The sequence below is a fragment of the Lysinibacillus sp. NPDC098008 genome (assembly GCF_044760715.1).
GTDB lineage: Bacteria > Bacillota > Bacilli > Bacillales_A > Planococcaceae > Lysinibacillus.
The window spans coordinates 1-42,942 of the sequence record NZ_JBIWBA010000026.1 but is presented as its reverse complement, the minus strand read 5'-3'; the positions used below and the strand labels follow the sequence as shown (position 1 = coordinate 42,942).

General features: G+C 37.6%; 43 protein-coding genes. 33 read left to right on the top strand and 10 right to left on the bottom strand.

Annotation, left to right across the window (positions count from 1 at the left end; all coding sequences use genetic code 11):
- The first annotated feature begins 173 nt into the window (after window positions 1–173).
- Both ACIQVU_RS17695 and ACIQVU_RS17690 read left to right on the top strand, forming a co-directional pair.
- Window positions 174–875 (top strand): amino acid ABC transporter permease, encoded by a 702-nt coding sequence (locus ACIQVU_RS17695; RefSeq protein WP_340808391.1) that lies wholly within the window; start codon window positions 174–176, stop codon window positions 873–875.
- Window positions 876–888: 13 nt separating this feature from the next.
- On the top strand, window positions 889–1,644 hold the full coding sequence (locus ACIQVU_RS17690) for an amino acid ABC transporter ATP-binding protein (protein ID WP_340808390.1): 756 nt from the start codon (window positions 889–891) through the stop codon (window positions 1,642–1,644).
- A 51-nt stretch (window positions 1,645–1,695) separates the two neighbouring features.
- Here the strand turns inward: ACIQVU_RS17690 and helD are convergent, their stop codons facing one another.
- Window positions 1,696–3,999 (bottom strand): RNA polymerase recycling motor HelD, encoded by a 2,304-nt coding sequence (gene helD / locus ACIQVU_RS17685; RefSeq protein ID WP_402896523.1) that lies wholly within the window; start codon window positions 3,997–3,999, stop codon window positions 1,696–1,698.
- Window positions 4,000–4,320: 321 nt separating this feature from the next.
- Between helD and ACIQVU_RS17680 the strand changes: the two genes are divergently transcribed.
- The 3 genes from ACIQVU_RS17680 to ACIQVU_RS17670 all read left to right on the top strand — a co-directional run bounded on the left by ACIQVU_RS17680 (window position 4,321) and on the right by ACIQVU_RS17670 (window position 6,619).
- Entirely contained in the window at window positions 4,321–5,277 is a 957-nt protein-coding gene (locus ACIQVU_RS17680) for an AAA family ATPase (RefSeq protein WP_340808388.1), read from the top strand.
- 15 nt (window positions 5,278–5,292) lie between these two features.
- Window positions 5,293–5,931, top strand: a complete 639-nt coding sequence (locus tag ACIQVU_RS17675) for an RNA ligase family protein (RefSeq protein ID WP_340808387.1) — start codon at window positions 5,293–5,295, stop codon at window positions 5,929–5,931.
- 265 nt (window positions 5,932–6,196) lie between these two features.
- Window positions 6,197–6,619, top strand: a complete 423-nt coding sequence (locus ACIQVU_RS17670; protein WP_340808386.1) for a hypothetical protein — start codon at window positions 6,197–6,199, stop codon at window positions 6,617–6,619.
- 49 nt (window positions 6,620–6,668) lie between these two features.
- On the opposite strand, the gene ACIQVU_RS17665 is transcribed toward ACIQVU_RS17670, so the two are convergent.
- Window positions 6,669–7,859 (bottom strand): coenzyme F420-0:L-glutamate ligase, encoded by a 1,191-nt coding sequence (locus ACIQVU_RS17665; RefSeq protein WP_402896520.1) that lies wholly within the window; start codon window positions 7,857–7,859, stop codon window positions 6,669–6,671.
- A 121-nt stretch (window positions 7,860–7,980) separates the two neighbouring features.
- On the opposite strand from ACIQVU_RS17665, the gene ACIQVU_RS17660 reads away from it, so the two are divergent.
- A complete protein-coding gene (locus tag ACIQVU_RS17660; RefSeq protein ID WP_402896518.1) occupies window positions 7,981–8,898 on the top strand; it encodes a LysR family transcriptional regulator in 918 nt (305 codons plus the stop codon).
- A gap of 6 nt (window positions 8,899–8,904) precedes the next feature.
- Here the strand turns inward: ACIQVU_RS17660 and ACIQVU_RS17655 are convergent, their stop codons facing one another.
- A complete protein-coding gene (locus ACIQVU_RS17655) occupies window positions 8,905–9,789 on the bottom strand; it encodes a LysR family transcriptional regulator (RefSeq protein WP_340808382.1) in 885 nt (294 codons plus the stop codon).
- Between the two features lie 113 nt (window positions 9,790–9,902).
- Between ACIQVU_RS17655 and ACIQVU_RS17650 the strand changes: the two genes are divergently transcribed.
- Window positions 9,903–10,919 (top strand): YeiH family protein, encoded by a 1,017-nt coding sequence (locus ACIQVU_RS17650; protein WP_402896516.1) that lies wholly within the window; start codon window positions 9,903–9,905, stop codon window positions 10,917–10,919.
- Between the two features lie 83 nt (window positions 10,920–11,002).
- Here the strand turns inward: ACIQVU_RS17650 and ACIQVU_RS17645 are convergent, their stop codons facing one another.
- A complete protein-coding gene (locus ACIQVU_RS17645) occupies window positions 11,003–11,326 on the bottom strand; it encodes a heme oxygenase (protein WP_340808378.1) in 324 nt (107 codons plus the stop codon).
- Window positions 11,327–11,503: 177 nt separating this feature from the next.
- Between ACIQVU_RS17645 and ACIQVU_RS17640 the strand changes: the two genes are divergently transcribed.
- Together ACIQVU_RS17640 and ACIQVU_RS17635 are read left to right on the top strand one after the other, a co-directional pair.
- The gene (locus ACIQVU_RS17640; protein WP_340808376.1) at window positions 11,504–12,190 is read left to right on the top strand and encodes a response regulator transcription factor; all 687 of its coding nucleotides are present in this window, start codon (window positions 11,504–11,506) and stop codon (window positions 12,188–12,190) included.
- Window positions 12,174–13,577, top strand: coding sequence for an ATP-binding protein (locus tag ACIQVU_RS17635; RefSeq protein ID WP_340808375.1), 1,404 nt, complete (start codon window positions 12,174–12,176; stop codon window positions 13,575–13,577). Before ACIQVU_RS17640 ends, ACIQVU_RS17635 begins: the two co-directional genes overlap by 17 nt.
- A gap of 72 nt (window positions 13,578–13,649) precedes the next feature.
- Here the strand turns inward: ACIQVU_RS17635 and ACIQVU_RS17630 are convergent, their stop codons facing one another.
- Complete coding sequence (locus ACIQVU_RS17630; protein WP_340808373.1) at window positions 13,650–13,775, bottom strand: hypothetical protein; 126 nt, start codon at window positions 13,773–13,775, stop codon at window positions 13,650–13,652.
- Window positions 13,776–13,940: 165 nt separating this feature from the next.
- Between ACIQVU_RS17630 and ACIQVU_RS17625 the strand changes: the two genes are divergently transcribed.
- The 10 genes from ACIQVU_RS17625 (at window position 13,941) to ACIQVU_RS17580 (ending at window position 23,459) form a co-directional block, all read left to right on the top strand.
- A complete protein-coding gene (locus ACIQVU_RS17625) occupies window positions 13,941–14,642 on the top strand; it encodes a polyphosphate polymerase domain-containing protein (RefSeq protein ID WP_402896513.1) in 702 nt (233 codons plus the stop codon).
- Window positions 14,643–14,662: 20 nt separating this feature from the next.
- Window positions 14,663–15,346, top strand: coding sequence for a DUF4956 domain-containing protein (locus ACIQVU_RS17620; protein WP_340808371.1), 684 nt, complete (start codon window positions 14,663–14,665; stop codon window positions 15,344–15,346).
- Between the two features lie 17 nt (window positions 15,347–15,363).
- Window positions 15,364–17,112, top strand: coding sequence for a CotH kinase family protein (locus ACIQVU_RS17615; protein WP_340808369.1), 1,749 nt, complete (start codon window positions 15,364–15,366; stop codon window positions 17,110–17,112).
- A gap of 86 nt (window positions 17,113–17,198) precedes the next feature.
- Window positions 17,199–17,801 (top strand): class I SAM-dependent methyltransferase, encoded by a 603-nt coding sequence (locus ACIQVU_RS17610; protein ID WP_340808367.1) that lies wholly within the window; start codon window positions 17,199–17,201, stop codon window positions 17,799–17,801.
- Between the two features lie 382 nt (window positions 17,802–18,183).
- Window positions 18,184–19,410 carry an ABC transporter substrate-binding protein gene (locus ACIQVU_RS17605; RefSeq protein ID WP_340808366.1) on the top strand — a complete coding sequence of 409 codons (1,227 nt, stop codon included), beginning with the start codon at window positions 18,184–18,186 and terminating at the stop codon, window positions 19,408–19,410.
- A 145-nt stretch (window positions 19,411–19,555) separates the two neighbouring features.
- Window positions 19,556–20,431 carry a branched-chain amino acid ABC transporter permease gene (locus ACIQVU_RS17600; RefSeq protein ID WP_340808364.1) on the top strand — a complete coding sequence of 292 codons (876 nt, stop codon included), beginning with the start codon at window positions 19,556–19,558 and terminating at the stop codon, window positions 20,429–20,431.
- A 12-nt stretch (window positions 20,432–20,443) separates the two neighbouring features.
- On the top strand, window positions 20,444–21,379 hold the full coding sequence (locus ACIQVU_RS17595) for a branched-chain amino acid ABC transporter permease (RefSeq protein ID WP_340808362.1): 936 nt from the start codon (window positions 20,444–20,446) through the stop codon (window positions 21,377–21,379).
- Entirely contained in the window at window positions 21,379–22,158 is a 780-nt protein-coding gene (locus tag ACIQVU_RS17590; protein WP_340808360.1) for an ABC transporter ATP-binding protein, read from the top strand. Before ACIQVU_RS17595 ends, ACIQVU_RS17590 begins: the two co-directional genes overlap by 1 nt.
- Window positions 22,158–22,865 (top strand): ABC transporter ATP-binding protein, encoded by a 708-nt coding sequence (locus ACIQVU_RS17585; RefSeq protein ID WP_053997189.1) that lies wholly within the window; start codon window positions 22,158–22,160, stop codon window positions 22,863–22,865. Before ACIQVU_RS17590 ends, ACIQVU_RS17585 begins: the two co-directional genes overlap by 1 nt.
- A 96-nt stretch (window positions 22,866–22,961) precedes the next feature.
- Window positions 22,962–23,459, top strand: a complete 498-nt coding sequence (locus ACIQVU_RS17580; protein ID WP_340808357.1) for a cupin domain-containing protein — start codon at window positions 22,962–22,964, stop codon at window positions 23,457–23,459.
- A gap of 56 nt (window positions 23,460–23,515) precedes the next feature.
- On the opposite strand, the gene ACIQVU_RS17575 is transcribed toward ACIQVU_RS17580, so the two are convergent.
- Both ACIQVU_RS17575 and rluF read right to left on the bottom strand, forming a co-directional pair.
- Window positions 23,516–24,235, bottom strand: a complete 720-nt coding sequence (locus tag ACIQVU_RS17575; RefSeq protein WP_340808355.1) for a DUF6904 family protein — start codon at window positions 24,233–24,235, stop codon at window positions 23,516–23,518.
- A gap of 26 nt (window positions 24,236–24,261) precedes the next feature.
- Window positions 24,262–24,963: a 23S rRNA pseudouridine(2604) synthase RluF gene (gene rluF, locus ACIQVU_RS17570; RefSeq protein WP_340808353.1), complete on the bottom strand. Its 702-nt coding sequence runs from the start codon at window positions 24,961–24,963 to the stop codon at window positions 24,262–24,264.
- Window positions 24,964–25,203: 240 nt separating this feature from the next.
- Between rluF and adh the strand changes: the two genes are divergently transcribed.
- From adh to ACIQVU_RS17545, 5 genes are all read left to right on the top strand, one after another.
- Window positions 25,204–26,724, top strand: coding sequence for an aldehyde dehydrogenase (gene adh / locus ACIQVU_RS17565; protein ID WP_340808351.1), 1,521 nt, complete (start codon window positions 25,204–25,206; stop codon window positions 26,722–26,724).
- 21 nt (window positions 26,725–26,745) lie between these two features.
- Window positions 26,746–27,108 (top strand): DUF779 domain-containing protein, encoded by a 363-nt coding sequence (locus tag ACIQVU_RS17560; protein WP_340808349.1) that lies wholly within the window; start codon window positions 26,746–26,748, stop codon window positions 27,106–27,108.
- Window positions 27,109–27,494: 386 nt separating this feature from the next.
- Window positions 27,495–28,463: a DUF4003 family protein gene (locus ACIQVU_RS17555; RefSeq protein WP_340808347.1), complete on the top strand. Its 969-nt coding sequence runs from the start codon at window positions 27,495–27,497 to the stop codon at window positions 28,461–28,463.
- Between the two features lie 42 nt (window positions 28,464–28,505).
- Window positions 28,506–29,933 (top strand): aldehyde dehydrogenase family protein, encoded by a 1,428-nt coding sequence (locus tag ACIQVU_RS17550; RefSeq protein WP_402896507.1) that lies wholly within the window; start codon window positions 28,506–28,508, stop codon window positions 29,931–29,933.
- A gap of 68 nt (window positions 29,934–30,001) precedes the next feature.
- Entirely contained in the window at window positions 30,002–30,481 is a 480-nt protein-coding gene (locus tag ACIQVU_RS17545) for an acyl-CoA thioesterase (RefSeq protein ID WP_340808342.1), read from the top strand.
- A gap of 46 nt (window positions 30,482–30,527) precedes the next feature.
- Here ACIQVU_RS17545 and ACIQVU_RS17540 read toward each other — a convergent pair whose 3' ends face one another.
- Window positions 30,528–31,838 (bottom strand): protoglobin domain-containing protein, encoded by a 1,311-nt coding sequence (locus tag ACIQVU_RS17540; RefSeq protein WP_402896505.1) that lies wholly within the window; start codon window positions 31,836–31,838, stop codon window positions 30,528–30,530.
- A 262-nt stretch (window positions 31,839–32,100) separates the two neighbouring features.
- On the opposite strand from ACIQVU_RS17540, the gene ACIQVU_RS17535 reads away from it, so the two are divergent.
- Window positions 32,101–32,310 (top strand): hypothetical protein, encoded by a 210-nt coding sequence (locus ACIQVU_RS17535; protein WP_340808338.1) that lies wholly within the window; start codon window positions 32,101–32,103, stop codon window positions 32,308–32,310.
- 50 nt (window positions 32,311–32,360) lie between these two features.
- On the opposite strand, the gene corA is transcribed toward ACIQVU_RS17535, so the two are convergent.
- Complete coding sequence (corA, locus tag ACIQVU_RS17530) at window positions 32,361–33,323, bottom strand: magnesium/cobalt transporter CorA (RefSeq protein WP_340808650.1); 963 nt, start codon at window positions 33,321–33,323, stop codon at window positions 32,361–32,363.
- Between the two features lie 32 nt (window positions 33,324–33,355).
- The gene (locus ACIQVU_RS17525; protein ID WP_402896502.1) at window positions 33,356–34,039 is read right to left on the bottom strand and encodes a class I SAM-dependent methyltransferase; all 684 of its coding nucleotides are present in this window, start codon (window positions 34,037–34,039) and stop codon (window positions 33,356–33,358) included.
- A gap of 127 nt (window positions 34,040–34,166) precedes the next feature.
- Between ACIQVU_RS17525 and ACIQVU_RS17520 the strand changes: the two genes are divergently transcribed.
- The 8 genes from ACIQVU_RS17520 to ispD all read left to right on the top strand — a co-directional run bounded on the left by ACIQVU_RS17520 (window position 34,167) and on the right by ispD (window position 42,806).
- Complete coding sequence (locus ACIQVU_RS17520) at window positions 34,167–34,472, top strand: magnetosome magnetite crystal formation protein family (protein WP_340808332.1); 306 nt, start codon at window positions 34,167–34,169, stop codon at window positions 34,470–34,472.
- Between the two features lie 257 nt (window positions 34,473–34,729).
- Complete coding sequence (locus tag ACIQVU_RS17515; RefSeq protein WP_340808331.1) at window positions 34,730–35,200, top strand: CtsR family transcriptional regulator; 471 nt, start codon at window positions 34,730–34,732, stop codon at window positions 35,198–35,200.
- A gap of 13 nt (window positions 35,201–35,213) precedes the next feature.
- Window positions 35,214–35,756 carry a UvrB/UvrC motif-containing protein gene (locus ACIQVU_RS17510; protein ID WP_340808329.1) on the top strand — a complete coding sequence of 181 codons (543 nt, stop codon included), beginning with the start codon at window positions 35,214–35,216 and terminating at the stop codon, window positions 35,754–35,756.
- Entirely contained in the window at window positions 35,753–36,865 is a 1,113-nt protein-coding gene (mcsB, locus tag ACIQVU_RS17505; RefSeq protein WP_340808327.1) for a protein-arginine kinase McsB, read from the top strand. Before ACIQVU_RS17510 ends, mcsB begins: the two co-directional genes overlap by 4 nt.
- Window positions 36,855–39,299 (top strand): ATP-dependent Clp protease ATP-binding subunit, encoded by a 2,445-nt coding sequence (locus tag ACIQVU_RS17500; protein WP_402896499.1) that lies wholly within the window; start codon window positions 36,855–36,857, stop codon window positions 39,297–39,299. Before mcsB ends, ACIQVU_RS17500 begins: the two co-directional genes overlap by 11 nt.
- A gap of 90 nt (window positions 39,300–39,389) precedes the next feature.
- Window positions 39,390–40,766 carry a DNA repair protein RadA gene (gene radA / locus ACIQVU_RS17495; protein ID WP_340808324.1) on the top strand — a complete coding sequence of 459 codons (1,377 nt, stop codon included), beginning with the start codon at window positions 39,390–39,392 and terminating at the stop codon, window positions 40,764–40,766.
- Between the two features lie 247 nt (window positions 40,767–41,013).
- The gene (locus ACIQVU_RS17490) at window positions 41,014–42,099 is read left to right on the top strand and encodes a PIN/TRAM domain-containing protein (RefSeq protein WP_340808322.1); all 1,086 of its coding nucleotides are present in this window, start codon (window positions 41,014–41,016) and stop codon (window positions 42,097–42,099) included.
- Window positions 42,100–42,110: 11 nt separating this feature from the next.
- Complete coding sequence (gene ispD, locus ACIQVU_RS17485; RefSeq protein WP_340808320.1) at window positions 42,111–42,806, top strand: 2-C-methyl-D-erythritol 4-phosphate cytidylyltransferase; 696 nt, start codon at window positions 42,111–42,113, stop codon at window positions 42,804–42,806.
- Window positions 42,807–42,942 lie beyond the last annotated feature (136 nt).

The following is a 42,942-nucleotide window of genomic DNA, read 5'->3' as shown; positions in this document are numbered from 1 at the left end:
CATTTATTCCTCCATTTAAATTCCAGAGAAACTTGGTCTGTGATAAGAAATATGACAAAACGAACTCAGGTCAGTTAGCTATGAATAATTCGGGTGAAAAACTATTTACGACATTAGAAAAAATATTTGGTAAGGGTAAGAAGACCTTAGAAACAACGTAAGGGGGCGTAACGATGAATTGGCAATTTTTATTTGAAACATTTTTTGTGGCATTATCAGGTGTTCCAGTTGCGCTTCTTGTGACAGTTGTTGCTTTGCTAATTGCGCTACCGCTTGGATTTTTACTAGCCTTAACAAGAATTAATAAAATCCCTGTTATCCATCATCTAGCAAAAGTTTATGTGTCCTTTGTAAGAGGGACACCGATTATTATACAAATTTTTATTATTTATAGCAGTATTCCATTAATCTTAAAAATGATTTTTGAAAAATATAATATTGCCTATGATATTTATAAAATTAACCCAATTTGGTATGCCTTTATCGTTTTTGCATTTAGCTCAACAGCGATATTAATTGAGGTGTTCCGTTCGGCATTAAGCACTATTGAAAAAGGGCAGCTAGAAGCGGCATATTCTGTAGGATTGACAACGTTCCAAGCGTATCGTCGCGTTATTATTCCCCAAGCTTTAGTTGTTGCACTGCCAAATATTTGTACAGCTACAGTTAATCTAATTAAAGCAACCTCTTTAGGCTATGCTATGTCCTTACCTGAAATTACCTTGAAGGCAAAGGTAGCAGCTAATGTTGGCTACAATTATGTAGAGGCTTATTTGGATATCTTTATTGTGTATTTAATTTTATGTAGTACAGTCGAATACTTATTTAAGCGATATGAAAAATATTTAAGCAAATACAAAGCGGCGAATGTCTAAGAGGTGAATAAGCATGTTAGAAATTAAAAATATCCATAAATCATTTGGGGCTAATGAAATATTAAAGGGCGTTGATTTAGCAATTGATAAAGGTGATGTGGTTGTTATTTTAGGTCCTAGTGGGTCAGGAAAAACAACATTATTGCGTTGCATTAATTTTTTAGAAAAGGCAGATCAAGGGCATGCAACATTTGGCGATATTGAAGTGGATTTTCAACATATTAAGAAAAAGGATATACATGCCATTCGTCAGCGTGTCGCATTTGTCTTCCAAAACTATAATCTTTTTACCAATAAAACAGCGTTGGAAAATGTAACGGAGGGGCTAATTATTGGACGTAAAGTTCCAAAGGCGGAGGCTATTGATATTGGTAAAAAAGCACTTGATAAAGTAGGGTTATCTGAAAAATATGATGCATATCCAAGTCAGCTATCTGGGGGTCAGCAGCAACGGGTAGGGATTGCACGTGCTGTTGCATTAAATCCTGATATTATTTTATTTGACGAGCCAACATCTGCACTTGACCCTGAGCTAGTAGGTGAGGTTTTGCAGGTCATGAAAAATATTGCAGCAGAGGGTACAACGATGCTTGTTGTCACACATGAAATGGGCTTTGCTAAAGACGTTGCTAACCGTGTTATTTTTATGGATGGTGGTGTTGTCGTTGAGGAAGGCAATCCCCATGATATTTTTGTCAATCCAAAAGAGGAACGTACAAGGAAGTTTTTAAAGCGTGTTATTCCAGAGGATTATACATTCTACATTTAATAGGTAGCAAAAAATCCACTCTCAGCATGATAGCGAGGTGGATTTTTAATATCACTGCAGGAAAGGTGTTAATTTATTGATGGAGTAAATATGCAGCTCATGCATAGCTCGTGTGCAGGCTGTATAAAAATAGTGACGTTCGGTTTCTCTTGAATAGGTGGCGGCAGAAGCATTATAAATAATGACAGTGTCAAATTCGATTCCTTTCGCCATATAAGCTGGTAGCAGTAAAATACCCTTTTTAAATTGCTTTGTATTATGGGTAATTAGCTGAATGTCTACTTGACGGCTTAATTGCTGATAGGCAGTGGCACATTCAGCGGCAGTTTTACAAATAACTGCAATTGTATCGAATTTATGTGATAGATGATGAATGGTTTGAGTAATTTGTGCTGTTAATTCTACTTCATTTGGCACAATGGTAATGGAAGGCTCTGGACCATTTCGATTGAATGCCTCTACCTCACTGCCATCATTTAAAATTTTAGCTGTAAGCTGGATAATTTGCTTTGTCGAACGATAGCTTTTCGTTAAAATCATTTTTTCTGCCTGCTCGCCATATAATTTAGGATTGAGCAGGGAAGGATTATCGAAAGTATGTGGATGAATTGTTTGATGCCCGTCACCTAAAATTGTCATACGTGCCTTTGGAAATAATTGTTGTAATAATATTAATTGAAATGGTGAATAGTCCTGTGCTTCATCAATCAAAACATGATGAATCATTGTATTGGTTTGCTGTCCTTCAATTTTGTCCTGCAAATATAAAAATGGTGCAGCATCTTCGTAAGTAATTAGACGTTTTGCTAAACTAGGGAGCGTTTGCTGGCAAATATCCTCCCAATGATCTGGAACAAGGTGCTGTAACTTTTGATAAACGGCATTATTCAAATCAAAGAGCTGACGATAAATGCCTAATATATGCACAAATTTTAATTGTTTAATGGAGTTGCGTAATGGCTTCAATTGCTTTTTAACAATGTGCTTTGCTAATTTCTTTTGTTCTTGATCGAAATCATCAAATGAATTTTCCGTAAAGCGACCTTCATATAATAGTTCGCTATAAGATTTTGTGTAGTCTTCTTTATCTAATAGCTCAACAGCCTCTTCTACCCATTCCTTTGTCCATTCTGTTTTTTCAAATTTTGCAAGCCTTTGCAATAGCCATTTCTTCACAAGCTGTAGACGATCTGGTATGGAGAGGGAGGAAGGGAATGAATAAAAGTATTCAGCAATTTCCTGTGCTGTAATAATTCGTTCTCCACGAAAAACAATATTTTTAAATAATAAACCTTCATTAGATAAATGACTGATATATTGATCCATTAATTGCTTGTAGGCAAGGCTTGCCTTAAAAGTAATACTGCTTAGCTTCATTTCATAAAAGGTGCTATCCTTTTCCGTTAAAAGCTGTTCAAGCTGCTCATAAGGATATTCCAACTGAAATTGGCGGCCTAAACGCTTTTCGATATACTCTGAAAATGTTAGCTGCTGCATATTATCTTCACCTAAATCAGGCAAAACGGTATGGACATATTGATTAAATAGCTGGTTAGGTGTGATAAGTAAAATTTGATCGGCTGTTATTTCATTGCGATAACGGTACAATAAATAGGCAACTCGTTGAAGCGCAACGGCTGTTTTACCACTACCTGCAACACCCTCTACAATCAGGTAGCGTGAGTGAAGATGGCGGATAATTTTATTTTGCTCAGCCTGAATTGTTGCCACGATACTGCGAATATGCTCATTAGCATTTTGTGCAAGAATATCGAGCAATAAATCATCGCCGATTGTAAGACCTGTATTAAACATTGATTGGAGTTCACCATTTTTAATAATAAACTGTCGCTTTAATAGCATCTTGCCATGAACTTTTTCTGTACTTGTTGTATAGTAAGCATCGCCGGGGGTGTGATCATAATACATACTGGATATAGGTGCTCGCCAGTCATAAATTACAATATTTTCATCCTGCTGATCTAACAATGTGGCAACGCCTATATAAATTTTTAAAGGCTCCTGCTGACCATCCTGTAAAAAATCGATTCGTGCAAAATAGGGCGATTGCTGTAAACGTTCATAAACCTTCATATTACGAATGGCACGCTGCTGTGCAAGCTCTGAATCGGAGAGCAGCTCTACCTGCTGTTTAATCGCCATAAATGTTTCATCCACATCCTCAGCAGTATCTAGATTGACACGAACATCATCCCAAAAGGTTTTCCTGATCGTACCAGCATTTTCTTTAAAGCCCTTTTCTTTATACAGTAGCTCCTTTATTTTATTATCAATGATCGTTAAACAATGCATAAGGTAATGCTTTTCTTCGAGCCATTCATTTTGATTTTCCAACGTTTCCTCACATTCCTCTCCATAGTTTATAGGGTGAATCAATTGAGAAATTTATCATACTGCTAGTGGCGCAAGAAATATAGACTAATAATTTTTGTAAATTTATGCTATAATAAAAGTGTAAAGAAAAGATATATTGAATGATAAAGGCTGTTCCACAAATAATTGGAGCAGTCTTTTTTATATGCGAAATACGCCAATAGTATTCCTAATTTCAGCAAAATTATGATAAGAGCTTGTTTATGATAAGTGAAAGCTTCTACCTTTTAAATTATTTATCGCTATTGTAATCTAGTATTTATATGAAAGGAGGTGAAAAATATGAAGGTTATTTTTACAGTAGGATTACCTGGAAGCGGAAAAAGCACATTTGTCCAAAAGCTTGCCAAAGGTGAAAATGCGGTTATTCTTTCAAGTGATGCGATTCGTCAGGAGTTATTTGGCGATGCGACAAGGCAAAAATCACGTATTGTGTTTCGCATTTTATATGAACGACTGAATGAGCTTGTAGCAAAAGGTCACTCTGTTATTGTGGATGCTACCAATATTGAGCGAGAGCGAAGGATGTTTGCACTGCATAAATTACCAAGCTCTATTCAAAAGGAATGCTATTACTTTGACACGCCCTATGCTAAATGTGTTGCAAGAAATCAACGGCGCAAGCGTCAAGTACCATTAGCAATTATGGAAAAAATGAGAAAGCATTTAGAGCTTCCGACAGTAGGAGAAGGCTTTGACAAGGTGCATATTGTACATGAGGCAGAACCCTATAATATTTCGATGCAGCAATTTATCGAGCTTATTCAGCAAAAGCCTACTTATGAGGAGCTTTTCCAAGCATTACAAGCTGTCCCTTGCTTTAAAGAAATTTATCGCTTTAATCAGGAAAACCCATATCATCAATTTTTACTATGTCAGCATACGTATTTTGTTTTTTCCTATATAAATGAATATTATCTGGAAAATGACAAACTAGCCTTGCAAATCGCTGCATTGTTCCATGATGTGGGCAAGCCATTTTGTAAAAAGTATAAGCCATTGCAAGAACGCTATGGCTATTTTGGACATGAAAATGTTTCTGCACAAATCGTTTGCCATTTTTTACTTGAGCTAGGCTTTAAGGAGGATTTTGTATTAAAGGTTGTTTATTTAGTGCAGTTTCATATGCTTATCCAGTATGGTGGTGATAGAGGCAGTAGTCAAATTTATCATTTACTAGATGGCGATTTATTGACAAGGCTTTATTTTTTCCGTGAGGCGGATCAATTTGCCAAATAGAAAGGATGTGAGAAAATGACAAACTATATAAAATATCCACGAAGCTTTCATTTACCTTGGAGCAGAGGCTATACACATGATGATAAGGTTGCTAAAAATATTGAGCACTTTATTGGTAAAGAAGTAGTTGTGACCGAAAAGCTAGATGGTGAAGGTACAACGCTTTACAAAGATTATATGCATGCAAGGAGTATTCATTCAGCGAATCACCCTTCAAGAAATTGGGTGAAAACATTCCATGCAAGCTTTGCTTATCGGATTCCAGATGGCTGGCGCTTATGTGGTGAAAATGTTTATGCAAAGCATTCGATTTATTATCAAGCACTAACAAGCTATTTTTATTTATTTAGTATTTGGAACGAAGAAAATATATGCTTAAGCTGGGACGAAACAGTAGCATATGCGGCTGAATTAGGTATTGAAACGGTTCCTGTTTTATATCGCGGTATTTTTGATGAAGAAAAAATTAAATGTACATTTACAGGAAAATCAATATTTGATGGTGAGCAAGAGGGCTATGTGATTCGCAATGCAGCTGCCTTTCATTACAATGATTTTCAATATAATTTAGGGAAATTTGTTAGACCACAGCATGTTCAAACAAGTGAGCATTGGCTACAGGAAGAAATTATTCCAAATAAATTAAATAGCTAAACAATGAGTGGGGAAGGGACTGAGAACAATGTAATACTTTATAAAGAACAATCACCTATTTTTAATTATGAGGAAGAATGTAATGGTCGCATACCCCTATTAAATGGGGCTTACAGGTTCGATTCCTGTCATCCTCCTATAAATATGAAAATGTCAAAGTATTATTTAACTTATATTTTGACATTTTTTTATTTTTTTAGCCTAAATTTAACCTTCAACTGCTATTTTCGATAAAGAGTGGACGAAAAATAGGAGGTAGATGGATATGAAGGGAACATTAATTGGTAATGCAGTCGTATTAAGTTTATTGATGGGTGGAGGAGAAATAGTTTCTGCTCATAAAGCAATTCAGTCACTTGATATGGAAGGCATGGATTTAGAAGCAAATTTAATGGAAATCCGAGCAAAACGAATACAGCTATTAGATAAACAGCTAAAGGGTCAAACAGTAGTTGTTGAGCAGAAGAATCAGGAAATGGCTGTATTAAAGGACCAGCTTACAGCGCTACAGAGTGAAGATACGAAACAGATAGAAGCAATAAAGGCACAATTAGATGCTGTAAGTAATTCGTATCAAATGGAAATAGAGCATTTACAAAGCCTAAAGAAAAAACGCAGGGAGGTGCTGACGAACTTTATGAAAACAATGCAAGACCGTCACTCAGCTATCTTTGGAAGTATACACTAAATAAAAGGCGGATTTGGACAATGCTTAATGGACCAAATCCGCTTTTTGCTTATTTTGTATAGTTATCGAAATAGCCTTGAATATAAACCATTGGTGTTCCTTTATCACCAGAGCCTGATGTTAGGTCAGATAGGGAACCAATAAGGTCTGTTAGACGACGAGGTGTTGTTCCCTGCGCAGCCATTTGACCTGTTAAATCTTCATCTTTATTTTGGATATAATCAGAAATTGCTGCTTTTAATTCTTCCCCTCGAAGGTTTGCAAAGTCATTATCCGCTAAGTATTTTAATTTAACTTCGTTAGGTGTGCCATTTAAGCCTGCTGTATATGCTGGAGAAACAACTGGATCTGCAAGTTCCCAAATTTTGCCGACGGGGTCTTTAAATGCACCATCACCATAAATCATCACTTCAATTGTTTTACCAGTCGTTTCTTTAATTTTAGCTTGGATACCATCAACAATTGGCTGACATGTATGCGGGAATAGCTTGATGCTATCTTCTGTTGCTTTGTTTGAGCCAAGTAGACCATACTCAGCATTAAAGCCAGAGCCGTTAATTGATTCTGCTAAAATATTATCAAGGCTGTAAACCTTTTCAGCACCGTTTGCTGTTAAAATACGTTTTGTGCGGAAGCGTGTATGGATATCACATGTTAGTACACTCTTTGTATAATCTAAAATTGTTTTCGGGTTATTTGAGAAAATTACTTCACATGCAGCGCCCTCTGCTTCAATTAGCTCTTTATAGTATTCAATATAATCTACGCCTGTAAATGTATGCTTTTTATAGCCAAAATGCTCGCGGAATTCAGCTTCATTTAATGTATCTGTCCAAGGGTTAATGCCTTTTACATCTAGCTCATCAATATCTACAAGATGATTGCCAACCTCGTCAGATGGGTAGCTTAGCATTAAAACAACCTTTTTAACGCCTTTTGCAATCCCACGTAAGCAGTTTGCGAAGCGATTACGACTTAAAATTGGGAAAATCACACCAACTGTATCATCGCCAAATTTTGCTGCTACATCGATAGCGATATCATCAATTGTTGCATAGTTCCCCTGTGCGCGTGCCACAATAGATTCTGTTATTGTCACGATATCGCGATCTTCAATTGTGTAGCCTTCTACCTTTGCAGCGTTTAGCACTGTATCAACAACGATTTGTTCAATATTATCACCTTCGTTAATAATGGGACCACGAAGACCTCTTACTACTGTACCAATTACACGTTCCAACTTAATCTCTCCTTATTCGTCATTCCTAAAGTGAAATCAAACTCATATAGTTTTACTATACGCTTCAACAATGATATAAGTAAAATTAATAGTTCATATAATAGCTATAAGGAGTGCTTATATGATAGGGAAATTAGATTTATATCGTGTTTTTAGTGTTGTTGCTAAAAATAATAGCTTTTCAAAGGCGGCTAAGGATTTATATATGACCCAGCCAGCCGTTAGTCAAGCAATGATGCAGCTAGAAAAGGAGCTAGGTACACGCCTTTTTAATCGAACGCCTAAGGGAGTGACATTAACAACGGAGGGAGGTTTATTGTTCGAATATACAAATTCTGCTTTAGGGCTGTTAGATGCTGGTGAAGAAAAACTCTTAGAATTTAAAAACCTGACAACAGGGCAATTGAAGATTGGGGTAGGGGATACGATTTCTCGCTTCTTTTTAATGCCCTATTTAGAGGCATTTCATACGATGTATCCAAATATAAAGCTACAACTGCTAAATGGGACAACCTCTGAAATTTGCAATTTCCTGAAATCAGGTGAGGTAGATATTGGGTTTTGTAATTTTCCAATAGAGGATTCGACATTGCAGCTCACTGTATGTACAGATATTCAAGATATTTTTGTCTGTGGTGAAAAATATAAAACATTAGCATCTAAAAGCTTAAGCTATCAAGAGCTTTTAAAATTCCCACTTGTTTTTCTTGAACAAAAATCGAATTCTAGAAGATATGTGGAGGATTATTTAGTTGCCAAAGGAGTCCATATTGAACCAGAATTCGAGCTCGGCTCACATGATCTTGTGCTAGAATTTGCACGCAGTAATTTAGGCATTGCCTGTGTGACAAAGGAATTTTCAAAGGATTACTTGCAACGAGGACTTCTTTATGAGCTAACATTACAGGAAAGCATTCCGCCAAGAAGCATTGGTATGTGCTATTTAAAGACAGTACCTCTTTCAAGGGCAGCGACAAAATTCGTTGAAATTATTGAACAGAAGCGCTTAAATACTAGAAAAATCATGAAGAAAGCTTAGCACTCGTTAGCTAAGCTTTTTTGATAATAGATCAATCAATATATCGACATTACGCTTATTTTTCATCGTTGGTGAGTAGAGATAAGAAAATGTTCGCATAAAATGCTGCCCTTCAAGGGGCAACATTGTGAGGTCACCATTTTTTAGCTCACGTTCAATTACACAGGCAGACAAGAGTGAAAGACCTAATCCCTGTATAACGCTCTCCTTAACACCCTGATTGCTGCTAATTGTTAAAAGCGAATGAGTTTGTAGCCCATTTGCTCTAAATAAATGATCTAAATAATAGCGTGTTCCTGAGCCTTCCTCACGTGCAACCCAGCTTTGCTGTTGAAGCTTATTAGCGGTAATAGGCTGTTGTGTTGTAAGGGGATGATCGCTTGCACTAACAATAAATAATTCATCCTGCATAAATGGTTGTATCAATAGCTCCTGATCGTGAGCTTGCCCCTCGATTAATCCAATATCGACTTGCAGTAATTTTGTATAATGAATAATTTCCTTTGTATTGCCAATAATAACTTGAATCTCAAGTTGGGGGAACTGCTGCTGTAGGTCTGCTACAATGGGCGGTAATATATATTCGCCAATCGTAAAGCTTGCCCCAATTATGAGTGTCCCTTGTACTTCCTGATGATAGGCAGCAATCTCTTCCTTCGCTGTGCCAGTAATCGCCATGATTTGCTTTGCTCGTTTATAGAGAATTTCGCCAGTTGGTGTAATTTGAACAGATTTCGGCGAGCGAATAAATAATGTTGTCTGTAATTCCTGCTCTAAGTTTTTGATATGTAGGCTAACGCTTGGCTGTGAAATATGAAGAATTTCTGAGGCCTTTGTAAAATTATTGACCTCTACTAGTGTAATAAAGGTTTTTAAAGCATCGTATTGCATATCTACACTCCTATTATTAGAAATATTAATAGTAATAATTATACATATGTATTTTACTAATGATGAACTTTTTTATAAAGTGGGAATCAATATGGGAGAAAGAAGTGAACATCATGGTAAATAGACAGAATAAGATAAAAGATTCCTCTCATCTAGCTTTTGTAAAAGGAATGTTATTAACGCTCCTTCTAGCTTTAGCAGCAAAAAATATTGCTACATTGCCTTTCTTTTCAATATTGGGGCAATTAGTAATTGCTATTATATTAGGAATGGCTTGGCGAGTAGCATTTAAGGTGCAGGATGCGTGGCAAGGTGGCATCGCCTTCTCTAGCAAAAAGCTATTGCGATTTGGCATTATCTTACTAGGAATGCGATTGAATTTAGCAGACATTTATCATGCAGGGGCAAGCGTTTTTTTCATTGCGGTTTTGAATTTATTGTTCGCACTGATCGTTGTTTATATGCTAACGAAAATGCTTCATGTCGAGCAAAAGCTAGGCATTTTAACAGCTTGTGGAACAGCAATTTGTGGGGCTGCTGCCGTTGTAGCGATTGCCCCCCAGATTAAGGCGAATGAAAAGGAAACTGCGGTGGGGGCAGCGATTGTCGCATTGTTAGGAACGATATTTACGCTTATATATACAGTGCTCTATTCCATTCTTAGCTTAACACCAACTGAGTATGGTATTTTTGCTGGTGGCACATTACATGAGATTGCACATGTTATAGCAGCGGCATCTGCTGGTGGGGATGAGGCGATGGATATAGCGGTTATTGTGAAATTAACACGCGTTGCACTACTAGTACCCGTAGCGATTATAATTGGTATTTTCTATCGAAGAATGGACAGCAGTAAAGAAATGAAGGCATTTTCATTATCTAGCATTCCATGGTTTATTGTAGGGTTTTTAGTAATGAGTGCTATCAATTCTTTAGGGATTATACCAGCTAACGTTTCGCAAGCACTTGTCAATATTGCTTATATCTTAATTGCTATGGCGATGGCTGGTCTTGGGTTAAATATTGAGATGAAAACATTTAAGGAACTTGGTGTAAAGGCATTTATCGCTGGTTTAATTGGCTCCGTCTGTTTATCCGTATTAGGCTATATACTTGTTAATTTTTTATAAGAAAAAGACCCTGCATAATTTTATAGGCAGGGCTTTTTAGATAGAATCAGAAGATCATGTATAAGTATTTAAGTAACTGTTTGCTAGCGTAAAGCTTCAATGGAAGATACTAGCTCAGCAACAACAATTTTGCTGCCGATAATTGGACTTTCACCCTCAGAGCCTGAGCTTGGACGTTGATGAGCTGCAGCAAATGCATCGCTATTGCGCCATGCTTGGAAATGCTCCTTAGATTCCCAATACATGTTTACACTCATTTCATCATAAGTAGGATCGTCCGTTGAAATTAACACTTCTACCTTATGGAAGCCTTCAAATTGTTGTAGAGGACCTGGCTTTGTAAAGTTTGGAGCCATGCGTGCTGCGAAACCTGGTTTTACTTGAATACGATTTGTCACAATAATCATGCTTTTCCCCCCTTATTGTTAATAATTGAATGAATTATCATTGATTATCATTCGCAATCAATGATAAGTGGCATGGAAAGGCATTGTCAATAGATGGCCTCTATATCTGTTGACATTTTCCTGACATTATTCAGTGCTATACTGATAGAAAAAACTAATTGTGAGGTGAGTGAGGCTGTGGCAAATATATTAATAGTGGAAGATGAGTATGCAATTAGTCAGGTTTTAACGGTTTATTTAAAAAAAGTAGGCTATGATGTAACACAATGCTTTCATGGTGGTCAAGCATTAGCAATGTTTCGTGAGGTACAGCCAGATTTAGTATTATTAGATATTATGCTGCCAGAGAAAAATGGTTGGCTAATTTTAAAGGAAATCAGAGAGCTAAGTGCTTGCCCAATTATTATGTTAACGGCATTAGGTGAGGTGAATAATCGTTTAGAGGGCTTTGAGCAAGGTGCAGATGATTATATTGCTAAACCTTTTATAGCAGATGAGGTTGTAGCAAGGGTAAAGGCAGTGTTACGACGTGCCACAGGGAATCTAGGTACATCCTCTATAAAGCGCTATGGAGCTCTTAAAATCGATAGTAAGGCACATCAGGTTTTTTTAGGAGAGGAAGAAATCGTGTTAACACCAAGAGATTTATCGGTGCTGTTGTTTTTAGCTGACCATCCTAATCAAACGTTTACACGTGAACAGCTTATTGAGCATATTTGGGGCTGGGAATATGAGGGGAGTGATCGAGCTGTTGATTTAGCTATTAAGAGGCTACGTAAGGCATTAAAGGAATGGGATGAAGCAGAGGGAGAAATAAAGACACTACGTGGATTGGGGTATCAGCTAAGTGTTTCAAAAAAATAAACGCATTTCATTACTCCATTACTGGACAAGCCGCTATTTACTAACACTTTTTATAGGGTTAGCGATTATTTCATTGATCTCTGCAGCGTGGATTCGTCATACAACATTTGAAAATCGCCTTGAAATGATGGAGTTTTTAGCAGATGAAACGGTCTATCGTTTAACAGATACATCTGGACCAAACGGTTTTCCAGGCTTTATCGGTGATCGAGAGCGTTTTAATATGAGGGAAATTGATCCAGTTTTATATGTGGTCGATACAGCAGGCAATCTATTAACAAGCAATCGTCCTGTACCACCAGAAAGCACAAAAAACTTTGCTAGCTTATTGGATGGGGAGGAAGGCACACAGGAAATAGCAGAGGAACAGGCATCTAGCAAGTATATTGTGAAACGAAAAATAGAAACGAATAACGAGCTTGTCGGCTGGGTGCTAGTGATGGAGAAAAAAGAGAATCTAACAAGGGTTCAACAAGCATATGGACAGCTTGCCTTATTAATTGGGACGTTAGCGGTGTTAGGCTGGATTGCTATTTATTTTTTATCAAAGCGTTTAGCACATCCTATTAAACAAGTAGCGGAAGCCGCAAAGCAGGTGCAGGAGGGCAATTATGCCATTGCTTTGCCTCAGGATAGTAAGGAAAAAGAGGTATATGAGCTTGTAACATCCTTTGAAAATATGGCACAGAAGCTAGAGCAATTGGAGAAAACACGAACGGAATTATTAGCAGGTGTGACTCATGAGCTGAAAACACCTGTAACATCTATAAGTGGCTTATTGCAAGCTGTTCAAGCTGGTGTTGTGACAGGACAGGATGCCATGGAATTTATTGATATGGCAATGGTTGAAACAATGAAGATGAAAACAATGGTTGGTGATTTACTGGCATTTAATCAATTTGCTGTTGATGCTATTCCAGTCAATCTGGAGCTTGTGAATGCTAATAAGCTTTTACGTGATGCAGTGATGCAGTGGAATGTGATGCAGGAAGAGGAGCGTGTAGATGTACAATTGCATTTACTGGAGCAAACTGTAATGATACAGGCAGATATTGTGCGTGTCCAACAAATCATTACAAATCTATTCACTAATGCTAAGCAGGCGATGGACAGCGGCACGATTACAATGATTGTTGTGGATCAAGAAACTACGCTATCCATTATGGTGAGGGATACGGGTAAGGGTATCCCGCTAGAGGATCAGCCATTTATTTTTGAGCGTTTTTATCGTGGTGAAAATAAAAAATATACTGTTAGGGGGCTAGGCTTAGGCCTACCACTTAGTAAAATGATGGCACAATCCATTGGCGGTGATTTATGCTTAATCGAAAGCACTCCATCTGGAACATGCTTTGAATTAGTATTACAAAAGGCTACTACGCAATAAGAAGGGCGTAGTAGCCTTTTTATGGCTGTCGGCAAAATAAAAGAAAACGATACAAACTATTTACTATATTAATTATAGCCAATCTTTTACATAAGCGATTAATCCTATAAATGCACCTATTCCTGTCCCAAAGAAAATTGGAATTATAATATTGGGGTTATGCCCTTTTTTATTTATTGTTTCATTATTATGACTCATTAAAATCCTCCCTCTATACAATCTTTATTCTCTATACGGAAAAATTAAGAAAATGTTTCAAATTCCTTTAAGAAAAGAAAATAGCAGGCTGACATCTGCCTGACACACAGCCCCTTTATAGTAGTTTATATAACCAATATCAGAACAAAGGAAAGGGTGAGCTATATGCCTATTGTTACTTCGTTTAACCCAAATGGTCGTAAGGAAATTAAGCAAGCAATCTCCTATCCAGATTATGCGTTATTAAAGGCTAAGCTTCAATATGTAATGCAGCTCGACAAGCATGCAGGCAAGGATGGCAAATATTTAATTCGTAGTACATACTTCGATAATTTTGCCAATAAGGTGCTCAATGAGAAAAAAGAGGGCTATATCAATCGCGATAAATATCGAGTACGCATCTATGGTAAATCTAGTGCCATTATTAATCTGGAGCGAAAGAGTAAGCGCAATAATTTAATCTTTAAAACAAAATGTGCCATCTCACAAGCAGAGTATGAAAAGATGCGTATTGGAGATATAGTATGGATGGAGAAGGATAAACGTGAGCTTATTCAAGATTTATATCAAGAGATGTATTATAACCAGCTTCGACCAACAACAGTAGTGGATTATGAACGAGAAGCCTACATCTATCCATTTGGTAATGTGCGCGTAACTTTTGATAGTAAGGTGCAATCAAGTTTACGCAATACAGATATGTTTAATCCAGGCTTGCCGATGGTGGATGTGTTAGAGTCGAATCTTGTTATTTTAGAGGTAAAATATGATGAATATTTACCAGATATTATCAAGTATTTACTGCAATCTGTAGATACGCGTGCAGAGGCTTATTCAAAATATCAGCTTAGTCGTATGTACGACTAATATTAAAGGAGAAATAAACAATGGATACAATAAATTTTAGTGATATTTTTAAATCTAATTTTTTAGAAAAGACAACATCATTTTCATTGATTGATGCAATAATTGGCTTAGTAGTAGCATTTTTTATTGGGCTTTTTATTTATGTGGTTTATAAGAAAACCTTTAATGGTGTGATTTACTCACATTCCTTTAATATTTCATTGCTTATTATGACAATGGCAACAGCGCTTGTTATTATGGGTATTAGCTCCAATGTGCTGTTATCGCTTGGGATGGTTGGAGCCTTATCGATTGTGCGCTTCCGTACACCGATTAAGGACCCAATGGATTTAGTGTATATTTTCTGGGCAATTGTTTCTGGAATTTTATGTGGTGCAGGCTTTATTCCTTTAGTGATTATTGGCGCTGTCTTAATTGGGCTTGTATTGCTTGTATTTGTTAATAAAATTACTGTAGAAAATCCTTATTTATTAATTGTAAAGCTTGAGGAAGAGCTTGCGAATGCAGAGGTAGAACGTATTATTGCTACACAAACAAAAAAATTCGCCCTGAAATCAAAATCCATTATGCAGGCGGATGAAATTGAAACGACTTATGAAATTCGAATCAAGCAAAATGATGCCAAACTAATGGAGCATCTAACAAAAGTGCCTGGGGTTAAATCTGCCATTATGCTTAGCTATGATGGGAATTTCACAGCATAATAAAAGAGGTGCAGACTATGATAAAAACACGAATTGTCTATCTGTGGATGACAATACTGCTTCTTCTCTTTGCTGTGATATATGGTGTCCTTCCACATATAGGCATTGCAACGAAAAATACCGAGTTCTCTTATGAGAATATAGTATTTAATAAAAACAAAGTAACAGCGGTTGATATTGAAATAGCAGAGGAAGAATGGGCTGATATGCTTGAAAATGCAGCAGATGAGGAGCTAAAGCAGGCAACGATTACAGTGAATGGCAAGAAGGTAGAAAATGTTGCTATTCGCACAAAGGGCAATTCATCTTTGAATTCAGTTGTGAATAGTGACTCTGATCGCTATAGTTTAAAGATTGATTTTGATTATTATGATGGGGCACAGAGCTTATATGGCTTGAAAAAATTAAACTTAAATAATAATTATAGTGATACGACATTGATGCGAGAATATATTTCCTATGAGTTAATGGAGCAAATGGGCTTACCAACGCCAGCTCATTCTTATATGTATGTTACGGTCAATGGTGAGGAACGCGGCTTATTTTTAGGCGTAGAGGCAGTGGATGAAACATTTTTAGCTAATAACTATGGCACGAACGATGGTTTTTTATTCAAGCCAGATGGAACAGGCAGCGATTTAAAATATATTAGTGATGATATTACGGATTATACAGGTATTGGCTTAAAAACAAATGAAGGCAATATTGATGAATCGAAGCTTATTGAAATGCTGGATACTATTAATAATGGCGGAGATATTGAGAAATACATTGATGTGGATGAAATGCTACGTTACTTTGCTGTCAATACGGCACTTGTAAATTTAGATAGTTACCAAGGAATGACGAAGCATAATTACTACCTGTATGAACAAAATGGCGTGTTTTCTATTATTCCATGGGATTATAATCTAGCATTTGGTGGCTTTGGTGTTGGTGGTTTTGGGGGTGGTAGAATGGGTGGAGAAAATGATCAAAATCCAGCCAATGCTGCTACTAATAGGCAAAGACCATTTGCTCAAAATAATGAACAACCTGATCAGGCAGATGGTAGAGATAAACAAAGAGGTGGCGGCTTTGACATGGGAATGGGCATGTCGGGCAACCTATTAGATGAGAGTGCTATTAATTTTAGTATAACAACTCCTGTTTCTGGCACAACTTTAGAGGAACGGCCATTGCTTAATGCTTTACTTGCGAATGAGGAGTATCATGCGAAATATGAAAGCTATTTAGAGGAGATAGCAACCACTTATTTAACAGAGGAGTATATACAATCCATCACTAAAAATTTAGCGGTGCTATTAACAACCTATGTTGAGGCAGACCCTACTAAGTTCTCAACAACAGAGCAGTTTTTAGAGGCTGTGGAAGGGGAAAATAGCCTACCTGAGTTTGCCAAACAACGCTCGGATTCTATTTTAAAGCAGCTATCAGGAGAGCTTGTGGTGGAGGCAGCTACAACGACAAATATGCCAGCACCTAATGAAAATGGTGCTATGCCAGAAAACTTTGATCCAAGTCAGCTCCCAGAGGATTTTGATCCAGCACAAGTTCCACCATTTAACAGGGAAGGACAGAATGGCGAACCTATGCAACGTCCTGATGGAAATGGATTTCCAATGGGGATGCCAGGTGCAAATGGTGAAGCATCGAATCAAGCAACTGTTATTGATAAAAATACAGTACTTACAGTAACGGTATCCTTAGTATTACTCCTCCTAGCAATCTTATTTGTTGTTAAATTTAAACGTAGAGGCCGCTAAAAAATAACCATATCCAATGCGTTTGGATATGGTTATTGCCTTTTCTCATGCTAAAATAAAGCATTCTTTACCGAGGAGTCTTTTCTATGAATGAACATCAGTTTGATAAATATTTACGGATTAATACTGTAGGAGAACAATATGGATTCCCTAAGCTGTCACATTATCATCGCTATGAGCCAACACCATATATTGGGTTAGAACAATTATTTGCCGTATATGAGATGCCAGCCCACTCAGTTTTTATTGATATGGGATGTGGAAAAGGACGCGTGCCTATTTACGTACATCATAAATTTCATATCCCAACAATTGGCATAGAAATGGATGCTGGCTTTTATGCAGAGGCTGAGGAAAATAAGCAAAGCTATCTTCAAAAGAAACATGCTCATGCACCTATCTCGTTTATTCATACAATGGCTGAAGCTTATGAAGTAAAAGCTCGTGATAATGTCTTTTTCTTTTTTAATCCTTTTTCAGTTCATATTTTCCGTACAGTTATTAACAATATTTGGAAATCCTATGAGCGACGAATGCGAGATATTCATATTATTTTATATTACCCACCCTATGATTATTTACAATTTTTACATCATGGCACACCTTTTGAATTACTTCATGAGGTTCATTTAGAAAATGAAACAAATATTAATGAGCGCCTTTGTGTGTTTGTTTTAAAAAAAGCTTAGAGCTGGACTTCCATTGCTCTAAGCTTTTTAGATGTATTTTAATCATTATTTTCAGGGAAATAATCATCACCCTCTGTTTATATTAAATCGTAACTCTTGTATTACTTGTTAATTTTTTATGATAAGTTGGTATGCATGATAATTTTGTACTAGTTTATGAATAAAATTAATAGATAATTCGTAAAAAAATAATTATACTGAAAAATCACACTAGACTAAATATAAAGAATGTTTTACAATGTAAAAGGCTTAAATGAATACTATTTTTATTTTATTTAAGATAGTTATAAATAATTATTTTTGCTATTGAGGAAATGCGTTTGATTGTTTATAATTATCAGAAATATCTAATATTTGAAAAACTTTCAGGGGGAATTTAATTATGAAAGAGAGCAAAAAGCTTAAGAAGTTCGGTTCACTTTTAGTAGCATCATCATTGCTTGCTGGAGTTCTGGCAGGTTGCGGTAGCGGCGACGATTCAGGTTCTGGCGGAGGCTCATCTTCATCAGGAGGTGGCGGTTCATCTGACGGCGACACAATTAAAATCGGTGCAAACTTAGAGCTTTCAGGAAATGTAGCTTCCTACGGTTCCTCTATCGGACTAGGTGCAGAATTAGCTGTAAAAGAAATTAATGATAATGGCGGTATTGATGGTAAGAAAATTGAACTAATTAAAGTAGATAATAAATCTGAAAACTCGGAGGCAACTGCAGCGGCTATTAAGTTAATTACACAAGATAAGGTAGTAGCTATGCTAGCACCTGCCACTTCAGGTAATACAGTAGCAACTGTTCAAATTGCCAATGACAATAAGATTCCAATTGTTACTGGCTCTGGTACAGCGCCAAATATTACAGTAAATGAGGATGGCAGTGTTAACGAATATGCATTCCGTACATGCTTTATCGATCCTTTCCAAGGGATTGTAGCTGCTAACTTTGCTTCAAATGAGCTAGGGGCGAAAAATGTAGCTATTTTTGCTGATAATGCATCTGATTATGCAAAAGGCTTAGCAAAATCATTTAAAGAAACAATTACGGCAAATGGTGGGGAAGTTGTCGCTGAAGAAGCATATGTAGCGAAGGATGCAGACTTCCGTACACAGTTAACAAGTATTAAAGGAGCAAATCCAGACTTTATTTTTATCCCTGGTTATTATGAAGAGGTTGGTTTAATTGTTAAGCAAGCACGCGAAATGGGCATTGATGTACCTTTAATGGGTGCTGATGGTTGGGATTCACCAACTTTGGTAGAATTAGCTGGTGCAGAGGCATTGAATAACACATATATTACAAACCACTACTCTGCTGAAGACCCAGAGCCAAAAATTCAAGATTTCGTAAAGGCATTTAAAGAAGCAAATAGCGACAAAGCACCAGATGCATTTAATGCACTTGGTTATGACTCTATTTACTACATTGCAGATGCAATTAAGCGTGCAGGCTCTACAGATGGAGAAGCAATTAAAGATGCATTAGCTGACACAAAAGATCTTTCTTTAGTAACAGGTACTTTCTCAGTTGACAAAGATCATAACCCAATTAAAACAGCAACAGTTCTTGAATTTAAAGACGGTAAACAAGTGTTCAACTCTAAAGTTAATCCTTAATGTTTTGTAAGTAAGGGGGAGGCGGGTAAACACGCCTTCCTTTTTTATGCTGTAGATTACTAGAATTATAGTGAGAAGCATAAATTTTTATAGATGTATGCACTTATTTTTTCAATTTTCAGAAAATTAAAAGGAGTGAACGCATATGGAATGGATACAGCAGCTTGTGAATGGTATTTCACTAGGTAGTATCTACGCGTTAATCGCGTTAGGGTATACAATGGTATACGGAATTATTAAGCTGATTAACTTTGCTCATGGTGATGTTTTCATGATTGGTTCATTTATCGGCTTCTATGCAATTGCTAGATGGGAGCTTGGCTTCTTTCCTGCATTGTTATTGGCGATGACAATCTGTGCGATTATGGGTGTTTTAATTGAACGTATTGCCTATAAACGTTTACGGAATGCCACGCGTATTGCTGCATTAATTACAGCAATTGGTGTATCGTTGTTAATTGAATATACAACAATTTTCTTCAGAGGCGCGCAACCAGCAGCCTATCCTGAAGTATTTAAAAATAAATCATTGGATATTTTTGGTGTACAAGTTAGTAGTACATCCATTTTAATTTTATCAGTCGCAGTTGTATTGATGATTCTTTTACAATTCATCGTACATAAAACAAAAATTGGAAAAGCGATGCGTGCCGTTTCTCACGATGCGGATGCAGCGCGTTTAATGGGGATTAATGTAGATAATACAATCTCTGCAACATTTGCCATTGGTTCAGCATTAGCTGGTGCAGCAGGTGTTATCTTTGGTATTTATTATACAAAGATTGATCCATTAATGGGGGTTATTCCAGGGGTGAAGGCATTTATTGCAGCCGTTCTTGGTGGTATTGGTATTATTCCTGGTGCGATGGTTGGCGGTATGCTACTTGGTGTTGTGGAATCATTAGTAAGTGCGCTTGGCTTCTCATTATGGCGGGATGCAGCGGCATTTGTTATTTTAATTTTAATCCTAATCTTCAGACCATCGGGTATCTTTGGTAAAAACGCCCGTGAGAAAGTGTAGGTGAGCGGTTTTATGAAAAAGTCTAAAGTTTTCTGGGGCTATGCCGTAATAGCGTTAGTCATCTATGCAGTTGTACAGCTATTAATTACAACAGGAGTAATTGATATCTATTATAAAAATATGCTGATTACAATGTGTATTAATATTATGCTGGCTGTCAGCTTGCATATTGTTATTGGCGTAACAGGGCAATTTTCGATTGGGCATGCTGGGTTCTTAGCGGTTGGGGCATATATATCCGCTATTATTACAACGAAGCTAATGCTGCCATTCCCACTAGCAATCCTATTAGGAGCAGTTGCAGCTGCAATTGCAGGGTTAATTGTAGGGATTCCGACATTACGTTTAAAAGGGGATTATTTAGCGATTGCGACACTAGGGTTTGCAGAGATTATTCGTATTATCTTTTTAAATACGGATTATGTCGGTGGTGCAGCAGGGATGCAGGTTAAGTATTTATCGAACTGGACATATGCATTCGTTGGTGTTGTATTAACAATTCTAGTGATCTCAAACTTTACAAATTCCCGTCACGGTCGTGCATGTATTTCTATTCGTGAGGATGAAGTTGCAGCGGATGCGATGGGTATTAATACAACTTACTATAAGGTTGTGGCATTTGTTATTGGCTCATTCTTTGCGGGGCTAGCTGGTGCAATATTTGCACATAACTTTTATATTATCCAACCAACGACATTCGGCTTCTTAAAGTCATTTGATATTTTAATTTATGTTGTACTTGGTGGTTTAGGAAGTCTTTCAGGATCAGTGATTGCAGCTATTTTCTTAACGGTTGTATCAGCATATCTAGCAAACTTCCCTGAAACACGTATGATTATTTATAGTTTAGTATTAATTATTGTGATGCTTTATCGTCCAACAGGATTAATGGGCACAAAGGAAATTACGGATTTATTTAAGTTTGGTAAAAAAGGAGGTACAAAATAATGACTGACAACCTTCTTATAAAAGTTGAAAATATGGGTATTCAATTTGGCGGCTTAAAGGCGGTACAGGGCGTTAATATGTACCTCAATAAAGGAGAACTCGTTGGGCTTATCGGTCCGAACGGTGCTGGAAAAACAACAAGCTTTAATATGTTAACGGGTGTTTATACACCAACAGAAGGTACAATTACATTTGATGGCTTGAAATTAAATGGGCTTGCACCTTATCAAGTAACGCAAAAAGGGATTAGCCGTACATTCCAAAATATTCGTCTATTTAAAGAGCTATCTGTATTAGATAATGTAAAGGTAGCCAATCACTCGCTTGCGAAGCATACGATGTGGTCTTCGATTTTCCGTTTGCCAGCACATTTTAAAGGTGAGGCAGAAATGGAAAACCAATCGATTGAATTTTTAAAAATCTTTGGCTTGGATGTCTATAAGGATGAGCTAGCAAAAAACTTACCATATGGGATGCAGCGTCGCTTAGAAATTGCTCGTGCACTTGCAGCGAAGCCAAAGCTGCTGCTATTGGATGAGCCAGCAGCGGGGATGAATCCGCAGGAAACACATGATTTAATGGAGTTAATTGCTTTTATTCGTAAAGAATTTGGCTTAACGATTTTACTAATTGAGCATGATATGAGCTTAGTTATGGGGATTTGTGAACGCATCTATGTACTCGATCACGGGCAATTAATCGCTGACGGGACACCAGAAGAAATTCGCAACAATCCAAAGGTAATTGAGGCATACCTTGGTGAGGAGGTTATCGGCTAATGCTAAAAGTACAAAATATAGATGTTTATTATGGCAATATTCAAGCATTAAAGGGCCTCTCTTTAGAAGTAAACGAGGGTGAAATTGTTACGTTAATCGGTGCGAATGGTGCTGGTAAAAGTACATTGCTCAAGACATTGTCAGGCTTGTTGAAGCCAAAGGGTGGCATTATTGAATACGAAGGCTTCTCAATTGCAGGAAAGGCAGCTCAAACAATTGTGAAGTCAGGTATTTCTCATGTTCCAGAAGGTCGTCGTGTTTTTGCCAATATGACGGTAGAGGAAAACTTAGAGCTTGGCGCTTATTTGCGTAATGATAAAGCAGGAATAAAAAAGGATATGGATCATGTTTTTGAGCTATTTCCTCGCCTATTAGAACGTCGCAAGCAGCAATCAGGTACATTATCAGGCGGTGAGCAGCAAATGCTTGCAATGGGGCGTGCATTAATGGCAAAGCCGAAGCTATTATTAATGGATGAGCCTTCAATGGGTCTTGCACCGCTAATGGTTAAAAATATTTTCAATATTATTGAACAGGTCAATAAAGAGGGTACAACTGTCTTGCTTGTTGAGCAAAATGCTAATATGGCGTTATCTGTTGCTAACCGAGCGTATGTACTGGAAACAGGGAAAATTGTTTTATCAGGTACAGCGCAAGAGCTACAAGAGAGTGAACAAGTAAAAGCAGCTTATTTAGGTGGCTTGTAATATGAGAAAAGGGCATTTCAATACTTTTGAGATGTCCTTTTTGTCTTGCCTATAGATAGCCTAGTGGCGTAAAGTAACGAACAGGAGGGATGCTTTTTGAAGTATTCAGCACAATATTTTATTGAACAATTAAACCTAACTGAACATCCTGAAGGTGGCTATTATAAATCCTCTTTTCGTGCCTCAGATGAGATAGCTATAAGAGCTGTGCAAAGACCTATCTATACAAGTATTTATTTCTTGCTACGCTCACAGGATATATCGCATTTACATCGGCTACAATCAGATGAGCTATGGTATTATCATGCAGGTAGTCCACTTACAGTCCATATGATTTTCCCTGATGGCACATATGAGGCAAAAAAGCTGGGCTTGAATATAGAGGCAGGGGAAGTACCACAAATAGCTGTGCCTAAAAATACAATTTTTGGCTCATCTGTCGACGAAGCACAGACATTTAGCTTAGTTGGATGCATGGTTGCCCCAGGCTTTGATTTTGAGGATTTTGAATTGTTTACACAGGAGGAGCTATTGGCAGCTTATCCGCAGCATCAGGAAGTCATTTATAAAATGGCTTATAAAACAATTAAATAGGTGAACCACAATAAAAATCCATCAGCATTTTGATGGATTTCTATTATGATAGCTTGTTACCATAATATTTCTTCTGGGTATCTAAGTTGAATTTGTATATTGTGTAATGGTTGTTTTGTGGTAATAGCTGCGTCCATTAGCTGTGCCTTTAATGCTGCATATTCATGGTCCTCGATCATTAAACGCACTGCAAATGCAGCTAAATGAGCTTTACGCTCCTCCTTGCTTAATTGGAGATATTCTAGATTTAGCACATCGACATATTGTGTGGCATAACGAAAAGTTAATGGATGTTTAGTGTGAAGCATTTTTAAAAATACTTCATAGTCTTCATCATTAATTTCTTGCTCTAGACAATCCGCAATAGCTGCTTGAAATTTACGAATAGTAGCGATGTCATAATCCCACATAGATGAATTATTTAACTGCTGATGCAGATGAATAAAATCATTTAAGGCAATTGCACTAAAGATAATTTCAGGCCATAGTATTTCTGCTGCAAAATAGGCATTTTTATTTGGGAAGATTAACTCATGCTGTGTCAGAACATTTTTATTCAGTCCATTATTCACAAACTCTAAATGATGCTCACCAAGTACAGCATGTCTTAGCTTATAGCAAACACTTAAAATACGTAGCCGAGGACCTTGATAATCATAGTATTTATTTTCATCCCCAGTTACCTTATAAATAGCATTTACTAGTTCATCTAAGTCCCAAAAATCGCCACTAATTCGTACTCCTGTTAGTTGTGCAGTGCTGCGAATAGCAATCATAGTCCTCGCACCTCCCCTTTAATAGCTTATTTCGGTGTGTAGTTGAGTAGTTTAAATAATTCTGCTCGTTCTTTATCTGTTAAATCACGCCATTGCCCAACCTTTAAATTACCAAGCTTAATATTCATAATACGAATTCGCTGTAGGCGCTTCACAGAGTAGCCTAGTGCTGAACACATTCGGCGTATTTGACGATTTAAGCCTTGCTCCAGAATAATTTTAAAGACTTTGTCTGATATTTTTTCAACATGACAAGGTAATGTTGTTGTATCTAAAATATTGACACCTGCACTCATTTTTTTAATAAAGTGCTCTGTTATCGATTTATCAACTTGCACAATGTATTCTTTTTCATGATGGTTTTCAGCACGTAAAATTTTATTAACGATATCCCCATCATTGGTTAATAATAATAATCCCTCAGATTCTTTATCAAGCCTTCCAATATGGAAAATACGTAATGGATGATTGACAAAGTCAACGACATTTCCTTTAATATGACGCTCTGTTGTACTGGTAATGCCGACAGGCTTATTAAGGGCAATATAAACAAGCTGTTGTTCTTTCTTTACCTCTTTTCCATCAACACAAACAATATCACCAGCCTCAACTTGACTGCCGACTGTAGCAAGCTCTCCATTAATCGTTACTTTCCCCTCAGCAATCCATTTATCCGCACCACGGCGAGATATAATGCCTGTTTCACTTAAATATTTATTAATACGCATATTGTTCTCCTATATTTTATATTAATTTAAGTATACCTTAACGTTATGGAGAACGTGAATGCTAGAAGCTTTTCTAATGAAAATAAATTAGATGGAATTTTTTTCGGAAAAGTTGAAATTATTTTTTGTTTCTGACAATATAATAGGTGAGAGGGTTTCTATAAAAATATTGTTATTTCGATATAAAATAATGTTTTTTGTAGATGATTCTCATTAAATTGTGTAAAGGGGAGAAGTAAAATGGTTTATGCATTTCCAAACACTGAAGGATCGGTAGTTCAATTCAAAGAGAAGTATGACAATTATATTGGTGGCGAATGGACACCCCCAGTGAAAGGTCAATACTTTGATAATGTTACTCCTGTTACCGGACAAGTTTTTACACAAATAGCACGTTCCACAGCTGAGGATATTGAACTCGCAGTTGATGCAGCTCATGCAGCTAAAGAGGCATGGGGAACAACGTCACCGACAGAGCGTGCAAACATTTTACTTAAAATTGCAGACCGTATTGAGCAAAATTTAGAAAAGCTAGCCGTTGCCGAAACATGGGATAATGGTAAAGCAGTACGTGAAACATTAAATGCAGATATTCCTCTTGCGATTGATCATTTCCGTTATTTTGCTGGTGCTTTACGTGCCCAAGATGGTTCAATAAGCCAAATTGATAACGATACAGTTGCCTATCATTTCCATGAGCCAATTGGAGTAGTAGGTCAAATTATTCCATGGAACTTCCCAATTTTAATGGCTACGTGGAAGCTTGCACCAGCGCTTGCGGCTGGAAATTGTGTTGTATTAAAACCAGCAGAACAAACACCAGCATCGATTTTGGTGCTGTTAGAGTTAATAGAAGATTTATTACCACCGGGTGTCTTAAACGTTGTCAATGGATTTGGCTTAGAGGCTGGGAAGCCGCTTGCATCTAATCCACGTATTGGCAAGATTGCCTTTACAGGTGAAACGACAACAGGTCGCTTAATTATGCAATATGCTTCTCAAAACCTTATTCCTGTAACATTAGAATTAGGTGGTAAATCCCCAAATATCTTCTTTGAGGATATTATGGATGAAGATGATTCCTTCTTAGATAAAGCAGTAGAAGGCTTTGTATTATTTGCGCTAAACCAAGGGGAAGTATGTACATGTCCTTCTCGTGCCCTAATTCAGGAGTCCATTTACGATAAATTTATGGAGCGTGTTTTACAGCGTGTAGAGGCTATTAAAGTTGGTAACCCACTTGATCCAAATACAATGATGGGTGCACAGGCTTCAAGCGAGCAAATGGAAAAAATTCTTTCATATTTAGATATCGGTAAGCAGGAAGGTGCTGAATGTCTAATTGGAGGGGAGAAAAATAATGTAGGCGAAGGCTTTGAAAATGGCTACTACATTAAACCAACTGTCTTCAAGGGGCATAATAAAATGCGTATTTTCCAAGAGGAAATTTTCGGACCAGTTGTTGCAGTAACAACGTTTAAAACGAAAGAGGAAGCATTAGAAATCGCTAATGATACATTATATGGTTTAGGCTCAGGTATTTGGACAAGAGATATGAATACAGCCTACCGCTTTGGTCGTGGTATTGAAGCAGGGCGTGTTTGGACAAACTGTTACCACGCTTATCCTGCACATGCTGCATTTGGCGGTTATAAAATGTCTGGTGTCGGCCGTGAAAACCATAAAATGATGCTAGCTCATTACCAACAAACGAAAAACCTACTTGTTAGCTATAGCGAAAACAAACTTGGCTTCTTCTAATTGATAGGGAGGTGCATAGGTGTGGTTGAACGAGTATTAGCTACAGCAGAAGCACTGGCACTAATCGATTCATTAAAAGAAAAGCATGGTCCTATTATATTTCATCAATCTGGAGGCTGCTGTGATGGCTCATCACCAATGTGTTATCCAGAGGGTGAATTACTATTAGGCGATCAGGATGTATGCCTTGGGGAAATAGGCGGTACGCCCTTCTATATGCATAAAAATCAATATGATTACTGGAAGCATACCCAAATTATTTTAGATGTTGTTGATGGCAGGGGTGGAATGTTTTCATTAGAGGGTGTAGAAGGGAAACGCTTTTTAACAAGATCGAGGGCATTTTCATCAGAGGAGCTACAAGAGCTAGGGTTAATTGAATAAAATATGGGACAGCGGCAGCAAGATATGCCGCTGTTTTTTATTGTATGTACATCTTTAGCTTTTAGAGAAGAGGCTATGTAATGCGATGGTCTTCGGCGAGTTGCGTAAAGATAAAAATAACTGAAAGCGCTCATTTAAAGTCACTGTAAATAATAACTTTTTAGTGGTTTTTGCGATCAACGTAAACATCTCCCTTTTATCCTGTATGAACAGGTTGTAAGACCTTCACTGATTGAAGGTTCACTTTATGCTGTTGATATTCCTTATTAAACCAAATAAATCAGGTAACATATATTAAATTAAGTTTACTTTTTATGTTAATTGTTACAAGAAAGTGAATCTTTCTAGCGTTATGTAACGTAAATTGAGAAAAGGAGTGACCAATAATGGATTACGTGATGATTGAAAATCAATTGACAAATACAGTTGAGAATATATCAAAAGCTGCTGGTTGGACAGTTGATCGCAAGATTATTTTAGCCATTGCTAGTACATTTCTAGCTTCAGGAAAAACATTTGATGCAGATAAGTATAAAGCAGTATTGCAGGAAATGAAGAAGCAGAGCTCATGGATGTCCCCTTTACGAACAACGGTTGGCTATAGCATCGCTGCAAATTTAATGGAGCAGGAGGATGCAGAAAAGGCAGTTAAGGATTTATTAACAAATGTAAATATTTTAAAAGAGGCAAAATTCAGAAGTGGCAATTTTAGCTTTATTGGTGCACAGTTTTTAACGGAGAACGAATATGAGAAAAAGACGCATGCTCAAAAGGCTAGAGCTTTATTTGATGCAATTCGTAAGCATCATCCATTTTTAACATCTTATGAGGACATTCCTTATGCGATTTTATTGAGCAGTCCATCTGACGATATTGAGCTACGCGCAGATACAATGAATCGTTACTATAAAGAATTACGAACATATAGATTTACAACTGGTAATGACCTGCAATGGCTTTCACAAGTTTTAACGCTGCTATCTCCGCAATATGATCATCAGCTAGTAGCAAGCGTTGTAGCGATCCGTGATACATTCAAAAAACAACAGACAAAAGTAAAGACTATGCATTACCCTCTACTTGGATTTTTAGCAATACTTGATCTTAATCAAACACAGCTTCAGGATATTATTGACTTGTACCATGAATTAAAGAGTTTAAAATTATTAAAATGGCATCGTGAGTTCGTGCTCTTTATGGCTGTGCAAATTGCTATTTACGATATAGCAAATGTACAACAATCGTTGTCGATGACAATGATGGCCTCCATAGAATTATTAATTCAGGCACAGCAAGCAGCGATGATGGCAGCAGTTAGTGCAGCCGCCATAGCATCTAATTCTAGTTCTTCATGATAAAATAAAGAAGAACTTGATTATTTGGAGGTGCATGGAAAGATGAAGGAAACAAAACTATGGATAGATGGTCAATGGCAGGCTACGGAGGATAGCTATAAGCTAATATCTCCATATAGTGGAGATGTTGTTGCCCACGTAGCAAAGGCATCCATTCAAGATGTGGAGAGAGCTATCGAAGGTGCACAACGGACATTTCAAACATTTAAAAAGACAACAGCCTATGAGCGTGCCGAAATATTATATAGAGTAGTCGACATTATGCGACAACGCAAAGAGGAGTTTGCAGAGATTTTAGCATTAGAGGCAGGGAAACCTTTAACGGCAGGATTAGCTGAAGTTGAACGTACCATTGCAACATATCAATTTGCGGCAGAAGGTGCTAAGCAAGCGAAAGGTGAAACTGTACCAATGGATGCAGCACCGGGAGCAGGAGATTATATTGGCTGGACAAAGCGAGAGCCATTAGGTGTTATTTCAGCTATTACGCCATTTAATTTTCCATTTAATTTAGTAGCGCATAAATTAGGTCCAGCATTTGCAGTAGGGAATACAGTTGTGTTAAAGCCAGCGACACAAACGCCATTAAGTGCCCTGACAATGGCAGAGATTTTTAAAGAGGCAGGCTTACCAGATGGTGCGTTACAAATAGTGACAGGCAGTGGTGGTGAATTAAGTGATATGCTTATTACACATCCATATGTTAAAAAGGTAACATTTACAGGTAGCGGTAAGGTTGGCTTAGGTATAAAAGAAAAAGTAGGCTTGCGGAAGGTAACATTAGAGCTTGGCTCCAACGCAGCAGTAATTGTTGAACCATCGACACCAATCGATAAAGTTATTAAACGCTGTGTAGGTGGGGCATTTAACTTTGCCGGACAAGTATGTATTTCATTACAGCGCATTTATGTACACGCCTCGATTATTGATGAATTTACAAAAGCGTTTGTAGAAGAAACTAAAAAGCTTGTCGTAGGTGATCCATTCGATAAAAATACGGATGTTAGTGCCATGATCCATCCAAACGAGATTGAACGAATAAAGGAATGGATTGAGGAGGCTCAAGCACAAGGTGCTGTTATGGCAACAGGTGGTGTCTTTACGGAGCGTACTTTAACGCCAACTGTTATGACAAATGTAAAGGCGGATATGAAAATTATTTGTCAGGAAACATTCGCACCAATCGTGTCAATTGTTTCATATGAAACATTAGACGACGCTATTCGACTTGTTAATAACTCAGACCTTGGCTTAAATGCAGGAATTTACACGAATATACTATCAGACGCTCTATACGCGGCAGAGGAGCTACAGGCAGGTGCTGTCATTATTAATGATATTCCAACCTTTAGGGTAGACAATATGCCGTACGGCGGTGTAAAGATGAGTGGTTATGGACGCGAAGGTATTAAATGGGCGATTGAGGAAATGACAGATATGAAATTTGTTACGATAAAAAAGTCGTTCTAAATTTGCATCAGCACTTTTTCTGCGATACGATGACGACAGAACATACATGAAGGGGAGTTACTAGAACTATGACAAACAACGCTGTACCCATGAGCCAATCACGTACGGTTCAATCACGTCTCGTATTACCTCCAGATACAAATTACCACAACTCCATTTTTGGTGGAAGAGTGTTAGCCTATATTGATGAAATTGCTGCTATTACAGCAATGAAGCATGCAAAAGGACAGGTAGTAACAGCTTCAATTGATTCAGTTGACTTTTTATCCGCAGCACATGTAGGAGATATTCTTGAAATAGAAAGTATTGTATCTTCTACTGGACGTTCTTCCATGGAGGTTTATGTGCGCGTTATTTCTCGCAATATAGAAACGGGAGAAGAAAAGCTAACAACAGAATCATTTGTAACGATGGTGGCAGTAGACGAAAAAGGAAAACCAACACCAGTGCCTGCTATTTATCCTGAAACAGATGAGGAGAAGCGCTTATTTGAAACAGGGCCAGCAAGACGCGAGCACCGTAAACAAAAGCGTGCTTTGCCTCATTAAATAGAAAGGGAACTTCACTGACAATAGTGATGTTCCCCTTTTTTTGCTAGATATTTAGTTCATTGACTACATTAATCAGTGAATCAGATGATGAAGAAACAAGTGTAGCCCCTTGTGATAGCTCAGTAATTAAATTAGAAATCGTTGAAATATCCCTCGATGTATTCATATATTGCTGTTGAATACCTGCGACAGCGTCAGCAATATCATTAAACGATTTCGATAAATTTCCTTGGGTAGCAACACTATGTTGAATTTTTTCATCAACATTTAGCACAGAATTCGACATTGTTGTAATATTGCTTTCAGTTTCTTTAATAAGATGCGAAACATTTTGTACGGCATTTTTTGTTTCTTCTGCAAGCTTGCGAACTTCCTCTGCTACAACTGCGAAGCCTTTGCCATGTTCTCCTGCACGAGCCGCTTCAATAGATGCGTTTAAGGCTAATAGATTTGTTTGATCGGCAATGCCTGTGACAAGCCCAACAATTTCAGAAATCTTTTGAGAGGATGTACGCAGCTGGGTCATTGTCACGTCAAGGCTATTAACGCTTTGTAAAATAACTTGTATTAAATTATTTTGTTCTTGCAACTGTTGTTGCCCACGTCTTGACTTTTCCTGTGTATCTGCAACGAAGTTTAAGCCCTGCTTTGTTGCCACTGCAATATCATCTGTTTGAGAGGAAATCACTAATAATGAGGCTGCTGTTTCCTCACTAATCGAGTTCAACTCCTCAGCCGTACTTTGAATAGTTGTGACAAGGGCATGCTTCATTTCATCTGCCGCTTTGCGAATACGCTCTTCTTCTTTTTCATATGCCTCGATAACAAGCTGCTGCTCTAAATTAATAATTTTACTAAAAGCATTAATAGCACGGATTGCATCATGCTTTGAAATATCAAGGTCATTCACAAAATTTGCAAATGTGGTAGTGAGTGATTGGAAGGATGCAATATACCATTTTGATTGCAAGCCAATTCGAACGTGAGCCTCGGCAATAGCTTTTCGTTCATGAATGTAAGCGCTGTTAATATGGCTTTCAAAAATATCACTTAAATGCTTATGAAGTGTAATTTTTAAACGATCAATATGGGATGTTCGATTAATAATATCAAGTAAATCTTGACTTAAACTAATCGCTGCGTAAAATTGCTCCACCATTGTTGGAATCAAGTCTTTTGCTAATGGCTGTAATTGCTTAATAATCGCTAAATCCTCAATTGTTAAATTTAAAAGCTGTAATTGTTTTTGAAGAATTGGATGGTTGGAAACCTCCAATTGTACAGTCCCCTTAAAATTTTCAGGCGTTAAAACAACTGAGTAGCTTGGACTACTATTTTTTGTAAACCAACTCATTATTGATTGCTCCATTCTTAATATCTATAATAATTAAACATCAAATATACTTTTGTCATTTATCAACATATGGTATTAAATCTATTTTACTATTTTTTGTTGGATATTTGGTTATAAATTTGGTTTATTTCTTTATTTTTTTACTTGCCTATTTGTTTATATTGCCAGCAAAGGAAATTTGAATTTAGTATGGGAAACCTGTAAAATACGAACTGTTTATGGTAGTAGAACGGTATATAAAAAAGATTGGAGGAGGTATTTTATGGAGAAAAAGCGTTTTAAATTTGTTATTCCAGTGATGGTTATTGTAGCAATCGGCTCTGTTTATATGCTGCGTAACTATTATGCTGAAGTACCAGACGTTGAGCAATTATTAATTACGATTTGCGCAACATTAGGGTCAGGAGTGCTAGCATACTTTTTATTCCCACAGCAGGGTGAAAATAAAATTGATGACCGTGGTCCATACTAGTGTATTATGAGTCTGCTCGTTAAAACAAAAACGAGCAGACTTTTTAATTTTTAAGGTTTAAATAATTTAAACCAGCCTTTTAGCTTAAAGACAATGAGCATTAAGATTGCGGTAATAATCATAATACCAAGTACAATAAAGTAGCTATATCGCCCATGTAGCTCAGGCATATTATCAAAATTCATGCCATAAACGCCAGCAATAAATGTTAAAGGGATAAAGATTGTTGAAACAATGGTTAGTGTCATCATAATGCCGTTCATGCGACTTGAGCTCATAGCCATATAACTATCACGCATATCCGCAGTCAGCTCTCGATTAGATTCCACCATCTCTGTTAGTTTAAGTAGATGATCGTAGATATCTCCAAAATAAGCTCTCTCAGATTTATCTAGTGAAAATCGATAAGAATTCAATACCCGATATAAAAGGTCACGCATTGGTAAAATAGTACGTCTTAAATCGAGCAAGTCACTGCGGAATTCAAAGACAATCTTCATGGCATTTACATTGCTTTGATATGTAAGCTCGTCTTCAAGTGCATTTAAGTGATCCTCAATTTTATAAACAAGTGGGAAATAACTATCAACGATTTTATCGATTGTTTGATATGTTAAGTAAATTGTTCCACGTTCCCAGTTTTTTGACTGTTGTTCCATCATCTTTTGCACCTTATCGATTTCAGGAGCAGGATTTTTATGGAATGTCACAATGAATTTATTGGAAGTGAAAATATTGACCTCCTCAGCAGCTAATGTTTCTTCATTGAGTCGATGAATAACAAAAAAATGAAAGTCGTCATAAAAGTCAAGCTTTGGACGCTGTAACCGCAGTAAGCAATCTTCAATAGCGAGTGGATGGAAATGAAAGAATGTTTCTAATAATGATTCTTCCTCAATGGTAGGGCAATTAAAATCAACCCAATACCATTCAAACTCTTGTTGTCGGATGACCTCCAGCGGGAAGTCTTTAAGTAATTGTTGTTGTTTTGTAATTCCAATGGTGCGTATCACAGCATTCACCTCAAGTTTTTAACTATGAAATTTTAATGTTCCTCTTTAAAGCATACCCAACCACCAAATAAAGTAGTGGCAAAAAATCTAGAAGGTTTTGTAAAGCCTGCTTGCTGAAGCAATGTTACAATCTCTTCCTCCCTCATAAATGATAGAGCACGGATGGATTTTTCCATCTCTGCTACATCTTTGGCAGATAGCTTTGTATGCTGTAACCAATAGGCACGCCATAAATCAAATTGTAGCTCTGTTTCTACTGTACCTTGTTGTCCATACTTTGAAACAAGAACAAATGGTGCGCCAGGCTTTAAATAATGTGCTATTGCTGTTAATGTAGTTAGCTTTTCTTTATAGTCCTGAATAAAGTGAAGGACGAGTACACAGCTAGCTGCATCATACTGCATGGAAGGTAATGTGGTGTTGAGTATTGTACCTTGATGGAATGATATTGCATTTGATAAAGATTTCAAACGTTCCTTTGCCACATGAAGCATAGATTCAGATGGATCAATGCCAACAAAGGACCAATGAGGTCTTTGTTCAGCAAGCTGTAAAATTTCGTTGCCGCTTCCTGCTCCTACAATTAATAGCTCAGCTTTTTCAGGTAATGCAGAGTAGTAAAAGGTTTGTATTAAACGAAGCATTGCATCATAGCTTGGGAGTGTACGTCGAATCCCTTTTTCATATTCATTTGCTAATGTGCTGTTAAATTCCATTTTCTATCACTACCTCTCAAAAAAATTTTAAAATTCTTATTTAATATGAAACTATTAAGGGTATAGTTCCGTAGATAGTAGTACATAAAAACATAAATAAAGCATCAAGAAAGGATTGATATATAGTATGGAGAGTAAATGGTCTAAAGTCATCATACACGCAAGTGCATTTTTTGCGCCATGGTTAGTACCGATTATCTTTTTCCTAATTAGCTCAGATGAGGAAGTAAAGGCTATTTCCATTCAGGCATTGTTGTTCCAAATTGTGATGGCTGTGTTACTAACCATTGCTGGTGTATTAAGCTTTGTCTTAATAGGCTTACCGTTTTTAATTATTTTCGGTATTATGGTATTTATTGTACCAATTATCGGTATTGTAAAAGCCTTGTCTGATGAGCCTTGGCGTTATCCAATTGTAGGTCGTTGGGTATAATTTTTATAAGCGCAAGTATATGCTAGTTGCATATGCTTGCGTTTTTTTGATAGCCAAAAAGGGTACATTATATGTACGAATAATTGATCAAGCATATGTAATAGTAGCTAAAATTCTGCATTGTAAAGCGCTTGAGCAGCTTTTTTTATTTTCTATAGGCGAATTAATTGCAATTATTTTCAAGCGTTTTGTATAATATACTCAAAGAAAGTCAAAGATAGTCAAAGTCAGTGAAGTAAGCGAGGTGTATTCCTAAAATGCGTAATATATCAGACATCATAGAAGGTTACTTAAAGCAGGTACTTGAATTAGGTGGAGAAGGGCATATTGAAATAAAGCGTAGTGAAATTGCTGATAAATTTCAATGTGTACCGTCACAAATAAATTATGTTATTAACACAAGATTTACTGCTGAGCGGGGTTACCTTGTTGAGAGCAAACGTGGTGGTGGTGGATACATTCGAATTTTACGTGTCCGTGCGAATTCACATATTGATTTGATTGACGATGTTCTTAAGCAAATTGAGGATGGAGCATCGCAAACGATGGCAGAAGATTTAATTTATCGGCTTATTGATGAGCAGGTAATTTCAAAACGAGAAGCGAAATTAATGTTAGCAGCAATTGATCGCTCAACAATTGATTTACATCTTCCGTTAAGAGATAGCATTCGGGCTAAAATCTTACGAGCGATGCTGACAACAATAAAATACGAACAACAAAAATAGTGAGGTGATGGAAATGATATGCGAACATTGTCAACAACGTAATGCAACAGTTACTGTAACACAAGTTCAAAATGGGCAAAAGGTGGAGCACCATTATTGTGACGTCTGCGCCTCACAATTCCATCCATTTCATGCAGAATTTAAACAAGAGCCTATCTCCATTCAACAGCTATTGTCTAACTGGTTTGGCTCACCGACATGGCAGAAGGTGGGGGAAAAGCAGCAGACGCCACCACCACAGCAAACTTGCCCACAATGTGGCTTTACCTATAAGCAATTTTTAAAAGAAGGTAAATTTGGCTGCCCAAGCTGTTATGACGCCTTTAACGAGCATTTACCGAAGCTTTTTAATCGTATACAGGCAGGCCCACAACATATTGGGAAAATGCCCGGCGCACATAGCAATGTATATGTTATTAAAAAGCAAATTGAAGATATTCGAAAACGGATGAAATTAGCCGTAGATGAGGAGCAATTTGAAGAGGCAGCAAAGCTTCGAGATGAAGTGAAGGAGCTTGAGAAGCAACTACAATTTGAAGGTGGTGATGTGTCATGATGATTGAATCGTTTTTAGAGCGTGCGACCCCAACGTGGATGCGTGTTGAGGACGATTATTCAGATATTGTCATTAGCACACGAATTCGCCTTGCTCGAAATTTAGATGGTTATCGCTTCCCACTTGTTTTCTCTGAGAACGAGGCATTACAGGTGGAGCAAGCAGTTACACATGCTATAAGCGATAGCTCAAATCTTCAACATGATTATGCATATTTTGCAATAAAAGATTTAACACCATTGCAACGTCAAATTCTTGTCGAGAAGCATTTAATTAGTCCACAGCTTGCTAAAAAGGAGAAGGTGGGCTCCATTCTTCTCTCTGAAGATGAATCCGTTAGCATTATGGTGAATGAAGAGGACCATTTACGCATCCAGTGTATGACAGCAAGTTTTCAGCTTCAACGTGCCTATGAACAGGCAAATAAAATTGATCGTATTTTAGAAAAATCTTTACCATATGCATTTCGAGATACCTTTGGTTATTTAACAAGCTGTCCAACCAATATTGGTACGGGGCTTCGAGCATCCGTGATGATGCATCTACCTGCGCTTACACTAACTGGGCAGATGAATCAAATTATTAATGCCATGACACGTCTAGGTATGACGGTAAGAGGCATATATGGTGAAGGAAGCGAAAATTTAGGAAATGTTTATCAAGTGTCTAACCAAATTACACTTGGCAAGACAGAAGAGGATATTTTAGCAGATATACAAAGTGTTGCTGAAAAAATTATACAAAAAGAACGGCATGCAAGAGGTAAGTTGATGGAAAAGGCAAACCTTGCCTTAGAGGATCGAGTTTATCGAGCTTTAGGAACACTTACACATGCAAGGATTTTAACAAGTGAGGAGGCAGCAACTTGTCTATCCAATGTCCGTTTAGGTGTAGATTTACAGTTGATTAAAGGGATTTCAGCAACAGCTTTAAATGAATGTGTTGTAAGTATGCAACCAGCATTTTTACAACATTATGCAGGTGAGGCACTACCACCTGCTGAACGCGACCGTGTACGAGCGAAAATGCTGCGAGAAGCACTGTTAGCTCAACAATATACGAATAAGCCTATGAATGGTGGAAAAGGAGAGGATTTATATGATGTTTAATCGTTTTACACAACGCGCGCAAAAAGTATTACAGCTTGCTCAGGAAGAGGCTATTCGTTGGAAGCACGAATCCATTGGGACAGAGCATATTTTATTGGGGCTTATACGTGAAGGCGGCGGTATTGCTGCAAAAGCGTTGGAAGCTATTGATATTAGTCCTCAAAGAATTGAAGCGGGAATTGAAGAATTAGTTGGCAAAGGTAAAGAGGATGTTGGACCGATTGTTCACTATACACCACGCGCTAAAAAGGTTATTGAACTTTCAGTTGATGAATCACGTAAATTAGGTCATTCCTATATTGGGACAGAGCATTTATTATTAGCGCTTATACGTGAAGGCGAGGGTGTAGCAGCTCGTGTCTTAAATAATGCAGGTGTAGGCTTAAATAAAGCACGTCAGCAAGTATTATTGTTATTAGGCAATAATGATAATGCACAATCTGGACAGCAAGCGACGCAAGCAGCAAATACACCAACATTAGATAGCTTGGCACGTGATTTAACGCAAATTGCACGCGAAGGCTCTTTAGACCCTGTTATTGGCCGAAGCAAGGAAATTACACGCGTAATTGAAGTGCTATCACGCCGTACAAAAAATAACCCTGTATTAATTGGTGAGCCAGGTGTTGGTAAAACAGCTATTGCTGAAGGGCTGGCACAGCAAATTATTAATAATGAAGTGCCAGAAACTTTACGAGATAAACGTGTGATGACATTGGATATGGGGACAGTTGTTGCAGGTACAAAATATCGTGGTGAATTTGAAGACCGCTTGAAAAAAGTGATGGATGAAATTCGCCAGGCTGGCAATATTATTTTATTTATCGATGAATTGCATACATTAATTGGTGCAGGTGGTGCAGAAGGTGCAATAGATGCATCGAATATTTTAAAGCCGTCATTAGCTCGTGGTGAACTGCAATGTATCGGTGCAACAACATTAGATGAATACCGTAAATATATCGAAAAGGATGCCGCATTAGAGCGTCGTTTCCAACCAATCCAAGTGGATGAACCGTCTGTAGAAGAGGCGATTCAAATTATTCAAGGCTTACGTGATCGCTATGAGGCACATCACCGTGTGAAAATTACGGATGAAGCAATTGAAGCGGCAGCTAAAATGAGTGATCGTTATATTTCAGACCGCTTCTTACCAGATAAAGCGATTGACTTAATTGATGAGGCTGGTTCTAAAGTACGCCTACGTTCTTTTGCAGTACCACCAAATTTAAAAGCGCTTGAAGATAAGCTTGAAAATGTTCGTTCTGAAAAGAATGCAGCTGTATCGGGTCAAGAATTTGAAAAGGCGGCAGCGTTAAGAGATACAGAGCAAAAGCTAAAAGATGAAATTGAAGCAACGCGAAAAAATTGGAAAGAAGAGCAGGGCAAAGCTGAATCACAAGTAACTGTAGATGATGTAGCGGCAGTTGTATCGATGTGGACAGGAATCCCAGTGTCGAAAATTGCCTCTGAGGAATCTTCGAAATTATTAAATCTTGAAGAAGAGTTACACAAACGTGTTGTGGGGCAAGGAGAAGCAGTAGAAGCTATTTCTCGTGCGATTCGCCGTGCAAGAGCGGGCTTAAAAGACCCTAAACGTCCAATTGGCTCATTCATCTTCTTAGGACCAACAGGGGTTGGTAAAACAGAGCTAGCAAGAGCGCTTGCTGAAGTGATGTTTGGTGATGAGGATGCAATGATTCGCGTCGATATGTCTGAATATATGGAGAAGCATTCGACTTCACGCTTAGTTGGTTCACCTCCAGGCTATGTAGGCTTTGATGATGGCGGTCAGCTAACAGAAAAAGTTCGTCGTAAACCATATTCTGTTGTATTGCTAGATGAAATTGAAAAGGCACATCCTGATGTTTTCAATATTCTATTGCAAGTGCTTGAGGATGGACGCTTAACAGATTCAAAGGGACGTACAGTTGATTTCCGTAATACAGTGGTAATTATGACTTCAAACGTTGGTGCAGATGCATTGAAATATCAAAAGAGCCTTGGCTTCAATGTAGGCGGCACAGATACGAAGCATAAAGATATGAAGGGGACAATGCTGGAAGAGCTGAAAAAGGCATTCCGTCCAGAATTCTTAAACCGTATCGATGAGATGATTGTTTTCCACTCATTAGAAAAAGAGCATTTAAAAGAAATTATTGCAATGATGGGCAATGCATTAACAAAACGCTTGAAAGAGCAGGATATTTCGTTAGAGCTAACAGATGCAGCGCTTGAAAAAATTGCTGAGGAAGGCTATGACCCTCAATACGGTGCTCGTCCACTACGTCGTGCATTACAAAAACAAGTAGAAGACCGATTATCGGAAGAATTACTGAAAGGTAATGTAGAAAAAGGAGATCATGTTGTTATTGACTATGTGAATAACGAGTTTATTGTTAAGAAAAAAGAAGAGGTTTCTACTTCTAAATAAATTTTCTAAGACAGTGAGGCTTTAAGTGCCAAGCTGTCTTTTTTTCTGTACAATAACTATATAAGAACAAATATTCGAGGTGAACGTAACTTGGCAAAGAAAAAAACAAAATTTGTTTGTTCAGGCTGTGGCTATGAATCTGCTAAATGGATGGGCAGATGTCCAGGCTGTGGAGAATGGAATAAGATGGTGGAAGAAGTTGAGGTTGTTGCAAAAGGGCCACGTGGGGCATTTCAGCATTCCGCTACAGTTACTCAAAAGGCAGTGCCTATTATTCAGGTTGAAGCTACTGAAGAGTCGCGTGTAGCAACGGAGATGGGGGAACTAAATCGTGTCTTAGGTGGAGGAATTGTAGCTGGCTCACTAGTATTAATTGGCGGTGACCCTGGGATTGGGAAGTCTACATTATTACTGCAAGTTTCTGCATTGCTCTCCAATAGGGAGCATCGTGTGCTTTATATTTCTGGAGAGGAATCGATTCGTCAAACAAAATTACGAGCAGAACGTTTAGGAGTAGTTTCTCAAGAGCTTTATATCTATTCTGAAACGAATCTTGAATTTTTACATCAAACGATTGATGAGGTGCAGCCGAAATTTGTTATTGTCGATTCCATACAGACGGTCTTTCATCCAGAGGTGACAAGTGCACCAGGGAGTGTGTCGCAGGTGCGTGAATGTACAGCAGAGCTTATGCGCATAGCCAAAACAAAGGGCATTGCTATCTTTTTAGTGGGACATGTGACAAAGGAGGGGCAAATTGCAGGGCCGCGAATCTTGGAGCATATGGTGGATACAGTGCTGTATTTTGAAGGGGAAAGGCATCATAATCATCGTATTTTACGAAGTCAAAAAAACCGCTTTGGCTCGACCAATGAAATTGCTATATTTGAAATGCTGCAAGGTGGTTTAAAGGAAGTGCTCAACCCTTCTGAGCTATTTTTGCAGGAGCGTTCACAAGGCGCAGCGGGCTCTACGATTGTTGCCTCAATGGAAGGAACGCGACCAATCCTTGTTGAAATTCAATCTCTAGTAACACCTACAAGCTTTAACTATCCTAAGCGTATGGCAACAGGGGTAGACCAGAATCGAGTGCAGCTATTGATGGCAGTGCTTGAAAAGCGTATGGGGCTCATGCTACAAGCCCAAGATGCATATATTAAAGTTGCTGGCGGTGTGAAATTAGATGAGCCTGCTATTGATTTAGCTGTATTAACAAGCATTGTATCTAGCTTTAAGGATCAAGCAGTAAGAGCAACAGATTGTTTTATTGGTGAGGTAGGTTTGACAGGGGAGGTGCGCCGTGTTTCGCGTATTGAACAGCGTGTTATTGAAGCGGCGAAGCTTGGCTTTAAACGAGCCTTTATTCCAGCATCTAATATCGGTGGGTGGGATTTTCCACAGGGCATTGAAATTGTAGGCGTCGAAACGATAAAGGATGCTTTAAATATGTGCTTTAGGGAGCTATAAAGAAATTATGCATGTTGGATATTATTCTAACATGTATTTTCTTTCATTTTTGACCATAAAATCGGAAACTCCAGTAAAGAAATAAGCGTCCTAGAAAATAGTATTGTGAATCTACCTGAAATAGGGCTTGGCAAATTGCATAAAGGTATTTTAATTGTTTAAAAATAATGATAATTTGCTTAGCTTATAAAGGATTTTCTACAACAAACTATGTATAATCTTAAATAACAATAGGAGGTGACAGCTTATGAAAAAATTTGTGCAAATTGCCTTTTTACTGATTGGAGGAGCATTAGGCCTTGTTTTCTTACCGCCATTATACGAATTGCTTCATTTATCATCTAATCCTTGGCTAGATAATCCTTATGTATCAGTAGCATTAGGGGCACTTTTGTTATTTACATTATCATTTGCCTTTTCTGATTATTTCGTGAAGCTCATTGGCTGGATGGAAGAGGTACTATTTAAAGTGCCAATTGGAGATTTATTATTTGGGACACTAGGTTTAATCATTGGATTAATTGTAGCTTATTTTTTAGGCTTTGCTATAGACAGTATACAAATTCCTTTTATTACAGAAATAATACCGCTTATTTTATCATTTGTATTAGGGTATTTAGGCTTCCGCATAGGTTTTAGAAAAAGAGATGAATTGATACAGCTTTTTACATTACGTGGCGCTAATACAAAGAAAAAGGCTATTGAAGAGGCTGAAGTGCCAGAAGTGAAAGGCAGCTATAAACTGCTAGATACAAGCGTTATTATCGATGGTCGCATTGCAGATATTTCGGAAACAGGCTTTATTGAGGGTATTTTAGTTGTGCCTCAGTTTGTATTAACAGAGCTACAGCATATTGCGGATTCGTCTGATACATTAAAGCGCACAAGAGGTCGTCGTGGCTTAGATATTTTAAAAAAATTACAGGATGAACGTAAGACAAAGGTTGAAATTACAGATGAAGATTTTGAGGATGTACAAGAGGTAGATTTAAAGCTAGTACGACTGGCGAAAAAAATGGGCAATGATACACAAATCGTTACAAATGATTTTAACCTTAATAAAGTGTGCGAATTACATCATGTGAAGGTATTAAATATTAATGATTTAGCAAATGCTGTAAAGCCTGTAGTTATTCCTGGTGAGGATATGCAGGTTGTCGTTATTAAAGATGGAAAAGAGCACAATCAAGGCGTTGCTTATTTAGATGATGGAACGATGATTGTTGTGGAGGGTGGACGTAGCTATATTGGACAGGCAATTACAGTAACAGTAACAAGTGTGCTGCAAACATCAGCAGGTCGAATGATATTTGCGAAGCCAAAGGACGATTAGGATGTGAAGGTATGCAATATGAAGTAGTCTTACCTGCAGCTGGCAGCGGCAAGCGTATGGGAGCAGGACAAAATAAATTATTTTTAAAGCTTTTAGAGAAGCCAATTCTTATACACACGCTAGAGGTGTTTCAGCAGGACCCTTGTTGCACAGGTATTTGGTTAGCTGTGAAACCAGAGGAGCGTGCATATATTCAAGCAATGCTACAGCAATATAGTATTACAAAGGTTAAAGGCTTACCTGATGGAGGTGCGGAGCGACAGCATTCCGTGCATTCCTGTATGAAGGAGATGGAGCAGGTTGATATTGTGCTTGTCCATGATGCAGCACGCCCTTTTATTACACATAATATTATTGCCAATCTTGTTCAAAGCGCACACATATATGGTGCAGCTATCGCAGGTGTGCGAGCAAAGGATACAATGAAAAAGGTTCGAGATGGTGTGATTGAGGAAACTGTGGATCGTGATAGTTTATGGATGATTCAAACACCACAAGCTTTCCAATACGATTTAATTGTTGAGGCAGAGGATGTTGCTGAAAAGGTTGGCTTCCTTGGTACAGACGAAGCAATGCTTGTTGAACGACTAGGATATGCAGTGCATATTGTGGAAAGTAGCTATGAAAATGTCAAAATGACAACGCAAGAGGATTTACTTTTTGGAGAGGCTATTTTGCGTAAGCGTGCTTTGGAAGTAAACAAATAATAGGTGAAGAAAATCTCATTAGCAACATTGGCTAATGAGATTCAGACTGTAGACAAAAGCCATCGAGAGGTTCACTCTCGATGGCTTTTGTCATTTTTCTTCCTATTTCTTTTATAGATTTGGTTATATACAACCA

What these genes read in the sequence shown, in the direction of transcription:
- rluF (WP_340808353.1), bottom strand. Translation starts at nt 24,963, where the DNA reads ATGCGTATTAATAAATATTTAAGTGAAACAGGCATTATATCTCGCCGT.
- ACIQVU_RS17555 (WP_340808347.1), top strand. Translation starts at nt 27,495, where the DNA reads ATGGATTACGTGATGATTGAAAATCAATTGACAAATACAGTTGAGAAT.
- mcsB (WP_340808327.1), top strand. Translation starts at nt 35,753, where the DNA reads ATGATGATTGAATCGTTTTTAGAGCGTGCGACCCCAACGTGGATGCGT.
- ACIQVU_RS17535 (WP_340808338.1), top strand. Translation starts at nt 32,101, where the DNA reads ATGGAGAAAAAGCGTTTTAAATTTGTTATTCCAGTGATGGTTATTGTA.
- ACIQVU_RS17610 (WP_340808367.1), top strand. Translation starts at nt 17,199, where the DNA reads ATGAATGAACATCAGTTTGATAAATATTTACGGATTAATACTGTAGGA.
- ACIQVU_RS17575 (WP_340808355.1), bottom strand. Translation starts at nt 24,235, where the DNA reads ATGATTGCTATTCGCAGCACTGCACAACTAACAGGAGTACGAATTAGT.
- ACIQVU_RS17595 (WP_340808362.1), top strand. Translation starts at nt 20,444, where the DNA reads ATGAAAAAGTCTAAAGTTTTCTGGGGCTATGCCGTAATAGCGTTAGTC.
- ACIQVU_RS17490 (WP_340808322.1), top strand. Translation starts at nt 41,014, where the DNA reads ATGAAAAAATTTGTGCAAATTGCCTTTTTACTGATTGGAGGAGCATTA.
- ACIQVU_RS17630 (WP_340808373.1), bottom strand. Translation starts at nt 13,775, where the DNA reads ATGAGTCATAATAATGAAACAATAAATAAAAAAGGGCATAACCCCAAT.
- ACIQVU_RS17500 (WP_402896499.1), top strand. Translation starts at nt 36,855, where the DNA reads ATGATGTTTAATCGTTTTACACAACGCGCGCAAAAAGTATTACAGCTT.
- ACIQVU_RS17695 (WP_340808391.1), top strand. Translation starts at nt 174, where the DNA reads ATGAATTGGCAATTTTTATTTGAAACATTTTTTGTGGCATTATCAGGT.
- ACIQVU_RS17680 (WP_340808388.1), top strand. Translation starts at nt 4,321, where the DNA reads ATGAAGGTTATTTTTACAGTAGGATTACCTGGAAGCGGAAAAAGCACA.
- ACIQVU_RS17605 (WP_340808366.1), top strand. Translation starts at nt 18,184, where the DNA reads ATGAAAGAGAGCAAAAAGCTTAAGAAGTTCGGTTCACTTTTAGTAGCA.
- ACIQVU_RS17590 (WP_340808360.1), top strand. Translation starts at nt 21,379, where the DNA reads ATGACTGACAACCTTCTTATAAAAGTTGAAAATATGGGTATTCAATTT.
- ACIQVU_RS17650 (WP_402896516.1), top strand. Translation starts at nt 9,903, where the DNA reads ATGGTAAATAGACAGAATAAGATAAAAGATTCCTCTCATCTAGCTTTT.
- adh (WP_340808351.1), top strand. Translation starts at nt 25,204, where the DNA reads ATGGTTTATGCATTTCCAAACACTGAAGGATCGGTAGTTCAATTCAAA.
- ACIQVU_RS17585 (WP_053997189.1), top strand. Translation starts at nt 22,158, where the DNA reads ATGCTAAAAGTACAAAATATAGATGTTTATTATGGCAATATTCAAGCA.
- ACIQVU_RS17550 (WP_402896507.1), top strand. Translation starts at nt 28,506, where the DNA reads ATGAAGGAAACAAAACTATGGATAGATGGTCAATGGCAGGCTACGGAG.
- ACIQVU_RS17510 (WP_340808329.1), top strand. Translation starts at nt 35,214, where the DNA reads ATGATATGCGAACATTGTCAACAACGTAATGCAACAGTTACTGTAACA.
- ACIQVU_RS17620 (WP_340808371.1), top strand. Translation starts at nt 14,663, where the DNA reads ATGGATACAATAAATTTTAGTGATATTTTTAAATCTAATTTTTTAGAA.
- ACIQVU_RS17670 (WP_340808386.1), top strand. Translation starts at nt 6,197, where the DNA reads ATGAAGGGAACATTAATTGGTAATGCAGTCGTATTAAGTTTATTGATG.
- ACIQVU_RS17675 (WP_340808387.1), top strand. Translation starts at nt 5,293, where the DNA reads ATGACAAACTATATAAAATATCCACGAAGCTTTCATTTACCTTGGAGC.
- ispD (WP_340808320.1), top strand. Translation starts at nt 42,111, where the DNA reads ATGCAATATGAAGTAGTCTTACCTGCAGCTGGCAGCGGCAAGCGTATG.
- ACIQVU_RS17600 (WP_340808364.1), top strand. Translation starts at nt 19,556, where the DNA reads ATGGAATGGATACAGCAGCTTGTGAATGGTATTTCACTAGGTAGTATC.
- ACIQVU_RS17645 (WP_340808378.1), bottom strand. Translation starts at nt 11,326, where the DNA reads ATGATTATTGTGACAAATCGTATTCAAGTAAAACCAGGTTTCGCAGCA.
- ACIQVU_RS17545 (WP_340808342.1), top strand. Translation starts at nt 30,002, where the DNA reads ATGACAAACAACGCTGTACCCATGAGCCAATCACGTACGGTTCAATCA.
- ACIQVU_RS17520 (WP_340808332.1), top strand. Translation starts at nt 34,167, where the DNA reads ATGGAGAGTAAATGGTCTAAAGTCATCATACACGCAAGTGCATTTTTT.
- ACIQVU_RS17660 (WP_402896518.1), top strand. Translation starts at nt 7,981, where the DNA reads ATGATAGGGAAATTAGATTTATATCGTGTTTTTAGTGTTGTTGCTAAA.
- ACIQVU_RS17625 (WP_402896513.1), top strand. Translation starts at nt 13,941, where the DNA reads ATGCCTATTGTTACTTCGTTTAACCCAAATGGTCGTAAGGAAATTAAG.
- ACIQVU_RS17525 (WP_402896502.1), bottom strand. Translation starts at nt 34,039, where the DNA reads ATGGAATTTAACAGCACATTAGCAAATGAATATGAAAAAGGGATTCGA.
- ACIQVU_RS17515 (WP_340808331.1), top strand. Translation starts at nt 34,730, where the DNA reads ATGCGTAATATATCAGACATCATAGAAGGTTACTTAAAGCAGGTACTT.
- ACIQVU_RS17540 (WP_402896505.1), bottom strand. Translation starts at nt 31,838, where the DNA reads ATGAGTTGGTTTACAAAAAATAGTAGTCCAAGCTACTCAGTTGTTTTA.
- ACIQVU_RS17615 (WP_340808369.1), top strand. Translation starts at nt 15,364, where the DNA reads ATGATAAAAACACGAATTGTCTATCTGTGGATGACAATACTGCTTCTT.
- ACIQVU_RS17690 (WP_340808390.1), top strand. Translation starts at nt 889, where the DNA reads ATGTTAGAAATTAAAAATATCCATAAATCATTTGGGGCTAATGAAATA.
- ACIQVU_RS17655 (WP_340808382.1), bottom strand. Translation starts at nt 9,789, where the DNA reads ATGCAATACGATGCTTTAAAAACCTTTATTACACTAGTAGAGGTCAAT.